A 57,344-nucleotide genomic window follows, 5' to 3' on the forward strand; every position below is an offset into this window, starting at 1 on the left:
GCCTTCGACCAGCACCTTGACGGTACCATCGGGCAGCTTCAGCATTTGCAGAATATTGGCGACGCAGCCAATTTCATAGATATCCGAAGGAGACGGCTCGTCCTTCGCGGCTGCTTTTTGAGCGGCAAGCATGATGCTCTTGCCCTGCTCCATCGCAGCTTCCAGCGCCTTGATCGACTTTGGACGGCCAACGAACAGCGGTATCACCATATGCGGGAAAACGACGACATCCCGCAACGGCAATAACGGCAGTTGAGTTTGCTCAGTTAATTTGGAAGTTGTCATGGCGTACCTTATAGAAAGCGTGTTTACGATGTTGGCGCTCGCTGCCAAAACACAAGACCGGCGAGAATAAATAATTCTGTGAAACAAACATTTTTCTGTCTATTTCGCAAAACACACCCGCATGACGGTAATAAATGCAGTTTTCACAGTAAAAAAGCCACGCGCAGCTAAGCGCCGCGAGTGGCTTTCCGATTGAAGCCTGCACTCATTGATTTAAATTGTACTGCCATGCATAAGGAATCAAAACCCTTTTTATGCATTTGTCTCAGCACTAATCAATTTTCTCCGGAGGCCTTGGCAGTCTCTTGATAAATCAACAAAGGTTTGGCGCCACTGGTGATGGTATTTTCGTCGATGACGACCTTCACCACATTTTGTTCGCTCGGCAGTTCGTACATGACGTCCAGCAAAGCATGTTCCAGGATGGAACGCAAGCCACGGGCACCGGTCTTGCGTGCCAGTGCTTTCTTGGCGATCGCATGCAGGGCGGCCGGACGAATCTCCAGTTCCGCGCCTTCCATGTCGAGCAGCTTCGAATACTGCTTGATCAGCGCATTCTTCGGCTCGACGAGGATCTGGATCAGCGCCTCTTCCGTCAATTCCGCCAGGGTGGCGATGACGGGCAGACGGCCGACCAGTTCCGGAATCAGGCCGAACTTGACCAGGTCTTCCGGTTCCGCTTGCAGCATCAGTTCGCTGGCCGAGCTTTGCGACTTGCTGCGCACCGTGGCCGAGAAGCCGATGCCGCTCTTTTCGGAGCGGTTGGCGATCACTTTCGACAGGCCGTCAAAGGCGCCACCGCAGATGAACATGATGTTGGTCGTGTCGATCTGCACGAAATCCTGGTTCGGATGCTTACGGCCGCCTTGTGGCGGCACGGACGCCATCGTGCCTTCGATCAATTTCAACAGCGCCTGCTGCACGCCCTCGCCCGACACGTCGCGCGTGATGGACGGATTGTCGGACTTGCGCGAAATCTTGTCGATCTCATCGATGTAGACGATGCCGCGCTGGGCTTTCTCGACGTCATAGTTGCAGCTTTGCAGCAGCTTCTGGATGATGTTTTCCACGTCCTCACCCACATAACCGGCTTCGGTCAGGGTGGTGGCATCGGCGATCACGAACGGCACGTTGAGCATGCGCGCCAGGGTCTGTGCCAGCAGGGTCTTGCCCGAGCCGGTAGGACCGACCAGCAAGATGTTGCTCTTGGCCAGTTCGATGTCGTCTTTCTTGCCCAGGTGCTTGAGGCGCTTGTAATGGTTGTACACCGCCACCGACAGGATGCGCTTGGCAGTCTGCTGGCCGATCACGTACTGATCGAGCAAGGCGGCAATTTCTTGCGGCGTCGGCAGGTCGGATTTGGTACCGGTCACCGTCTCGATGCTCGACGTTTCATCACGGATGATGTCGTTGCACAGGTCGATGCACTCGTCGCAAATGAATACGGACGGGCCGGCGATGAGTTTCTTCACCTCGTGCTGGCTTTTGCCGCAGAACGAGCAATACAGTAATTTTTCGCCGCTAGAGGATTTTTTGTCTGACATAAGGCATTTTGGTTGGAACTGCATTAACAATATTGCAAAATCGCAAGCCGGATGATGGTTGCCGCCCGCAAAGGCGGCTACCCATGGCGCAAGTCAACAACGTGCACAAGCTCCATGCTACCCGAAATAAAAGCGAAACGCCCGAACGTTTGATCGCCCGGGCGTTTACTTACGTACTTAGCAATACCGGTAGGGGCTCATCAAGCGCGGCTGGTCAACACTTTGTCGATCAAACCATACTCAACGGCCTCGTCGGCGGACATGAAACGGTCGCGGTCGGTGTCCTTGGCGATCTGTTCGATCGACTGGCCCGTGCGCTCGGCCATGATGCCGTTCAAGCGGGTGCGCAGGTAAAGGATTTCCTTCGCCTGGATCTCGATATCGGACGCCATGCCCTGCGAACCACCGGACGGCTGGTGAATCATGATGCGCGAGTTCGGCAGCGAGAAACGCTTGCCCTTGGCGCCAGCGGCCAGCAGGAAAGCACCCATCGAAGCAGCCATGCCCGTGCACAGGGTCGAGACGTCCGGCTTGATGAACTGCATGGTGTCGTAGATGGCCATGCCGGCCGAGACCGAACCACCTGGCGAGTTGATGTAGAGCGAGATTTCCTTTTCCGGATTTTCGCTTTCCAGGAACAGCAGCTGGGCGACAACCAGGTTGGCCATCTGGTCATTGACCGGGCCGACCATGAAAATCAAGCGTTCCTTCAGCAGGCGCGAGTAAATATCATACGAGCGCTCGCCGCGACCGCTTTGTTCCACCACCATCGGCACCAGGCCGAGCATCTCTGTGTCCAGCGCCGGATTACGGTTCATACCTGTCATTTCATTTCCTTGTGAAGCAGTTAGGGGATACCGCCTTCGCCTTTCGGCAAGAGCCGGCATCCCAATACCAACTGGTTTACGCTTGTGCGTTGCTTCCCATCAGTTCGTCGAAAGCAACTGCTTTCGTCGTGACTTTCGACAGGCCCAACACGTAAGTGACGACGTTTTCTTCCAATACAAGGGCTTCGATCTCACCCAGACGACGACGGTCGCTGTAGTAGTACTTCAGCACTTCGCGTGGATCTTCGTAGCTTTGGGCGAAATCTTCGATTTGCGCCTTGACTTGCTCAGGCGTTGCCTGCAGGTTGTTGTCGCCCACCAGTTGCGACAGGATCAGGCCCAGGCGTACGCGACGCTCGGCTTTTTCTGCGAACAGTTCTGCTGGGAAAGGCACGTCCTTGACGTTCATGCCACGCTGCGCCATGTCTTGACGGGTCATTTCGGCCAGGCGCTCGGAATCCTGAGCGATCAGCGTTTTTGGCACTTCCAGCTCAGCAACTTTGATCAGCGCGTCCATGACAGCTTCCTTGTTGCGTGCTTTCACGCGGCCAGCGACTTCGCGTTGCAGGTTGACTTTGATGTCTTCGCGCATTTTGGCCAGGTCGCCATCGGCAACGCCCAGGGACTTGGCGAATTCCGCATCGACTTCCGGCAGGTGCGCCCATTCCAGCTTTTGCAGGGTGATGGTAAACGATGCGGTTTTGCCGGCAACGTCCTTGCCATGGTAGTCCTCTGGGAACGACAATGGGAACGTCTTGGCTTCGCCAACTTTCAGGCCCAGGGTCGCTGCTTCGAATTCTGGCAGCATGCGGCCTTCGCCCAGCACGAAAGCGTAGCCTTCAGCTTTGCCGCCTGGGAATTCAACGCCGTCGATCGAGCCGACGAAGTCGACGGTCACGCGGTCGCCGTTGGCAGCGACAGCTTCGCCGCCGTCGCCGTGTTCGCCAGCTTCGCCCTTGGTGTGGAAGTGCACGCGCTGCTTGCGCAGGATGTCGATGGTCTTGTCGATTTCGGCTTCCGACACGTCGGCTTGCACGGTTTCGATTTCAACGGCCGTCAGGTCGCCGATGGCGACTTCCGGATACACTTCGAACGTTGCGTCGAAAGCCAGCTGGCCTTCGGCTGCTTCTTCTTTCGGCACGATGTTCGGGAAACCGGCCACGCGCAGATTGTTTTCGTTGGCGGCGTCGTTGAACGCGCGGCCGACTTTGTCATTCAGCACTTCCGATTCAATTTGGTAGCCGTATTGTGCTGCGACCATTTTCAACGGCACTTTGCCCGGACGGAAGCCCGGTGCCTTAGCCGTACGGGCTTGCACTTTCAGGCGCTTCTCAACTTCCGTGCGGACGTCCGTCAGCGGGAAGGAGATCGTGATACGACGTTCGAGTTTGCCCAAGGTTTCGACTGCAGTTGCCATGTAAAAAATCGTCCAAAAAATAAACACTGTTGGTGCGAGAAAAGAAGACCCGACCCCTTGCGCCATCACTGGCGGCAAGACATGGGCCCAGCTTCACTCGCTCGCATATTCATCTGTAAAAGTACTGAAAACAGGACGATGGACCTGGTCTACCCGGCTGAGGGAAAACCCGCACCAGGCACCAAACAATCCGCCGCTTCCAGTACTGCGACAGGGCTCCGAGCGTCCAGCCATGCGTCTAAGTATATGCAGGGCCGGCCATCATTCGGTAAAGCGTGGCATTATAACAAAGGACTTCGGGAAAGTGGCTGGCTTTGCAGCCCGGCCACAGAGGATACCAGCGGCGGCGAACGAATCGCCACAGCCTGGGGGTGCCCTGTCTTTACTCTTGCCCCGGCATTCTTTATTTCGCCAGAGACAGGCTTTCCAGCCTGCTTCGTTCATTAGTATATGCGAACTGGCGCCCCGTCCGAAACAAAGAAATGCGCTCACAGCGAAGATTTCGGGCAAAAAACCTTTGATTTACCTCAATTTGGCCATTTTTCAGGCAAACCTAAGCCGCGCGCGCCCTCTCCAAGTGAATTTAATGGAGAAAACATCATGAGCGATAGCACATCCGGCAGTTCCAGCAACGCCAAAGCCAAGCTGCAAATGGTCCTCAGCCGCCTGCTCGACGGCGTGTCCGATGACGACCTGCAAAAAATCCAGACGGAAGTCGATGAAATGGAATTGCGCATGCGCGGCGATGGCCACCACGACCACGACCACCCCACCGTCGCCTGACCCGGCAGTGGCTGCGCTTACCGTGCGCGCCGCGCCACCGGATGCGGACGTGCTGGCCGCCGTGGAAACGGCGCTGGCGGCCCACCGCGCCTTTGGCGACAGCGGCTATATCCGCGACCAGCTGGCCATCGCCTACCGGCGGCGCCTGCACAAACTGGGCAGCACCCTGCCCGAGGCCGCGCGGCTGGCCAGCCTGCTCGATGCGGCGCCGCCGGCGCGCCAGCGCCAGCTGCTGGGCGACACGGTGCTGCGCTGCGCCGTCCAGCACGCCATGCGCCAGTTGCACCTCGGTGACGAGTACGGCTTGCCGTTGCCGCAATGCGCGGCGCTGTTTCAGGCGGCCTGCGCACACCTGGACGCGGGCCTGCCCGGCGGCCCGCTGACGGCGCACCTGCCCGACATGGCGCGCTTGTACGGCGAGCCTCCACAGCAGGACAACGGCACTTACCTATGGCATGCCTGGCAGGAAGATACGCCGTATGCGCGCGCCTTCCTTGCCGTGATGGAGGATAACTACGGCGCGCCACTGGCCACGCCCACGCCGCAGGAACGGGCCCTGCTGCGCCGCGGGCTAGGCTTGCTGGAAACCTTGCTGCCTCGCCTGACGGCCAGCGCGCTTTCTCACGTCCAATTGGTCGCCCTGTTTCCCAAGCTGGGCACGTGGCGCGGCAAGGCGTCCAGCTCGCAATTTCGCGTCAATGGCAGCGTGTTCCTGAACCAGGAACTGATCGGCAATCCCTGGTGGCTGGCCGAGCACTTGCTGCACGAGTCGCTGCACCAGAAACTGTACGACTTCCGCCACGGCCACAGCCTGCTGGCGCCCGACTATGCGCGCGAGGATGGCGCCAAGGTCTGCTCGCTGTGGAATGCTCCCGATGATGACGGCAATCACTATTGGGATGCCCACCGCACGCTGGCCGCCTTTCATGTGTATGTCCACCTGGCTTTGCTGTGCCTGCTGGCCGAGCAACAGGAGGCGGCGCTGTCACCCCAGTACGGCCCCATCGGCCAGCACATGAGCGGCAGCCGGCGTGCCATCGACCGCGCCCGCTACCTGGGCGAACAGTTGCAAAGCACCACCTGGCCGGAACTGGGACTGGCCGGGCGGCAGATGACGCACTGGCTGCTCGATGTGCTCGACGCCCTCGACACGCAACGGCGGCCAGGCGGCGCCACCGTGCATTTGCTGCTCGACCTGTACGAGCGCCAGAGCCGCAAGCTCGACACTTATCTGGCGCGGCAGCCGCCACCGCGCAGCGACACGCTGGCCGCGCAGGCGCAGCAAGAGCTGGCGATGACGCGCGAGGCGCTGCACCTGCTGGACAAAGAATTGCCGCCCTCAACGCAGGCGCACGAGCACAACTGGCCGCAGGCACGGCAGCGCGTCTTGCAGGCGCTGTGGCCGCTGACTGAAGATGATCATTTAATGGAAAGTAACGGCTACCCGCAGGCGCAGGCACTGATTGCGCAGATGGTGCAACAGTCGAGCCGGAAACTGGGCGCGATGGGCGCACTTGCTTAATTGACTGCTTTGGAGAAAATCTTGATGGTGCTGCACGTCCGGGCTGGCACAACCCGGATTGGTGCGGATGGGGAGACTCGAACTCCCAAGCCGAAGCACTGGCTTCTAAGACCAGCGTGTCTACCAATTCCACCACATCCGCATTTGGTACTACTTTGTGCTACTTGTTGCAGCCTGCTCCTGATTTTAACAACTCGGGAGCGATCTGGCTACCGTGGACTTATAGAGCAAGCCCGGAGCAAGCGCTCGGTAAAGCAAAGGCGGCATTCTACTGGATTTCCCAGAGGAATGCCGCCTTTTTTATGCCAGCACCCTGGCGCTGGCGCCTAGCCTTCTTTTGCGCTCACCGGCTCTGGCCTCTTGACCCGGAACCAGGCCGCATACAGGGCCGGCAGGAACAGTAAAGTCAAGGCCGTCGCCAGGATCAGGCCGCCCATGATGGCCACGGCCATTGGCCCCCAGAACACGGAGCGCGACAGCGGGATCATGGCCAGCGCCGCGGCGGCGGCCGTCAGCACGATGGGGCGGCAGCGGCGCACGGCCGAATCGATGATGGCGTCCCACGGGGCGGAGCCATCCTTGATGTCTTGCTCGATCTGGTCGACGAGGATCACCGAGTTGCGGATGATCATGCCGAACAGCGCGATGATGCCGAGGTTGGCCACGAAACCAAGTGGCCGGCCCAGCGCCAGCAAGGCAAAGGCGGCGCCCGCCACACCCAGCGGCCCCGTCAGGAAGACCAGCAGGGAACGCGAGAAACTGTGCAGCTGCAACATCAGCAAGGTGAAGATGATGAAGATGGCCAGCGGCAGGTTCGCCGAGATCGACGCTTCCGCCTCGCCGCTGTCGGCCGCCACGCCTTTCACCACGATGCGGTAGCCGGACGGCAACTTGGCGCGCAAGGCGTCCAGCTGCGGCGCCAGCTGCGTCGACACGGTCGCGCCCTGGATGCCATCGATCACGTCCGACTGCACGGTGATGGCCCATGCGCGCTTGTCGCGCCAGACGACACCCGGCTCCCACACGAAATGCGCACGGGCCAGCTGCGAAATGGGCACGGACTTGCCCGTCGCCGTCGGGATATTCGTGTCATTCAACACGGAAATCGTCGCCCGCTCTTCCAGAGGCTGGCGCACCTGGATGTCGATCAGCTTGTTGTCCTCGCGGAACTGGCCGATGACGGTGCCCGACAGGATCGTATTGGCCGCCTGCATCACCGTTTTCGAGGTGACGCCCAGCGCGCGCATCTTGTCCTGGTCCAGGTCCAGGCGCAGCACTTTCACCGATTCATTCCAGTTGTCATTGACGCCCAAGGTGTTCGGATTGGCGCGCATGATGTCCTTGACCTGGTCGGCGATGGCCCGCACACCCGCCACTTCCGGCCCCATGACGCGGAATTGCACGGGATACGGCACCGGCGGCCCATTCGGCAACAGCTTGACCCGGCCCCGCACTTCCGGGAAGTCCTTCTTGAAGACGTCGACGATTTGCTGGCGCAAGCGTTCACGGTCGGCCAGGCTCTTCGGCAAGACCACCACTTGCGACACATTGGTCTGCGGGAATATCTGGTCCAGCGGCAAATAGAAGCGGGGGCTGCCCGTACCGACATAGCTGGTCACGCTTTCCACGCCGTCGAGCTTGCCCACAAACGCTTCGAACTTCTTCACCTGCTTTTCATTCGCGGCAAACGTCGTGCCTTCGGGCGACCACAGTTCCACCATCAGTTCCGGACGGCTGGAATCGGGGAAGAATTGCTTTTCGATAAAGTTAAAGCCGTAAATACCGAGCGCAAAAATGGCCAGGGTGGCGGCAATCGTCGTCTTGCGCCATTCCACGCACCAGGTGACGGCACGGCGGAAGCGGCGGAAGTTTGGCGTATCGAACAATTCATGGTCGTTATGCGCGTGCGGTTTGACTTTCAGCAGGATGTAGCCGATGTACGGCGTAAACACCACGGCCACCACCCACGAAATGATCAGGGCCAGCGCATTGACGGAGAACAAGGAAAACGTGTATTCGCCGGCGGCCGACTTGGCCAGGCCGATGGGCAAGAAGCCCGCCACCGTGATCAGGGTGCCCGTCAGCATGGGCATGGCCGTCGACGTGTAGGCGAATGTGGCCGCGTCGAAACGCGACATGCCCTCCTCCATCTTGCGCACCATCATCTCGACGGCGATGATGGCGTCGTCGACCAGCAAGCCCAGCGCGATGATCAGGGCGCCCAGCGAAATCTTGTGCAAATCGATGTCGAGCAGGCGCATGAACAGGAAGGTGACGGCCAGCACCAGCGGGATAGTCAGCGCCACCACCAGGCCCGGCCGTACGTCGATGCGCAGCGGCTTCGTATGCAAGCCCAGCGCGACGAAGCTGACGGCCAGCACGATCAGAATGGCTTCGATCAGGGTATGCACGAACTCGCCCACGGAGGCGGACACGGCTTCCGGCTGGTTCGACACGCGCTGCAATTCTATGCCGACCGGCAATTCACTCTTCATGCGCGTGACGGTGGCCTGCAAGGCCTTGCCCATGTCGATGATGTTGCCGCCCTTTTCCATCGATACGCCCAGGCCGATCACTTCCTTGCCATTGAAACGCATCTTGTCCTTCGGCGGATCGACGAATTCGCGTTTCACCGTGGCAAAGTCGCCGAGGCGGAAGGTGGTGCCGTTGGCGCGCAGTTCCAGGTTTTCCAGATCCTTGACGGTCACCATGGCGCCCGTCACGCGCACTTGCAGATTATCGGTCGGCGTCACCAGCACGCCCGTGGCGTTGATGCTGTTTTGCGCGGACAGTTGCTGCACGATGGCGTCGAAAGGGATGCCCAGCTGGGCAAATTTCTTGTGCGAGAAGATGATATTGATCTTTTCATCCTGCACGCCGAACAGTTCCACCTTCGATACCTGCCCCACGGCCAGCAGTTCCTGGCGCACCTTGTCCGCGTAATCCTTCATTTCCGCGTAGGTAAAACCGTCGCCGGACAGGGCGAAGATGGATCCGTACGTGTCGCCGAACTCGTCATTGAAGAACGGGCCCACTACGCCGGACGGCAAGGTGCCTTGGATGTCGCCGATCTTCTTGCGCACCTGGTACCAGGCGGCCGCCGTTTCCTTGGGCGGCGCCGATTCGCGCAACTCCAGCAGGATCAATGTTTCGCCCGGCTTCGAATAACTGGTGATCTCGTCGATGTACGGCGTTTCCTGCAGTTTCTTTTCCAGCTTGTCCGTCACCTGCTCGGCCATCTGCAAGGCCGTGGCGCCGGGCCAATACGCTTGCAAGACCATGGCGCGGAAGGTGAACGGGGGATCCTCATCCTGGCCCAGGCTGGCATAGCTGAGCATGCCGCCGATCAGCAGCACGGCCATCAGGTAGCGCGTCAGCGGGATGTGTTCGAGCGCCCAGCGCGACAGATTGAAGCCGCCCTTCATTTGGCCGCACCCACGGTGACGGCGGCTGCGGCGGCAGCCGGCTTGCTGGCCACGTCGGCGCCGAGGATGGTCACTTTCTGGCCCGGCTTGAGCAGGTTGACGCCGGCCGTGACCACCGTCTGGCCCGCTTTCACGCCCGAAGCCAGCAGCAACTCATTGCCCGCCACGCCGCCCACCGTCACGGGCACGAGCTTCACGGCGCCGTTTTCCACCACCCACACGGAACTTTGCGACTTTTCATTGAACAGGGCCGTCAACGGCACCTTGATCTGCGGCGTGGCCGTCTGCGAGGCGAACTGCACCACGGCCGTCATGCCCAGGCGCACTTGCGGCGCGTCCGGGATGCTGACCTTGGCAATATAGGTACGCGTGGCGGCATCGGCCACGGGCGACACTTCCCGGATCTTGCCCGGCAGCGCCTGTTTCGGGTCGGCCCACAGGCGCACGACCACATCCTTGACGCCACGCAAAGTCTCGACCTTGTCTTCCGGAATGCCGATCACGACTTCCTTCTCGCCGCTCCTGGCCACTTGCACGACAGGCGCGCCGGGCGCCACCACCTGCCCCACTTCGGCCTCGATGCGCGTGACGACACCATCGACGTCGGCTACCAGACTGGCATAGCCGGACTGGTTGGCTTGGCCACGGTACAGTGCCTGGGCCGCTTCCACGTTCGCCTGGGCCGCTTTGTAGGTGGCATCCTTGCCATCGAGCACAGCCTGGCTGACGAAATTTTTCTCGCGCAAATCCTGGTAGCGTTTCAATTCCGCGCGCGCCAGGTCGCGGCTCGTTTCCGCGCTGACCAGCGAAGCCTTGGCCTGCGCCTGCGACAGCTGCAAGTCGACGGGATCGAGCTGCATCAGCACTTGCCCCTTCTTGACAGTGGCGCCCACGTCGACCTTGCGCGCGACGATCTTGCCGCCCACGCGGAAACCCAGCTGCGACACGACGCGGGGCACGACCTCGCCCGACAGCTCGGCACTGACGTCAACATTACTGCTCGACAACACGATAGCGCGCACGGGGCGCACGTCTTCCACTTTGACGGCAGGCTTGGAACAGGCCGCCAGAGTCAGCGCGAGGGCCGCGGCGGCAGTCAGCCGCAGGGCAGGAAGTGCGGATGCGCCGGTCTCGCGGCGCAGGGTTTTCAGGGCAAACAAGGTATTTTCCTTTACTATGCGGGCTGCAATATTTTTATGCGGAGAAACTTTTTGCCTGCCCTTTGGGCCAAGACAAACTTTTTCGCACGCGATATCCTTAAATTTGTGACAATATCAGCTTGGTCGTGACGGGGAGTATTCTTCGCCTACTGACTTTCTGGTTATTAATTATAATCGTGCGTAAAAGTTTTTAGTGACTTTTGCGTCATTAATCTTGAGACGTACAACGTCCGGCCACACTCGAGCATTTGGGGTGCCGGACAAACGCAAGACTAGAGAAGTGTGTTCATGCCTGTAGACCATTACGAAAATTTTCCTGTTGCATCATTTTTACTGCCGCGCCGCCTGGTGCCCGCCGTCGAAGCCATCTATGCCTTCGCCCGCAGCGCCGACGACCTGGCCGATGAAGGCGACGCCACGCCGGCCGAACGCCTCGCGGCCCTGCACGCCTATGAAGAGGCGCTGGGCCGCATCGACCGCCACGAAGGCCACGCCGGCGAGAACGCCGCCATGTTCGAACGCCTGGCCGCCGTCATTGCCAAACACCAGTTGCCGCTGAAGCCGTTTTACGATCTGTTGTCCGCCTTCAAGCAGGATGTGGAAACGACGCGCTACGCGAGCTACGACGACCTGCTCGATTACTGCGCCCGCTCCGCCAACCCCGTGGGGCTGCTGATGCTGCACCTGTACGGTGCGGCCGATGAACAGAATGTACGCGATTCCGATGCCATATGTTCAGCTTTGCAACTAATTAATTTCTTGCAAGACGTCGCCATCGACCAGCAAAAAGAGCGCATCTACCTGCCGATGGAAGACTTGAGCCGCTTTGCCGTCTCCGCCGCCGCCTTCGAGCGGCCCGAGGCGCACGGCAAGTGGAGCGCCCTGATGCGCTTCGAAGTGACCCGCGCGCGCGCGCTGATGCTGTCCGGCGCGCCGCTGGCCCTGCGTTTGCGCGGACGCATCGGCTGGGAACTGCGCCTGGTGGTGCAAGGGGGCTTGCGCATTCTCGAGTGCATCGAAGCCGTCAATTACGACGTGTTCCGGCGCCGTCCCAAGCTGGAGAAACGCGACTGGCTGATCATTTTCTGGCGCGCCCTGCGCATGTCGCGCAAAAGCTTGCATCAAGAGACACAAGTAAAAACGGCTTTTCCCCCGTCGCCCACTCTGTAAGACGATAGAATAGCGGCTTCGATCTGCAACCCTTGCTCTTTTGACTATGTCTCCCGACGAATACTGCCAACAAAAGGCCGCCCAGAGCGGCTCCAGCTTCTACTACAGTTTCCTGTTCCTGCCGGCCGAGCGCCGCAAGGCCATCACGGCCCTGTACGCCTTCTGCCGCGAAGTCGATGATACGGTCGACGAATGCACGGACGAAGCCGTGGCACGCACCAAGCTGGTCTGGTGGCGCAAGGAAGTCAAGGCCATGTACGAGGGCAACCCCACGCATCCCGTGATGCGCGCGCTGCAGCCGCACGTGGACATCTATAAACTGGAAGAAAAACATTTGCAGGCCATCATCGACGGCATGGAAATGGACTTGAACCAGACCCGCTACCTCGATTACCAGGCCATGAGCCGCTATTGCTGGCATGTGGCCAGCGTGGTCGGTATCTTGTCGGCCAGCATCTTCGGCGCGACCCGCCCGGAAACCCTGCTGTACGCGGAAAAGCTCGGTCATGCTTTCCAGCTGACCAACATCATCCGCGACGTGGGCGAAGATGCGCGCAAGGGGCGCATCTATTTGCCGATCAGCGAATTGCAGCAGTTCAATGTGACGGCGGCCGACCTGCTGAATGCGCGCCATAGCGAAAACTTTGAAAACCTCATGCGTTTCCAGGTGGCGCGCGCGCAAAAGGCCTACGACGAGGCATTTGCGCTCTTGCCTGCCGAGGACCGCCGCGCCCAGCGCCCGGGGCTGATCATGGCCGCCATCTACCGTACCCTGCTCAATGAAGTCGAGCGCGACGGCTACCACGTGCTGAAACAGCGCATTTCGCTCACGCCGATCCGCAAACTGTGGCTGGCCTGGAAGACCTGGGTTCGTGGCTGACAAGGCCGTGAAGCAACGCTACGCCGTCATCGGCGCCGGCTGGGCCGGCTGCGCGGCAGCCATGGAACTGGCGCGCGCCGGTCATTCGGTGACCGTGTTCGAGGCGGCGCGCACCCTGGGCGGACGCGCGCGCCGGGTCGAGCGAGAAAATACGCTACTCGACAACGGCCAGCACATCCTGCTGGGCGCGTACACGGAAACCTTGCGCCTGATCAAGCTGGCGGGGCAAGACCCGGCAGAACTGATCCTCACCCTGCCCCTGCAGATGCGCTATCCGGCGGACTCGGGCGGCATGGATTTCATCGCGCCGCGCCTGCCCGCGCCGCTGCACCTGGCGTGGGCCCTGCTGCGTGCCAAAGGTTTATTGCGCGCCGACAAGCTGGCCCTGATGCGTTTTTCCACGGCCATGCGCTGGATGGGCTGGCAGCTATACAACGATTGCACGGTCAGCGAACTGCTGCAGCGCTTCGACCAGACGGACCGCTTGAACCGGCTGATGTGGCATCCGCTATGCCTGGCCGCACTCAACACGCCGCCCGAGCGGGCCTCGGCCCGCGTCTTCATCAACGTGCTGCGCGACAGCCTGGGCGCATCGCGCCGCCGCGCATCCGACATGCTGATCCCGAAAGCGGATTTGAGTACCCTGTTGCCCGACGCGGCCGCCCGCTATGTGGAACGGCATGGCGGCACAGTGCGCACGGGCGCCAAGGTCGACGCCTTGCAGGCGCTGGCCGATGGTTGCTGGCAGCTTGATGAGACCGGCACCTACGACGGCGTCATCATCGCCACCTCGTCCGTGCAGGCGGCCAGCCTGCTGCAGGGCTTGCAGGACGCCCGCCTCGACGAGGCTATTGGCCGCATGCAAGCTTTCACGCCGGAAGCCATCAGCACCTGCTACCTGCAATACGACGCCTCGGTGCGCCTGGACTTGCCGTTCTACGCCCTCGTCGATACGCCGGGGCAACAGCACTGGGGCCAGTTCGTCTTCGACCGGGGCCAGCTCGACAGCAAGCAGGCTGGCTTGCTGGCCGTCGTCGTCAGCGCGTCAAGCGCTGCCGCCGAGCAAGGCCATGGCCCGCTGGCGCAAGCGATCGCGGCGCAGCTGGCGCAGGTGCTGCAGCGCCCGGAACTGGCGCAACCTGCCTGGACCCAGCTGATCACGGAAAAGCGCGCCACCTTTGCCTGCACGCCGGAGCTTGCCCGCCCCGGCAACGCCAGCGGCGTGCCAGGCTTGCTGCTGGCTGGCGACTACACGGCCAATGATGACCGGACGCAAGATTATCCGGCCACCATCGAGGCGGCCGTACGCAGCGGCGTGGCGGCGGCCAAAGCCGTCACCACGGGCAAGGCGGCAAAACAGCCTTGACGGTGCATCCTGCCCTGGCGTCGCTCGCCCCCGCGAAATTGCAGTCTGTCGCACCGCGCTGGTGCGCTCGCGTGCGCTTGGGTACAGTCTGATCATCGACAACGTCCATGCCACGGGGAATACCATGCACACCACCTTGCACTTGAAAAACAGCTTGAAAGCCGTGGCGCTGCTCGCTTGTGTGGCACTGGCCACCTTGATCGTTGTCAGCGTACAGCAGGCATCCCATGCGCCATTGCTGCTGAGCCAGGCAAGCATGCTGCTGCCGGCAATGGGCTGAAGCGGCAAAGCGGACTGACAGGAAGAATATGATGAACAAGCAAGATTATCTCGACGCACTGCGGCGCGCGCTGGAAGGCTTGCCACCGGACCTGGTGGCCAAGACCCTCGATTATTACGAACAGACTTTCATCGAAGGCGCCGCGGCCGGCCGCAGCGAGCAGGAAATCGCCGACGACCTGGGCGACCCGAAAAAGATCGCCCTCACCTTGCGCAGGAGCACCCATCGCCAGGCGTTCGAGCAAAAGAAGACCCCCGTCAACCTGCTGCGCCTGCTCGTCTCGCTCGTGGGCCTGGCCATTTTCAACCTGTTCATGGTCGTGCCTGCCGCCGTGTACGCGGCCCTGCTGGCCGCCCTGTATGCCACCGGCCTGAGCTTTTACCTGGCCGGCATCGCCATCACGGCCAGCGGCTTGTCCGGTGCCAACGAACTGGTGCTCGACGGCCCGCTGCGCCACGTCTTCATCCATGACGATGACGGCGGCGAAGGCGGCGAACGGCGCGAAACGCGCATCACCATCGGCGACACGGGCATCGAAGTCGATCACCTGCCCGGCCCCGTCAAAGCGGAGTCCGAGCCCCAGGCACCGGGCGCGTCATCGCGCGTGATGGAGCGGGCCGAAGCGCTGGCCGGTGGCGGCATCCGCATCTCCACGGACATGGACCGCGATGCGCGCACCACGCAAACCGTCTTCGGCGTGGGCATGCTGCTCGGCGGCATCGCCATCTTCCTGCTCAGTCTGGTGGTCACGCGCTATACCTTGATCGGTATCAAACGCTATGTCGCCATGAATGTTTCCCTGCTCAAAGGTCACTAGAAAGGCTGCCATGAAACGCTTGCTCAAAGTTGGCCTGTCCATGCTCTTGCTGGCACTGGTCCTGATCGCCATGTCGTATGCGGCGCTGCGCGCCAAGGGCATCAGCAATCCCAGCAGCGCTGCCGGCCGCGCCGTGCGCAGCGAAACGCGCCCGGTTGCCGCCAATATCAACAGCATCGACCTGGCCGGCCCCATCGACCTGGTGCTGCGCCGCGGCGCCACGCCATCACTGAAAGTGAGCGGCGAGCAGCGCTTGCTGTCGAACGTCGACACGACGGCCGATGGCACGACCCTGCATATCGGTCCGAAAGGCATGCTGTTCCACCATCGCCAGCCGCTGCAGGTGGAGCTGGTGCTGCCAGCCCTCGTGCGCGTGGAGGTGCACGGCAATGGCGACAGCAAGATCACGGGATTTTCCGGCGACAGTTTTATCCTGGAATTGACGGGGTCGGGCGACGTCAGCTTCACGGGACGCTACAAACAGGTGCAAGCGACCGTCAACGGCAGCGGCGACCTCGACATCAACGCCGGCAACAGCGACAGCGTGGTGCTGGAAATGGTGGGCTCCGGACGCATCGCCGCCAGCGGCAACACGAAATTCCTCCGTGCCGACCTGAGCGGATCAGGCGACATCGATGCCGAGCACCTGGCCGCAGACAAGGCCAGCGTCAGCCTGCAAGGCTCGGGCACGAGCACCGTCTTCGTGCGCGACGCGGCCAACCTGACCCTGCGCGGCAGCGGCGACATTAACGTCCACGGCAACCCGCGCCAGCGCGAGACTCAGAAGAGCGGCTCAGGCGATATCACCTGGCATTGACCTTCTCTTCCAGCCAGCTGACCGCCTGCTCGCCGGCCGCCTTGCCTTGCGCCAGGCAGGCCGTCAGCAGGTAGCCGCCCGTCGGCGCTTCCCAGTCCAGCATTTCCCCCGCCACGAAGACGCCCGGCATGGCGCGCAGCATGCTGCCGTCGACGCCGTCGAACACCACGCCGCCGGCGCTGCTGATGGCTTCATCGATGGGGCGCGGGCGCTGCAAGGTGACGGGCAGCAGCTTGATGGCGGCCGCCAGCGTCGCTTCGTCGGCGAAGTCGGCCGCGCTCAGGCATTCGCGCAGCAAGCCCGATTTCACGCCCTTGATACCCAGTCGGCTATTCAGGTGGCTGGACATGGAACGGGCGCCACGGGGACGCGTCACTTCCTCGAACACGCGTTCATGAGTATGGTCGGGCGCCAGGTCAAGCCAGATGGTCGCGCTGCCGTCGCGTGCGATCTGCTCGCGCAGCGCGGCCGACAGCGCATAAATCAGGCTGCCTTCCACGCCGCCCGCCGTGATGACGAACTGGCCCTGGCGCTTGATTCTCAAGCCGTCGATGTCATGCGCCGTGATGGCCACGGTCGTCAGCGGTTCGCCCGCATGGCGGCTGCTGAAATGCGCGCTCCAGTCCACGTCGAAGCCGCAATTGGCCGGCGCCAGCGCTTCCACGGCCACGCCCTGCCCTTGCAGCAGCGGCACCCAGGCGCCATCGGAACCGAGCCGCGCCCAGCTGCCGCCACCGAGTGCCAGGATCACGGCATCGAAGGCGCGCAGGCGTTCGCCGTCCGGCGTGGCAAACACCAGCTGGCCATCCTCATCTTGCCAGCCCGTCCAGCGGTGGCGCATGTGAAATTGCACGCCCGCGTCGCGCAGGCGGTGCAGCCAGGCGCGCAGCAAGGGCGCCGCCTTCATGTCCGTCGGGAAGACGCGGTTCGAGGAGCCGACAAAGGTCTCCACGCCCAGGCTGTGCACCCAGTCGCGCACCTTTTGCGGGCTGAACTGGTCCAGCGCCAGTTTCACCCGGTGCGCCTGCCTGCCGTAGCGCGAGACGAAGGACTGGTAGCCTTCCGCATGCGTGATGTTCATGCCGCCACGCCCCGCCAGCAGGAATTTGCGGCCGACGGACGGCATGGCGTCGAACAGTTCCACCATGGCTCCCAGGCCGGATGCCGCCTGGGCGGCCATCAGGCCGGCGGGGCCGCCGCCGATGACGGCGATGTGAAAGGGAGGAAGGCTGGAATGGGTCATGGCATGCTGGAAGACGGTGAAAACCCCGGCATTTTAGTCGAGATAAGACATGGGGATGGCAAGAATGCCGAAAAATGATGCATACTGCGCGGACATGCTGCAACGATCAGCTTTGACTTCACGAGACAACGAGACGACAAGAGGAGAAACACATGGGCGCAGGATTCTGGATTTCCCGCTATTTGCTGGCCAGCTCGATCTTATTCATCATCCTGACGGTGGTCGAGTACAGCAAGGGCACGCCCAGCCAGGCCGATATCCTGAGCGCGCTGGCCTGGTCGCTGGTGGCCTCGGCCATCTTCATCGGCTCGAAATACTGGCGCTACCGGAAAGCCGTCGCCTGCGCCACGTGCAGCGGCGACAAGCCGAAAACCAAGTCGTCATGAAACAACGGCCACTTCGATGAAGTGGCCGTCTCATTTTGGAAGCGGGATCAGCCGCCCGTCACGGGCGGGAAAAACGCCACCTCGTCGCCGTCACCGATCAAGGTGTCGGCATCGCACATCACTTGGTTGTGGGCCATGCGCAGCGCGCGGCCTTGCGCCAGCGCGTAGTCCCAGTTGCCGCCGCGGGCGATCAGCAGCGCTCTCACCGCACCCACCGCCAGCGGCTCGGCCACTTCAAGCACTTCATGGCCAGTGCCCACCAGCTCGCGCACGCTGGCAAAAAATCGTAGATTGATCTTCATCGATACTTCCTCAGTACAGCAATTCGTTAAACGGGATAAAACGCAGCATGTCGCCGCGCGCAATCGACAGCCCCGGCGGGCAATCGATCAAGCCGTCTCCCCACACGGTGGACGTCAGCACGCCCGAACTCTGGTTGGCGAACAGTTCCAGCTTGCCCTCGTCATTGATTTTGGCGCGCAAGAACTCGTTGCGCTTGTCCGCCTTCAGGCGTTCGAACGCGGCCGGCAGCTTGTAGCTGCGCGGCGCCAGGTTCCCCGCCACGCCTTGCAGGCGCAAAATAAACGGGCGCACGAACAGCAAAAACGTGACGAAGCTCGACACGGGATTGCCGGGCAAGCCGACAAAGAACGCCTCCCGCACTTCGCCAAACGCCAGCGGTTTGCCTGGTTTGACGGCGATCTGCCACATGTTCAGCCGCCCTTCCGCTTCCACGGCCGGCTTGATATGGTCTTCCTCGCCCACGGACACGCCGCCCGAGGTGATGATCAGATCATTGCCCTGGGCCGCCTGGCGCAGCACGGCTTTTGTCGCTTCCAGGCTGTCGGGCACGATGCCCAGGTCCGTGATCTCGCAACCGAGGTTTTCCAGCAAGCCGCGCAAGGTAAAGCGGTTCGAGTTGTAGACGGCGCCCGGTGCCAGGGGTTCGCCGGGCATGGCCAGTTCGTCGCCGGTGAAAAATACGGCCACGCGCAGCTTGCGCAGCACAGGCAGCTGCGCCAGGCCCACCGAGGCGGCCAAGCCCATTTCCTGGCTACGCAAGCGCCGGCCCGCACCGAGAATCTCGCCGCCGGCGCGGATATCCTCGCCCTGGCGGCGCACCCATTCTCCCGCTGCCGGCACGTGATTGACCGTCACCACGCCGTCCGCCATCGTGCACTGCTCCTGCATGACGACGCAATCGGCGCCTTCCGGAATCAGCGCGCCCGTGAAAATGCGCGCCGCCGTCCCCGGCTGCAAGGGCTGGCCCACGTGGCCGGCCGCGATGCGCTGCGACACGGGCAAGCTGGCCGCACCGCTGGCGCAGTCACTGGCGCGCACGGCGTAGCCATCCATTTGCGTATTGTCGCGCTCGGGCACGTTCAGGGTCGACGTCTGCGCGGCCGCCAGCACGCGGCCGTTGGCGCGCATGGTGTCGACCAGCTCCACGTCGGCCACCGGGCGCGCCGCGCCCAGCATGAAGGCTTGCGCCTCGGCCACCGACAGCATCGGCTTGCGTACAGTGCTGGCGTCTGTCATCACAGTCCCGTGTTGGCGGCGATATACGCCTTCATTTTTTCCACGTCCGCATCCATCACGACGAACTTTTGCGGCAAGTCTTCGATGTTCTCGAAGCCGGCTGGCCGTTCCGCGTCCACGCCCAGCGCTTCGAGGATGGTTTCGTTGAACTTGGCCGCCAGCGCTGTTTCCAGCACGATCATCGGCACGTTCGGTTCCAGGTGCTCGCGCGCCACCTTGATACCGTCGGCCGTGTGCGTGTCGATGGTGATGCCGTAGTCGTCGGCCACGTCGCGGATGGTGTCGAGGCGGTCCTGGTGCGTGGACTTGCCCGACTTGAAGCCGTACTTGGCCACCAGCTTGAATTCATCGCCATCGCTGCCAGGCTTGCCGGACAAGTCGAAACCGCCGTGCGTTTCCACTTTCGTAAACAGGGCGCGCACGCGGTCGCTGTCGCGGCCCACGAGGTCGTAGACGAAGCGCTCGAAGTTCGACGCTTTCGAGATATCCATCGACGGGCTGCTCGTGTGGTACGTTTCGGCCGACTTGCGCACGCGGTAGACGCCCGTGCGGAAGAATTCGTCGAGCACGTCGTTTTCATTCGTCGCGGCCACCAGTTTCGAGATCGGCAGGCCCATCATGCGGGCGATATGGCCGGCGCAGATATTTCCGAAGTTGCCCGACGGTACCGTAAACGACACTTTTTGCTCGTTGCTGGTGGTCGCCGCCAGGTAGCCGCGGAAGTAGTAGACGACTTGCGCCACGACACGCGCCCAGTTGATGGAGTTGACGGTGCCGATCTTCTGCTTGGCCTTGAACGGCAAGTCGTTCGACACGGCCTTGACCATATCCTGGCAATCATCGAACACGCCTTCGACGGCGATGTTGACAATGTTCGGGTCTTGCAGGCTGAACATCTGCGCCGTCTGGAAGGCGCTCATTTTCTTGTGCGGCGACAGCATGAAGACGCGGATGCCCTTCTTGCCGCGCATCGCGTATTCGGCCGCGCTGCCCGTGTCGCCCGACGTGGCGCCGAAGATATTGAGTTCGGCGTCGTGCTTGGCCAAGGTGTATTCGAACAGGTTGCCCAGCAACTGCATGGCCATGTCCTTGAAGGCCAGGGTCGGGCCGTTCGACAGCGCCTGCAGCATCAAGGTGGTCTGGCCGCCCTTGACGGCGTTTTCTTCGAGCACGCGCAGAGGCGTGATGTCGGCCGCGTTTTCGCCGGCGCGGGCGTTCTTGTAGACTGCCTTGGTATAGGTTTTCGCCGTCAGTGCCTTCAGGTCCGCGGCCGGGATATCGGTGGCGAACTTCTTCAGGATTTCGAATGCCAGGTCGGCATACGACAATGTGCGCCAGGCATTGAGCTCGGCACCAGTGACTTGCGGGTAGTGTTCTGGGAGGTACAGTCCGCCATCGGGGGCCAGGCCGCCCAGGAGGATGTCGGAGAATTGCTGCTGATTCGATGGCGCTTTATCAGCGCGGGTAGACACGTAGTGCATAAATTTGAAGAGTCCAGTTGAGCTGAGTGCGGTTGATCATGAATGGCAGCGGATATTATAGTGCCAGCCGCCGTCCAAGGCGAATCGCGTGGCGCCCGCCTGATCAAGATGTGACAATTGGAGCGCCTGCTTATTATCAAACAAGCCATAATTGCATGAGATCAAGCCAGGCGAACATGGCTGGCGTACGCACTGGCGTGCGCCGGCGATTTACGTCACACTGTGCTGAGTATCCCTTGCCATGATCAATATTGGAGTCGAGAACCGGCCATGTCGCTGAGTAAAAAACCGTATCTGCAAAGCGCCGCGCTGCGCTCCGACGCCGTCGTCGACCTCGATCACTATCCGTTCACCATTCCCGCCATCCGCGACTTCGTGCACATGGATTTCCACCGCGACGTGACGTTTTTCGTGGGAGAGAATGGCAGCGGCAAGTCGACCATGCTCGAAGCGCTGGCCGTGGGGCTGGGCTTCGGCAAGGATGGCGGCACGCGCAACGTGCGCATCGCCCTGCCGTCGGACGAGGAATCGGGCTTGCACGCGCACTTGCGCCTGAGCAAGAGCTATAAAAAACCCGAAGACAGCTATTTCCTGCGCGCCGAGAGCTTTTTCAACGTCGCCACCTACATGGACGAGATGCCCGAATACCTGGGCAGCTACGGCGGCAAGTCGCTGCACGCGCAATCGCACGGCGAAGCCTTCATGGCGACCCTGATCAACAAGCTGCGAGGAAAAGGCCTGTATCTGCTGGACGAACCCGAGGCAGCCCTGTCACCGAGCCGTCAGATGGCGGCATTGTCCGTGATTCACCAGCTGGTGCAGGACGACTCGCAGCTGATCATCGCCACCCATTCGCCGATTCTACTCGCCTACCCGAACGCGAAGATTTTGATGTTTACAGGCGGCGGCATCCACGAAGTGGCGTATGAAGACACGGAACACTATGCAGTGACGCGCGATTTCTTGAATAACTACCCGAGGAGGCTGGAGCAGTTGTTTGAGGAGGAATGAAGGTGGTGTCTTGCTACTGTGGTCATGTCGGCTTACGCGCTTTGCGCTAAGCCGACCTACGCCGTCCAACGCCCATCTGCGACATTGCCACTCACCGTAGGTCGGATTAGCGCGTGAGCGCGTAATCCGACAACACCATCAGCGCATCAGCAAGCGGCGTGATTGACGGTAATCACATGCACGGCCAACCCGCCCAGCGACGTTTCCTTGTACTTGTCCTGCATGTCCGCGCCCGTCTGGCGCATGGTTTCGATGACTTCGTCGAGGCTGACGAAATGCGTGCCGTCGCCCTTCAGCGCCAGCGAGGCGGCCGTGATGGCTTTCACGGCGCCCATGCCGTTGCGCTCGATGCACGGAATCTGCACCAGGCCGCCGATGGGGTCGCACGTCATGCCCAGGTGGTGTTCGATGCCGATTTCGGCCGCGTTTTCGATCTGTTCATTCGTGCCGCCCAGGGCCGCCACCAGGCCGGCCGCCGCCATGGCGCACGCCACGCCCACTTCGCCCTGGCAACCCACTTCGGCGCCCGAGATCGAGGCATTGCGCTTGCACAGCATGCCGATGGCCGCGGCCGTCAGCATGAAGCGGCGCACGCCGCCCACCGGGTCGCTGGGGCGGCAATCCTGCGCGTAGTAGCGCAACACGGCCGGGATGATGCCAGCCGCGCCGTTGGTCGGCGCCGTCACGACCCTGCCGCCGGCCGCGTTTTCCTCGTTGACGGCCATCGCGTACAGGCTGACCAGGTGCACGGCGTCGTGCGGCAAGTCGTTGGCGCGGTTGTCGGACGCTTTCGCCTCCTGCGCCAAGCGCCACAATTTCGCGGCGCGGCGCTTCACGTTCAAGCCGCCCGGCAGGTTGCCTGTCGTTTCCAGGCCGTGCGCGATACAGTCGCGCATGACGTGCCAGATACGGTCCAGGCCCGCGTTCAATTCCTCGTCGCTGCGATTGACGCACTCGTTCGCGCGCAGCATTTCCGGGATCGACAAGCCACTTTCCACGCCATGCGCCAGCAACTGCTCCATGGTGTCGAAGGGGAAGACGACTCGCGCGCTGGCGGCCGATTCCACTGCCGCTTCGGCCTGCGCCTCGCCAGCCTCGCGGATAAAACCGCCGCCGATCGAGTAATACACCTTGTCGACACGGCTGCCGTCCGCCAGTTTCAGGGTGAAGCGCATGCCGTTCGGGTGTTCGGGCAGCGATTCGCTCTTGTGCCAGACGAGGCCCGTGGCGGCCGTGAATGGCACCACGTGCGTGCCCAGCAAGGCGATCTCGCCAGCCGCCTCGATGGCGGCCAGCTTGCTGTCGACTTCATCGGGCGCCACGTCTTGCGGCGTTTCGCCCATCAAGCCAAGAATGACAGCCTTGTCCGTCGCATGGCCCACGCCCGTCAGCGCCAGCGAGCCATACAGGGCCGCCTCGGCGCCCACTACCTGGTCCAGCGGACCGTATTCGACCAGAAAACGCCGCGCCGCCACCATCGGTCCCACCGTGTGGGAACTCGACGGCCCGATGCCGATTTTAAACAGGTCAAATACGCTCATGTCCATGTATGTCTCTTTATGTAGTATGTTTTTTTAGTATTGCTGCTGAACTCAGGCCGCCTTGGCGGCATGGCCCACATCGACATTGGCCAGCATGTCCGTGACCATCTGCTCGACGCCGATCTGCGCCTTCCAGCCCCAGTCGGTGCTGGCCTTGCTGTCATCCAGGCTTTGCGGCCAGCTGTCGGCGATGGCCTGGCGGCTGTCCGGCTTGTAGCTGATCTTGAAGTCCGGCACCATGCACACGATGGCCTTGGCCAGCTGCTCGGGGTTGAACGACACGCCGGCCACGTTGTACGAAGAACGGATCTTGATCTGTGCCGCTGGCGCGTCCATCAGTTCGATGGTGGCGCGGATCGCGTCGGGCATGTAAATCATCGGCAAGGTGGTATTCGCATCGAGGAAGCAGTCATAGCGCTCGCCGCGCAAGGCCGCGTGGAAGATGGCGATGGCGTAATCGGTGGTGCCGCCGCCCGGAGGCGATTTGTAGCTGATGATGCCCGGGTAGCGGATGCTGCGCACGTCCACGCCATACTTGTTGAAGTAGTATTCGCACAGGCGCTCGCCGGCCAGCTTGCTGATGCCGTACATCGAGGTCGGGTCCATCACGGTCATTTGCGGCGTGTTCACTTGCGGCGTGTTCGGGCCGAAGGCGGCGATCGACGATGGCCAGAAGATGCGCAACGGTTTGCCCGCCTCGCCGCGCTCGCGCGCCAGTTCCAGGATGTTGAGCAAGCCATCCATGTTAAGGCTCCACGCCTTCAGCGGTGCCGCTTCGCCCGTGGCCGACAACATGGCCGCCAGCTGGTACACCTGGGTGATGCCTTCATCGGCGATGATGGCCGCCAGGCCGTCCTTGTCCAGCACATTGAGCTGGGCGTAGCGCTTGGCCTGGTACAGATTGTTCGTGCCGATGTCGCTGGCGATGACGTTGTCCGCGCCGTGCTGCTGCGCCAGCGCGCCCACCAGTTCACTACCGATTTGGCCGTTTGCGCCTATGACTAAGATGCGTTCCATGCTATTTTCCTGAAATCTTGTTAATTGGTAGTGGTAGTGGTCAGCAAACCGAGTTCCTTGCCAGCCTGTTCGAAAGCGGCCAGCACTTGCACCAGCTGTTCGCGCGTATGGGCAGCCGACAGCTGCACGCGGACGCGGGCCTGGCCCATCGGCACGACCGGGTAGAAGAAGCCCGTCACCAGCACGCCCAGTTCATACAGGCGGGCGGCGAATTTCTGCGCCACGGGCGCGTCGAACAGCATCACCGGCACGACCGGGTGCGTGCCCGGCTTGATGGTGAAGCCGATGCGCTCGATCTCGCTGCGGAAGAACGCCGTGTTGTCATGCAGGCGGTCGCGCAGTTCCGTCGACTTGGCCAGGCGTTCCAACACCGACAGCGAGGCGCCGGCAATCGATGGCGCCAGCGTGTTCGAGAACAAATAGGGACGCGATTTCTGGCGCAGGGTGTCGATGACTTCCTTGCGCGCCGACGTAAAGCCGCCCATGGCGCCGCCCAGGGCCTTGCCCAGGGTGCCCGTGATGATGTCGATGCGGCCCATCACATTGTGGTGTTCGTGCGTGCCGCGGCCCGTCGCGCCCATGAAACCGGAAGCGTGGCATTCGTCGATCATCACCAGCGCGCCGTATTGGTCGGCCAGGTCGCAGATCTTGTCCAGTTGCGCAATCGTGCCGTCCATCGAGAACACGCCGTCAGTGACGATGACTTTATGGCGCTTGCCGGCCGCAATGGCCGCTTTCAGCTGCACTTCCAGGTCGGCCATGTCGTTGTGGGCGTAGCGGTAGCGGCCAGCCTTGCACAGGCGGATGCCGTCGATGATGGAAGCGTGGTTCAGCGCGTCCGAGATGATGGCGTCGTTTTCATCGAACAGCGGCTCGAACACGCCGCCGTTGGCGTCGAATGCCGCCGCGTACAAGATCGTGTCTTCGGTACCCAGAAAAGCAGAGATCGCCTGTTCCAGTTCTTTATGCACGGTTTGCGTGCCGCAGATGAAGCGCACGGACGACAGGCCGTAGCCGTATTTTTGCGTGGCGGCAATGGACGCTTCCTGCGTCTGCAGGTCGCCGGACAGGCCCAGGTAGTTGTTTGCACACATATTGATCAGGGTACGGCCATCGTCGCACACCACTTCGGCGCCCTGGCGCGAGGCGATCACGCGCTCGGGCTTGTACAAGCCCTGCTGGCGCAGTTGATCGAGGTTCTGTTGCAGACCGCTGAAAAAGGTGTTCTTCGCTTGCTCGCTCATGATGATCCTTGTGTGTCCCTGCGTTTGTGGTATCCGTGTGACCTCAGCCGCCATAGGGAAAAGCGGCCGCTTGACCGGTGCGCGCACAATGCTGTACCGTGAAGCGCTGTTTGAAGTCTACACGTTTCCGTGTTTTTCCTCAAAATCCACTATTTCGAACTGAAATTCAATATAGTGGATATTACCCAAGCCTTTTGAACTTTGCAAGCCACCTGCCGATGAAAACCAGCGTTTCGACCAATTCTCCGCCCGAAGTGGGCGCCACCCTGCAACGGCTGCGCCTGGCGCGCGGCCTGACACTCGAGGATTTGTCGCGCATCGCCGGCGTTTCGAAGTCCATGCTGTCGCAAATCGAGCGCGAAAAAGCCAATCCCACCATCGCCATCACGTGGCGCCTGGCCAACGCCCTGGGCGTGCAGATCGGCGAATTGCTGTCCAGCGCGGAAAAAGCCGTGGAAACCATCCGCATCACGGACGCCCACGAAACTCCCACCCTGCCCGGCGACCATGCGGGCTACGTGCTGCGCATCCTGGGGCCGATGGAGCTGGCCGGCAAATATGAATGGTATGAAGTGACTTTGGCGCCGGGCGGCGAACTGGCGTCGCAGCCGCACGACCCGGGCACCACCGAGCATTTGACGGTGATCCACGGCAACCTGGAGCTGGAAGTGGGCGCGGCGAAGAAAAAGGTCAAGAATGGCGGCACGGCGCGCTACCCGGCGGACCAGCCGCATACCATCCGCAACTTGGGCAAGACGGAAGGCAAGGCCTTATTGGTGGTCATCCATAGATAGTTGCTTTTCAGCGGTGTGCAATAGGCTCTTTCGCCCATGCTAAGATTTTGGATTAGACAAGATTTTCACTGTCTTTCATGGAGCCTTAGCAATGACGATTTCCGAAAGCACCACCCTCTTCCACCAAAAAAAGGTCGTCGAGTACGATCCTGATATTGCGCTGCAATCCGGGCAGGATATCGTCTACCGCCTCTCGCTCGAGTATGACGACAAGCGCAAGATGCCGGACCTGATCGCCGGCTTCCTGGAAAAAACCGACAAGAATGCGCTTGAGGCGCTGATCATCGGCATGTGGGGCGATCCGTACGAAGCGGGCGCCGACGAGGTGATCGCGGCGCTGATCAGCCACGCGCCGCAGCTGCCGAACTTGCGCGCGCTGTTCATCGGCGACATGACGTACGAGGAATGCGAAATCTCGTGGATCGTGCAAGGCAGCTACAAGCCGCTGCTGGACGCTTTCCCGCAGCTGGAAGAGCTGCGTATCCGCGGCGGCAATGAGTTGACCGTCGAACCGTTCGCGCACCAGAACCTGCGCAAGTTCACCATCGAGTCCGGTGGCCTCGATCAGAAGATCGCGCAGGCGCTGACCCAGTCGAGCATGCCCAAGCTGGAATACTTGGAACTGTGGCTCGGTAGCGACGACTATGGTTTTTCCGGCGACGTGGCGCTGTACCAGAAAGTGCTGGCACAACTGGCCACGCCAACCCTGCGCTACCTGGGCCTGCGTGATGCGCAGATCGCCGACGAGCTGGCCGTCTGGCTGGCCAACGAGCCGCTGCTGGCCACCGTCGAGACCCTGGACCTGTCGCTGGGCACCCTGGGCGACGTGGGCGCCGAAGCACTGCTGCAAGGCACGCAACTGGGCAATCTGAAGCGCATGGACCTGTCGCATCACTATATCTCCGAAGCGAACCAGGGAAAACTCAACGCCCTGCCCTTCCCCGTCAGGCTCGATGATCCGCAGGAAGACGACGAGGACGACGACGAAGTCTATCGCTATGTCGCCGTCGGCGAATAAAACCTGATGCTTTTGCTGGCAACACAGGGCAGCAAGCGCGTGCGCCTGCTGCAGGCGGCGCGCGCGCAGCTGCGCCTGCCGCCCGCGCAGGTGCTGGAATGGCGCGACTGGCTACGTCAGCCTGCCTTGCTCGAGGATTCATTGCGCCAGACCGGCCCGCTCAAGATCGAACCGCCCGGCGACGATCCCGCCGCCCACCTGCTGTTGCTGCATGCGGGCTGCCGCCTGCTGGACCGTCCGCTGCTCTCGGCGCCCGCGCATGGCGAGCTGCTGGCCATGGATGCGTGGTTTGCCGGTTTTTCCAATGCCATGGCGTCCCTGGCGGCGCAGCTGGCAGACCTGCCGCAAATACGCGTCTTCAATGCGCCAGCCGAAATCTGTCTCATGACGGACAAGCTGGCGTGCCAGCGCCACCTGGCCGCGCACAGCGTCGCCATTCCCTCCCTGCTCGGCCCCGTGCACGGCTATGAGCATCTGCAGTCGCTGCTGCACGAACACCAGTTTGACCGCGTCTATCTGAAACCGCGCTACGGCTCGTCCGCGTCGGGCGTCGTCGCCTACCGCAGGAACAAAGCCGGGCGGCAGCAAGCCACCACCTCGGCCGCCTTGCACCGCACCGAGGGCGCAACGCGCCTGATCAACAGCAAACGCATGGCGCGCTACGAGTCCGAACACGACATCGCCGCCCTCGTCGACGCGCTGGCAGCCCAGGAACTGTATGCGGAAGCATGGCTGAACAAGCCGCGCTGCGGCGACAGCCATTACGACTTGCGGGTCGTGACCGTGGCCGGCCGGCCCGCGCACCGGGTGGCGCGCATCGGCGACCAGATGATGACGAATCTGCACCTCGACAACCGGCGTGGCGACGCGGCCGGCCTCTTGAGCGCAGCCGACATGGCGGCGCTGGAAGTTGCCAGCGCCCAGGCCGCGCGCGCCTTCCCCCACAGCCACGTGACGGGCTACGACCTCGTCGTACGCCACGGCCAGGCCCATGTGCTCGAGGCGAACGCCTTCGGCGACCTGCTGCCAGGCCTGCTGTGGCAAGGCGCGGACACTTACGCAGCGCAACTGGCCCATGTTTAAAGACACAGCACCGATCCCCGACATGCACCGCGTCGTCGGCAGCCACGACATCGTCTTCATCACGCTCGACACCCTGCGCTATGACGTGGCGCAAGCCCTGTATGAGGCGGGCGAACTGCCCGTGCTGGGACGTTTTCTGCCGCCGGGCGGCTGGGACAAGCGCCACTCGCCCGCCACGTTTACCTACGCGGCGCACCAGGCCTTCTTTGCGGGTTTCTTGCCCACGCCAGCCGCGCCGGGCCGCCATCCGCGCCTGTTCGCCTCCGCTTTTGCTGGCAGCGAAACCACCTCGCCGCACACGTTTACATTCGAGGAAGCGGACCTGCCCGCCGCGCTGGCCGCGCGCGGCTACCGCACCATCTGCATCGGCGGCGTAGGTTTCTTCAATAAACAGACGGCGCTGGGCACGGTGCTGCCGTCGCTGTTCCAGGAAAGCCACTGGAGCGCGGGCATGGGCGTGGCCAGCCGCCATTCGACGCAAAAGCAGGTGGCGCTGGCGACCCGGCTGCTGGCGCAAAACGACCAGCGCACCTTCTTGTTCATCAACGTGGCCGCCCTGCACACGCCGAACCGCGCCTACCTGCCCGGCTGCCACAGCGATAACCTGGACAGCCATGCGGCGGCCCTGCGCTATGTCGACAGCGCACTGGCGCCCCTGTTTGCCGCCTGCGCCGCGCGCGCGCCCACGTTCGCCATCGTCTGCTCGGACCACGGCAGCGCGTATGGCGAAGACGGCTACCGTGGCCACAGGGTCGCCCATGACAGCGTGTGGCAGGTGCCGTACGCGCACTTCTTCCTCACGCCAGATACCATTTCCCAGGAGTCCCCACCGTGAACCCATCCGAACAGCCGGGCACCCTGGCGCAGCGCATGCGCCACACGCCCTACCAGGCGTATTCATATTCGTATCCGCACAAGGCGGCCTACCGCGCCTTGCCGCAGGCCGCGCCGCTGGCGCCCCTGTGGGCGCGGCAGGACCGCTCCGCCCTCTTCGCCTACATCCACATCCCGTTTTGCGAGATGCGCTGCGGCTTTTGCAACCTGTTCGCCATGGCGCGGCCCAGCGCGGACATGGTCGAGCGCTACGTGCAGCAAGTGCTGGTGCAGATGCGCGCGATGGACGGCGCCCTCGGTGAACGCCGCTTTGCCCGCTTCGCGCTCGGTGGCGGCACGCCCACTTACCTGTCACCCGCGCAGCTCGACACCTTGCTGTGCGGCGCGCGCGACATCCTTGGCATCGACCTGCAAGCCACGCCGGCCGGCATCGAAGCGTCGCCCGAAACCATCACGGCCGAGCGGCTTGCCGTCTGCCGCGCGCATGGCATCGACCGCGTCAGCCTGGGCATCCAGAGCTTTGCCGCAGGCGAGATGCGCGCGCTGGCCCGCCCCCAGCAAAACGCCACCGTCCATCATGCCATCGGCCTGATACGCGCGGCCGGCATTCCCACCCTGAACCTGGACCTGATCTATGGCATCGCCGGGCAAACCGTGGCCAGCCTGCTCGCTTCCATCGACAGCGCACTGGCCTTCCGGCCCGAGGAAATCTATCTGTATCCGCTGTACGTACGCGAACAAACAGGCCTTGGAAAAGTGGCGCGCCGCCAGGGTGCCGCGTCGCTCAATCCCATCATGCTGGCACGCGACGGCGACAGCCGCCTGGCCCTGTACGCGGCCGCGCGCGACCATTTGCGCGCCCAGGGCTATGAGCAGGTCTCGATGCGCATGTTCCGCGCACCGCATGCGCCCGAGCAGAACGGGCCGTCGTACTGCTGCCAGAACGATGGCATGGTGGGCTTGGGCGCGGGCGCCCGCTCCTACACGGCGAACCTCCATTATTCGAGCGAGTACGCGGTGGCGAGAACGGAGACCATCGGCATCATCGAACAGTATCTGGCGCTGGACGAAACGCGCTTCGCGCAGGCGGAACACGGCTACGTGCTCGATGATGCAGAACAGCGCCGCCGCTACGTGATCCAGTCGCTGCTGACGGAACCGGGCCTGGACCGCGACGCCTACACGGCGCGCTTCGGCAGCCGCTGCGAGCTTGATCTGCCGCAGCTGGCCGAGCTGCACGCCTTGGAACTGGTGGAAGAAAACGGCCCGCTGCTGCGCCTGAATGACCGCGGCTACAGCTACGCCGACACCATCGGCCCGTGGCTGGCGTCCGAGACGGTGCGCGCGCTGATGGCCGAAGGCGGCCAGGCGTGCTGACAGCGCAAGCGCCAACGCTGTCCCTGCTGTATCGCGGCACGCTTTCGAGCTGCAATTACGCCTGCGGCTACTGCCCGTTCGCCAAGAAGCGCGACAGCCGCGCCACCCTGGCCCGCGACGCGCGTGAAGTGACGCGTTTTACCAGCTGGGTGGCGGCGCAAAAACGGGACATCAGCGTCCTGTTCACGCCCTGGGGCGAAGCACTGGTGCGGCGCCACTACCGCACGGCCATGCAAACCCTGGCAGCTTTGCCCCATGTGCGGCAAGTAGCGCTGCAGACGAATCTGTCCGGACCCCTGAACTGGCTGCAGGGGATGGACGGGCTGGAAAAGATCGGCCTGTGGTGCACCTACCACCCGGACCAGACAACGCTGGCCCGTTTCCTTGAACGCTGCGCGCGCCTGGACACGATGGGCGTGCGCTATTCCGTCGGCGTCGTCGCCATGAACGAACACCTGGACGCCATCCGCGCCCTGCGCGCGGCCCTGCCCGCGCACGTCTACCTGTGGCTCAACGCCTACGACCGCCGTGGCCCCGGCTACTACAGAGAACAGGACCTGGCCTGGCTCGACGCCGCCGATCCGTGGTTTTCGCAAAGCCGCCGTCCGTCACCCTCGCGCGGCAAACCGTGCCTGGCGGGCGAAGCGTCGCTGTCCGTCGATGGCGATGGCGAACTCACGCGCTGCCATTTCGTGCCCGAGCGCTTGGGGAATCTGTACGTTGATGACTTGGCAGACATGCTGCAGGAACGCCGCTGCCCGCGCTTCAAGTGCGATTGCTATATCGGCTATGCGCAGCGCAAGGATTTGCCGTTTCAAACGGTGTTTGGGGAGGGGGTGCTGGCGAGGATCGTGACTGTAGGTCGGATTAGCGGGGCGAAAAGCCCCGCGTAATCCGACATCTTGCTGGCATGACGGGTGTTGTCGGATTACGCGCGTCGATGCCGCGCTAATCCGACCTACCGTATTTTACTGCGCAGCCACCTTGGCCGGCTCCGCCACCACCGGCGTCATCTTCAACGAACGGCTGAGGAAGCCCCAACGATCCGCCACTTCTTCGATCTGCTTGGTCGTCGGCTTGCCGGCGCCATGGCCCGCCTTGCTGTCGATGCGGATCAGCACGGGTGCCGCGCCGCCTTGCGCTGCCTGGGCGGCGGCGGCGAACTTGAAGCTGTGGGCAGGCACGACGCGGTCATCGTGGTCGGCCGTCGTGATCATGGTGGCTGGATAGCAGCCGCCCGCCTTCAGGTTGTGCAGTGGCGAGTATTTCACCAGCGCCTTGAACTGTTCGGCGTCGTCCGACGAACCGTAGTCAGGCACCCAGCCCCAGCCCACGGTGAACTTGTGGAAGCGCAACATGTCGAGCACGCCCACTTGCGGGATCGCCGCGGCGAACAGGTCGGGACGCTGCGTCATGGCCGCGCCGACCAGCAGGCCGCCATTGCTGCCGCCGCCGATCGCCAGCTTCGATGGCGAGGTGACCTTGTTGTCCACCAGCCACTGCGCCGCGCCGATAAAGTCGTCGAACACGTTTTGCTTGTTCAGCTTGGTACCAGCCTGGTGCCAGGCTTCGCCGTACTCGCCGCCGCCGCGCAGGTTGGCCATCACGTAGACGCCGCCCATTTCCACCCAGGCCAGATTCGCCACGGAGAAGCTCGGCGTGAGCGAAATATTGAAGCCGCCATAGCCGTACAGATAGGTCGGATTGGAACCGTCGAGCTTCATGCCTTTTTTCGAGACGATGAACATCGGCACCTTGGTACCGTCGCGGCTGGTAAAGAATTGCTGGCGTGTTTCAAAGGCGTTCGGGTCGAAATCGACCTTCGGCTGGCGGTACACCGTGCTCTTGCCCGACTTCATGTCGTAGCGGTAAATGGTCGCTGGCGTCGTGAAGCTGGTAAACGAATAGAACGTTTCCGTGTCGCCACGCTTGCCCGCAAAACCGCCGGCCGAACCGATGCCCGGCAAGGCCACTTCGCGCACCAGCTTGCCGTTCAGGTCGACGATCTTGATTTGCGTTTGCGCATCTTTCAAGTAGTCGAGCACCAGCTGGTTGTTGATCAGGTTGACGGCGACGAGGGTTTCCGCGCTTTGCGGCACGATTTCCTTCCAGTCGGCAGGGGCAGGTTTGCGCGTATCGATGGCGATCACGCGCGATTTTGGCGCCTTGTTGTCCGTCTTGAAGAAGAACACGGGACCGTCATTGTCGATGAACGAGTACGAAGCGTCGAACTCTTCCAGCAAACCGACTACCTTGGCATTCTTCTGGCGCAAGTCTTTATAAAAAACGCGGTTCTTGCGTTCCGTGCCTTGCGTGGCCGTGATGATCAGATAATTGCCGTCGTCGCTGACGGTGCTGCCGCCGAATGCCCATTCCTTCTGATCGGGACGGTCGAAGACGAGCACGTCGTCGCTTTGCGGCGTGCCGATCTTGTGGAAATACAATTTCTGGAAGTAATTGATATCGGCCAGCTTGGTGGCTTCGTTCGGCGCGTCATAACGGCTGTAGAAGAAACCTTTGTTGTCCTTGGTCCACGAGGCGCCCGAGAACTTGGCCCACTTGATGTGGTCCGTCAAATCCTTGCCCGATTCGATGTCGCGCACTTTCCACTCGTTCCAGTCGGAACCGGAGGCGGACGTGGCGTACGCCAGGTACTTGCCGTTCGGGCTGATCGAGGTGCCGGCCAGCGCCACCGTGCCATCCGTCGACAGGGTGTTCGGGTCCAGCAGCAGACGCGGTTCGTCCGTCAGTTTTTTCACCGTGTACAGCACGGCCTGGTTCTGCAAGCCGTCGTTGCGGCTGTAAAAATAGCGGCCGCCCTGCTTCGTTGGCGTAGAGAAACGCTCATAATTCCACAGCTTGGTCAGGCGCTGCTTGATCGCGGCGCGCTCGGGGATGGTGCCCAGGTAAGACTGCGTCAGCTTGTTTTGCGCCGTGACCCACTCGCCCGTTTCCGCGCTGTTGGCGTCTTCCAGCCAACGGTACGGGTCGGCGATGGTGGTGCCGAAATAGCTGTCTTGCTGGTCGACTTTTTTGCTGACCGGATACGTCACGGCAGCGCCGTCGCCGGCCGGGCACGATGGCGTCGCGGCGCTTTGCGCCAGGGCATTGCCACCGAAAGCGGCCATCAAGCTGAATATGAGGGTTGCACTACGTAATTGCATGGGTTGTTGTCTCATTGTTGGATGTCGAGGAAAGCAGGCCGCTCACACACACGCCGCGGCTGCCCATGTTGACTTTCGCCAAGAGAAATCATAGCGCGGATTGCCACTTTTAAAGCACAGTTATCTGATGGATTTGCCGTCTTTTGTTTGGACAATTTACGGGAATCACCATGATAAATCTCGCTTTCGGCGGAATCGGCAAACTGACGTTCATGCGAGAAACGTTATCAAAAGCAAAGTCATTTCATCAAGTTGTCATAAATCTTCTTTACTATCGGCAACATGTTCATGGCCCGTCCAGAGGCCGTGCCGCCACAGCCTCCTATGCACACTCTCGCCCTCCCTACCGCCACCGCCGCGCCGGCCCCCGCGACGCCATCGAATGTGGCTTACCTGAAGCCACCATCGGCAAGCATGACCATCGAAGGGACGGATGCCTTGCACGACATCCTGGCGGGCCGCAAGCTCAGCGCGCTGTTCCAGCCCATCATCCACATGCATAGCGGCGACATCATCGGCTACGAAGGCTTGATACGAGGGCCGTCCGACAGCCCCCTGCACGCGCCGATGAATCTGTTCAAGGTGGCGCGCGCGCATGACCTGACCCTGGAAGTGGAACACCTGTGCCGCCAAGTGGTGCTCGAACGCTTTGCCGAACTGCAACTGCCGGGCAAGCTGTTTCTCAACGTCAGCCCCGAATGCCTGCTGCTGCGCAATGCCCGCCATGGCGAAACCCTCGAATATATCGAGCACATCGGCATCAATCCGGACCGTGTCATCATCGAGCTGACGGAAAACCAGCCCACCTATGATTACGAGCTGATGCGTGAAGCCGTGCTGCATTACCGTAACATGGGTTTCCAGATCGCCATCGACGACCTGGGCGAAGGCTTTTCCAGCCTGCGCCTGTGGTCGGAACTGCGTCCGGAATACGTGAAGATCGACATGCATTTCATCCAGGGCATCAATAATGACCCCGTGAAACTGCAGTTCGTGCGTTCGATCCAGGAAATCGCGGAGAAATCGGGCACCCTGGTGATCGCCGAAGGCATCGAGGCGCAGACGGAATTGCTGGTCCTGCGCGACCTCGGCGTGGCGTTTGGGCAAGGCTATCACCTGGGCCGGCCCAACGCGGTGCCGGCACGGGCCCTGCCGGCCGAAGTGGTGCAGGCGCTGGGGCGCAATGGCGTGGCCGTGTATCCGCAGCGCAGCAGCCTGGAAAAGAATGGCGCCAGCATCCGCAAGCTGCTGCACCGGGTCGCGGCCGTGTCGCCACAGCTCAACAATAACGAGGTGTACGATATTTTCCTGAAGGAACCGAAGCTGATGATCATCCCCGTCGTCGACGACGGCGTGCCGCTGGGCCTGATCAGCCGCTTCGAAATGATCGACCACTTCGCCCGCCCCTACCAGCGCGAACTCTATGGCAAGAAATCATGCAGCCTGTTCATGGATGCCACGCCCCTGATTGCCGACCACGAGACGAGCTTGCAGGAACTCAGCTACACGATGGTGCAGTCCGATGCCCACCACCTGTTCAACGGTTTCATCATCACCGAGCACGGCCGTTACCTGGGCATGGGCACGGGCCACGACCTGATGCGCGAAATCACGCAGATGCAGATCAACGCGGCCCGTTACGCCAACCCGCTGACGCAACTGCCCGGCAACGTACCCATCAACGAGCATATCGACCGTTTATTGCACAGCGGCAGCCGCTTCTGGGTCTGCTATTGCGACCTCGACCACTTCAAGCCCTTCAACGATGTGTACGGCTACCGCAAGGGCGACGACGTGATCCAGCTGACGGGAGAAATCCTCAGCAGCCATTGCGACCCGAACCGCGACTTCATCGGCCACATCGGCGGTGACGATTTCATGATTCTGTTCCAGAGCGAAGACTGGGAAACGCGCTGCCAGGCCATGCTGGACGACTTCGCGGCCGCCATCCTCGCCTACTACAGCACGGGCGACTGCGAACGGGGCGGCTACATCAGCGAAGACCGGCAAGGCAAGAAAGTGTTTTATTCGTTGATCAGCCTGTCGCTGGGCGTCATCAAGGTCGAGGCGCACCAGTACTACACACACCATCAGATCGCCACGCAGGCGGCCGAAGCGAAGAAGCAGGCAAAGAAAATCCACGGCAACAGCCTGTTCCTGGACCGGCGGCAAGGCGCGGCTGTGGCGCGCATGGATGCCTAGCCTGGAGCAATAATACGCAAGATCAAATACGCACGAGATCGACAAACGCATTGCCGCTGCGCGTATCGGACACGAATGCCAGGCTGATGTGCGCGCCATCGCGGCGCGCCTGCACGCGGTAGCTGCCTGCGGGCAGATCCACGAACAGTCCTCCATACGCCGTGTCCGGTTCCAGGCCGCCGCCCGTGACATCTTCCCCCGCGCCGATGAAGACGCGGCCCGAAACGACGGCAAGATGCACGATCACCTGCGGTTCGGCAAGTTCCTCGTGCAAGGTGACTTCATACGCGCCATCGCCGCCCACGTTGAAAAACGCGACTTGCCCCGCATTCACGGCCGCCAGTTCGGCGCTGGGGATGCTCCACCAGTCGCAGTCATCTTCCAGCTTGTGGCGCAAGAGCGCAGGGTCGAACACGCACAGGGTAGCCGTCCCGGTCACAATTTTGACGCACGTGCTTGGCGTCATGTGGCCAGCGGCGCCGGTCCCAGCAGGGGCTGGCTCTCCACATACTGCGCGCTCGCTTGCGCCTGCCACGGGAAGTGGCCATCGCGCGACGGCCAGACGATCTGGTACAAGGTGAAATCATCGCCCTGGTAATACCAGCGCGCATAGCCGACATAGTCGCGGTATTGCTCGACGGGCACGCGCACGAAGGCGCACTGATGGCCTTCCAGCAAGACGTCCGTGGTAGTCGTGAAATCCGTGATGGCGCCGCTGCGCGCGGCGTCCAGCGCCAGGTCGAGTATCCGGTGGGCCATGGAATGGGGCAAGCCCATGATCAGGAATTCAGGCTGGCCGAAGCTGTGGCAAGCGCCTATGGTGAAGGCATAGCCGGGACCTTCTTCATCGGCACCGATATGCACGCCATGCCAGCCATGCGTGGCGATGTCGTCGATGACTTTTTGCTCTGATGCATCCTCGCCTGCCTGCCTTACCATGCTTCACCTTTCACCGTGCCGAAAAACCGTGCCGCCATGGCGACATGCCTGCCGGCAATTATCGCATGCGGCACGCGTCCATGCGCGCACGGCGGCGGCGCTTCAGTCAGGCGGCTGCAGCGGAGGAAAACGCACCTGGTGCCATTGCCGCATGCGCTGCTGCGCCTCTTGCAGCTGTGCCGGCTCCAGCCGGGTGGCAGCCGCTTCCCTGGCCCTGGCCGCCCCGCCATCGCCACCCTCGGCCGCCAGCGCCAGCCACATGTAGCCGCAGACGGGATCCTTTTCCACGCCGCGTCCGCTGTTGTACATGCCGCCCAGGTTGTACTGCGCCAGCGCATGGCCCTGGCCCGCTGCGCGCGCATACCATAGCACGGCCTGGCCATCGTCTTGCTGTACGCCATGGCCGTTCGCATACATGACACCCAGGTTGTTTTGCGCGCTGGCATCGCCTTGATCGGCCGCCGTGCGGTACCAGCGCACGGCGCACACCTCGTCGCGCTCCACGCCCTGGCCATTCGCATACATCACGCCCAGGTTGAACTGCGCATTCGACGCGCCCTGGGCCGCCGCCCGGGCATACCAGTCGAGCGCCAGGCGCAAATCGCGGATGACGCCGCGCCCGCCCGCAAACATGCCGCCCAGATTGTATTGCGCCATGCAATGGCCTTGCAGGGCAGCGCGCCGGTACCAGGCGACGGCGCGCGCCTCGTCCTTGTCCACGCCCTGGCCGCGCGCCAGCATCAGGCCCAGGTTGAACTGGGCGTCGGCGTCGTCCTGCTCGGCCGCCCGCTGCAGCCAGGCATAGGCGCGCAGCTGGTCGGGCGCCACGCCCAGGCCTTCCGCATACGCCACGCCAAGTTGCCGCTGCGCCACGGCCAGCCCCTGTGCCGCGGCCTGGCGGAACCAGGCCAGCGCCTGCGCATCGCTCTGCACCACGCCCTGCCCCCGTTTGTAGACGAGCCCCAGATTCAGCTGTGCCTGCGCATCGCCTTGCAAGGCCGCCTTGCGGAACCACGCCAGGGCCAGCGCATCGTTCTTTTTCGCGCCCAGACCCTGGGCATAGGCTTCGCCCAGCAGAGATTGCGCGCTGGCCACGCCCTGCTCGGAAGCGCGGTAAAACCACGCCAGGGCCAGCTCGTCGCTCTGCAGCACACCGCGTCCCTTGCGGTACATCTGCCCCAGGTTTTGCTGGGCCGAGGCATCGCCCTGGGCGGCGGCGCGGCGAAACCACAGCACGGCGTCGGCATCGCTCTGCGCCACGCCGCGGCCGTGGTAATACATGGCGCCCAGGTGGTTCTGCGCGAACGCCAGCCCTTGCAGCGCTGCCAGGCGTAGCCAGACAAAGGCACGCGCGTCGTCCTGCGCCACGCCTTCGCCCTTCTTGTACATCAATCCCAGGTTGAACTGGGCGTAGGCATTGCCCTGCTCGGCAGCCGTGCGGAACCAGATATACGCCTGGTGGCTATCTCTGGCAGTATGGTCCTTGTCCATGTGCGCCCCCATCCACATCGCGCTTGCCGGCAGCACGCGCAAAACGGCGGCCCAGGGCGGCGAAATCGTGTGTTGCTTAAATTTTAAATTCGCTGCGGGGGAAGGACTTGAGCAGGCTCAATAGAAATAATAAAATTATATCGTTTTGATGAGCCCGCTTAGAGGGGAAACGGCGCTCAGCGGCGCGATGGATGCTTTTGCAGGAATTGCGGCACCTTGGCGGCGGCCAGCTTGTTCAGCGACACGAGCAAGTCGGCGTCGACATCGGCGATGCCATAGCTGCTGCGCAAATGGCGGCCGATATGGATCAGCACTTGCGCCGCCACTTCCGCATCGGACTCGGCCCTGTGGGCGGCGCTCTTGAAGGCGATGCCCAGCTGGCTCGACAACAAGCCCAGCTTGTAGCTGGCCATGCCGGGAAACACGCGGCGCGACAGTTTCAAGGAACACACGAGCGACTGGTGCGCCGGTGTCAGGTTCAGCCTGGCGCTTTCCGCGCGCAGGAATTTTTCATCGAAGCTGGCATTGTGCGCCGACAAGGCATCGCTGCCGATGAAATCCAGCAATTGCGGCACCACTTCGGCCACGGGCGGCGCCTTGTCGACCATCGCCTGCGTGATGCCCGTCAAGCCCGTGATGAACGAGGGAATGCGCGCATTGCAGTTGATCAGGGTCACGTAGCGGTCCGTGATCCGCCCGCCCTCGATGCGCAGCGCCGCCACTTCCGTGATGCGGTCGCCCATGTCGGGCGACAATCCGGTCGTCTCGAAGTCGATCATGACGATCGGTTTGTCAAACACATTCATGAAGTCAGGCTCTTTCTGCGATGCTGCGGTGGACCAGCTTAGCCGAACTTGCGTACGGCGTCCAGCGCAAGACCTGCGCCGATACTGCCGAACAAATCGCCTTCGACCTTGCGCGCGGCCGGCACCAGGGCCGCGATCTTTTCGCGCAGCAGGCGCACGCCGCTCGATCCGCCCGTGAAGAAGACGGTGTCGACGGCTTCCGGCGCCACACCCGCGTCGCGCAGCAGACGCAGCACGGTGTCTTCCACGGAACCGCACAGGTGGCCGATGGCTTCGTCGAACTGCGTACGTTTGAGCAACAGGCTTTGCGCGGGCGACAAACGGTCCAGCTCCAGCTGCACTTCGGCCGCGTCGGACAGGGCGATCTTGCCCTCTTCCACTTTCATGGCAAGCCAGTGGCCGGCGCGCTCGTCGATCAGCTTTTGCAGACGACCCATCTTGTCTTGCTCGCGCGCATCGCGGCACACGTCGGCCAGTTGTACCCAGATCTTCTTCGTGTACGCCAGATTGATCGTGTGCCACGTCGCCAGGTTGAAATAATAGCTGGACGGCACTTCGCTATTATTGTTCAGACGGCTGCCATAGCCGAGCAGAGGCATGACGGACGACAGGCTCAGGTATTTATCGAAATCCGTGCCGCCGATGTGCACGCCGCCCGTGGCGAGGATGTCGTCACGGCGCTCGGCCTTTTTCGCCCGTTCCGGCGACAAGCGGACCAGTGAAAAGTCGGACGTACCGCCGCCGATGTCGGCGATCAGCACCAGCTCTTCCTTGGCTATCTGCGACTCGTAGTCAAACGCTGCGGCAATCGGCTCGAACTGGAAGGCGACATCCTTGAAGCCGACGGAGCGCGCCACTTCGGCCAGGGTGTCCTGCGCCAGCTGGTCCGCTTGCGCATTGTCGTCGATAAAGAAGACGGGACGGCCGAACACGGCGGACGAGAATTCGCGGCCGGCGGACTGCTCGGCGCGGCGTTTCACTTCGCCAATGAATTGTGCGAGCAACATACGGAACGGCAAGGCGCGGCCGCCGACTTCCGTCTGGCCATCGATGAGGCTCGTGCCCAGCAGGCTTTTCAGCGAGCGCATCAAGCGTCCTTCGTAACCAGCCAGATAGCCGGCCAGCGCCGCGCGGCCAAAACTGACTTCCTCGTCTTCCGCATTGAAGAAGACGACGGACGGTAAGGTCGTCTTGCCATCTTCCAAGCCGAGCATGGTGCTCTGCCCTGGACGTGCCCAGCCTACCGTGGAATTTGACGTGCCGAAATCGACGCCGCAAGCATTGGCCATGTCGACCCTTCCCTGAATAAAGGGGCGTTATGTTATCAGAAGGCAGGCTTTTGCACCAGCAAAACCCGTCCGACGGGCTCAACAGCATAAGCTTGCTTTGCATCAAGTACCAGCCGCACGCAAAAGATACTCTTGGGAAATTAACGCCGAGCAACTCGGCCAGCTCCCGGAGACCCATCGTGCCCCATGCTCCCCTGCGCCACCTGCCAGCAGCTGTGCTGGCCGCCTTCCTCTTTTCCCTTGCCGGCTGCGGCGGCGGTTCGGCCGACACCCAGATCGGCGCCGGTTGCGGGCTGCACAGCACGGCAGGCTGCGGCGGCAGTCCGCCGCCCGTCGTCAATCCGCCCGTGACGCCTCCGGTGACGCCGCCCGTGATTCCGCCCGTCACGCCGCCCGAACCGGCCACCTTGGCCAGCGCTGTCAACCTCGTGTTTTCCAGCACGGAACTGGCCTCGGCGGGCATGGCCGGCGGCGAGGTAGCCGTCACGGCCCTCGTCAAGGATGGCGCCAACCTCGCCTTGCCCAACGCGAAGATTTCCTTTGCCGCCGATTCCGGCATCCTCGGCAGCGTCGACGCCGTGACGGACAAGAATGGCCAGGCGCGCGCCCTGCTGGGAACGGGAGGCGCCAACAGCAACCGCAGCATTACCGTGACAGCCAATGTGGGCGCCCGCAGCGGCAAAGGCACGGTGGCCGTCACAGGCAGCACCGTGCAGCTGCTGGGGCCGGCCACCCTGATGCTGGGCCAGGGCGCCGACCTCACCGTCACCGTGCGCGACTCGGCGCGCAAACCCGTGGCCGGCGCCGCCATCGCTTACAGCACGGGCACCGGCAACGGCGTACGTGTCAAGGATGGCGGCGCGGCGCTCAGCAATGCGCAAGGCCAGCTGGTGCTGCGCCTGACGGCAAGCAGCCTGGGCAGGGACGCCGTGTCCGTCAATGCGCTGGGCGCCGCCGCCACGCAAGCGTATGCCGTGGCCGGCAGCGACCTGCGCCTGAGCCCGGCCGTGGGCCAGGATGCCAGCGGCGCGGACGTGCTGGCGGAAGTGGCCACCCTGGCATGCCAGCCCATCGACACGCGCTACGACAAGGCGGGCGTGGCGCAGTCCGGCAGCGCCAGCCTGTCGAGCTCGCGCGGCAACCTGTTTGCGGACAGCGCCTGCAGCCAGGCCTTGCCCGCCAGCTTGATGTTCAGCAATGGCAACTTGCCGCGCAGCTATGTGCAATCGACCAACGCGGGCGTGGCGACCATCACGGCGGCCGTGGCGGGCGGCCCCTCGGCGCAGACGCGGCTGGAATTCGTCGCGCCATTGAGCCCTGCCAGCAAGCTGGCTGTGCAAGCGGATCCGGCCGTGCTGCGCGCCAACACGGCGGCATCGGCCGACAACGCCAACACCAGTATGAGCACCATCAGCGCCGTGGTGCGCGATGGCGCGGCCAACAACCTGGTCAAGAACGCGCCCGTGCTGTTTACCATCTTGAGCGACCCCAGCGGCGGCTACCTGCGGCAAGCGGGCCGCGTACTGACGGGCAGCGACGGCCTGGCGCGCGCCGAGTACGTGGCGGGACCGGCCGACAGCGGCCGCGATGGCGTGCTGATCCAGGCCCGCATCGAGGGCGCTGCGCAAGCGGCGGCCACGGCTCTCGTGCGGCTGACGGTGGCGCGGCAAGCGCTGTCGGTCAAGCTGGGCACGGGCAGCCTGCTGCGCGAGTATTCGGCCAGCGTGCTGCAAAAGGACTTTGCCGTGTTCGTATCCGACAGCGCCGGCAACGCCGTGCCCGGCGTCGCCATCACGGCCGCCGCCTGGCCCAGCCGCTATGCCAAGGGATACTATGTGTGGCAAGCGGACAAGCCCGAGTTCCCCGACACGGGCGTCTGGCGCCTGGCCCTGCCCCATTACAGCTGTGCCAACGAGGACGTCTTGCGCAATGGTATTTTTGACGCCGCCTACGATGGCAACGGCAATGGCGTGCTCGATCCGGGCATTCCCCTGACCGTCAGCGCAAGCGGCCTGAGCGACGCGCTGGGCATGGCCACCGTCACCATCAGCTATCCGCGCAACTTTGCTTTCTGGGTGCATGTCGCCTTGACCGTGCGGGGCACGGTGAGCGGCACGGAAGCGAGCGCCACGGCGGACTTGCCCTTACCCACCCTGGCCAGCGATTTCAGCGCCCGCCGCGTGGAGCCGCCGGGACGCCTCAGCCCCTATGGTAGCGGCCCCTGCGACAGTCCCGATTGAGGAGCAGGCATACCACTTGCCATTAAATCAAATTATTTGCAACATGGACAAGAAAACAGTCTTGCCACATGGAAATATTTTCGCTATGCTCATTTTTCCCGCCCAGGCCGCCACAAGCGGCCGGGCCTGCAGGAATACTTTGAGACAGGTTGCTTGCCAGACCATTATGCGAAAAAAGAATACTGTAGCCCGGACACCCAGCACCACCACCCGCCCCGTATCCGGCGCCGGACGGCGCGTGACCTCGTATGACGTGGCCCTGCTGGCCGGCGTGTCGCAATCGGCCGTGTCGCGCTGCTTCAAGCCGGGCGCCAGCGTCTCGCCAGCCACCCACGCCAAGGTCATGCAGGCGGCCATCAGCCTCGACTACATCCCCAACGCGGCCGCCCGCAGCCTGATCACGCGGCGCTCGAACCTGGTGGCCGTCATCATTTCCAACCTGGCCAATCTGTACTATCCGCAAGTATTGTCCGACCTGAGCCAGCAAATTGCCCGCCAGGGCAAGCGTCTCCTGTTGTTTACCCTGGAGCGCGAAGCGGACATCGGCAAGGTCTTGTGCGACGTGTGGCAATACCAGGTCGATGGCGCCATCGTGGCCGCCTGCCTGTCGGACGAACAGATGGCCGAATTCGGCCGGCGCGAGGTGCCGCTGGTGCTGTTCAACCGCAGTCCGCGCGAGCACGCCGTGCACGCCGTGCTGTGCGACCAGGGCGAAGCGGCGCGCCTGCTCGTGTCGCGCCTGGCCGAGGCGGGCCACCGCCAGTTCGCCATCATCGACGGTCCCGGCGACTCGGCCGTCGCACAGGAACGCAAGGCCGGCATGCTCGACCGTTTGCTGACCCTGGGCTTGCCCGCACCCATCGTCGTCAGCGGCAACTACGATTACGCCAGCGGCGGACGCGGCTTGCGCAAGGTCATCGACCGCCTGGGCCGCGTGCCGGACGCCGTCATTTGCGGCAACGACATCATGGCCATCGGCTGCCTGGACACGGCGCGCCACCAGATGGGCATCGAGGTGCCGCTGCAGATGTCGGTGGCCGGGTTCGACGCGCTGGAAGCATCAGGCTGGCTCAGCTACGACATCACCACCCTGCGCCAGCCCGTGCAAAAGATGGCCACCGACGCCGTCGCCATGCTGGGCGAACTGATGGAGCGGCGCGGCGGCATCGCCGAGCGGCGCCGCTATTGCTCGTATCTGGTCGAGGGAAGTACGGCGAGGCTGACTGGAGCACAGCCATATTTCGGCATGATGGCCGCCGCCTGAAAAACGCCCGTGGCGTTGTTGCCTGCCCCTCGCCGTACTATTCGTACTGTCTTCGGGGCCGCGCCTAGCCACAGGCGTTTTTCAGACGCTCGCACTTCTCTGCCAAAAACCTTGCACATAAAAAAACCTCGCATTGCTGCGAGGTTTTTCATTTCAAGGCCAGGGAATCAACCGAAGATCTTGCCCTTGAGCATATTCAAACCCTGGCTGACGAGGTCATTGCCTTCCGGTACCTGACCATCAGGGGTCAGTTTGTCGATCAGCTGGGGCAGCAAGGCTGCCAGGCCGCCCGAAGCCGCGTCCGGTGCGACGCCCGCTTTTTCCGCGATCTGGGTGATCGTGTCGCTACCGAGCGCATCCTTGATCTGTTCGCCGGAGACGGGCGCATTGGCACCCGTGCCGATCCAGCTGGCCACCTGGTCGCCCAGGCCGCTTTCCTGGAATTTCTGCAGCAGGCCGGGCAAGCCGCCATGCTGGTTGACCAGGTCCATCACACTGGCCATCAATCCCGATGGGGCTTCCCCGTCAGCACTTTTGTTGCCCAAAGCGCTCATCGCCTGTCCTGCAAGTTGATCTAGCAAACTCATCGTATTCTCCTGAACGCTATCGATTGGTGCCGCGTGACTGCGGCTTCGGTATGGCGCAGACCATTCTGCGCCACGGAAATCATTATACTATGAATAATAAAAATGCTATAATTGCAATCTTGAGGCGAACGCACAGATCGCCTCACTGTCGAGGCATCCACCTCCATCATATTTAGTTCGGCCCAACTTGCAAGCGTAAATTGACAGTTTGCAAAAACGTGTAGAATTAATTTTCCACTTACTGAGGAGTATCAACACATGAACATCAATAAAGCGGTAGACAAGGCTTACGAAAAAAAGACCTTCAAGGAAATCGCTGATGCGCCCGTCGATGCGCTGCAAGGCGTGAGCGAAAAGGATGCGGAACTGCTCAAGCAAGCGTTCAATATCAAGACCGTGCGCGATCTGGCGAACCTGAAATACTCGAAGTGGGCGCGCGCCATCGTCACCCTGGCCGATACGGAAGAATAAACCGGGCCATGCCGCAGGCATTCCCCTCAGCACAGCCCGCCCGAGTCGGCGGGTTTTTTCATTCCGGCCCACTATCGGCTGGCAAGCCGATAGCCGCGCGGAGGCGCCGTTGACCACGCCGCTGACCCTGCCCGGCATCTGCTGGCCCCTGCAAGCGAGCACGGGCCACCTTGCCGTCACCACGCAGCACATCACGGGCCACTTTCGTGCCGGCGCGGGCGAAGATGCCATCATCGTGTGCGATCTGTTGGCAGCCGGGAAATTCCGCAATGGCGCGGCGCGCCACTGGTGCCGCACGCACCAGTGCTACTGGGGCACGCAGGCCGACGTGGCCGACTGGCAGTCAACGCGGCAGATGCGTTGCCGCCAGCACGCCAGTCCCATGGGCTACGTGCTGTATCCGGCACTGTTCGACCCCAGCCAGTTTCACGCCACGACCTTGCGCCCGGGCCCCGATGGCGTGCTGCAACTGCGCGCCAAGGCCGATGATGGCGGCGCCCTGCTGGCGCGCGACCTAGCCGCGCTGGCCATCGATTGCCGCGCCCTGCCCGGCCTGTTCCCGCCCGACGTCGTGCAGCTGAACATCACGCCGCCCGCCGCGCAAGCGTTCACCGCCGCCTTGCAGGCAGGCACGCCGCTGGACTGCAGCGACTGCGCCCGCTGCGGCCATCCGCACCTGGACCTGGGCAGCTTCGCGCTGGCGCCGCACCGGCGCCACAGCTGCGGCCATTGCGGCCACGACGCCTCGCACAGCGCCACGGCCATCGTCTCGACGCCCCTGTGGCGGCTGCGCCAACGCTACGCGCAATGGTTCTGAAGGTGCGTCCGCCCACAGTCGGCCTGGTCGCTTGTGCGTAGACTGGCCCCATCACCACCACGAGGACGGCACCATGCCACAAACGCAACACCAGGATGAAAATGGCCAACCGGGCGACGAAGGCGATTTGTCCGACCTGCTCAGCGAATTGCGCATCCTCTTGCCGGGCGCGCAGATGCTGACGGCCTTCCTCATCATCCTGCCCTTCAACGGCGGCTTCGCGAAGATCGTGCAGGCGGAAAAAGTCGTCTTCCTGCTGACGTTCTTCCTGTCCATGACCAGCCTGGTGCTGCTCAGCGCACCAGCCATCCAGCACCGCGTGATGCGCCCGCTGCAAGACCGCGAACGTTTCAAGCGCGTGGCCGACCGCATCATGATGTGCGGCGCCTTTTCCCTGGCGCTGGCGTTTATTCTAGGCACGAACCTGGTGATGTCGGAAGTGTTCGGCCACATCGCCGGCATCATCGCCGGCGTCCTGATGGGGTCACTCATCATTTGCATGTGGTGGTGGCTGCCCCTGCACCTGAAAAGCAGCAAGAAGATCTAAACGCAGCTGGCAGCGCCCAGTCCGCGTCCGGCAACTATCGTAGGCATAGTCGCTTTCATATTCTACGTGTCAATATTTTCCATGGGATCAGAAATTCCTTGCGCCGTCCGTCTCCGAGTGACATCAGAGCGATTCCCCCGTCCTGGCCATCTGCATGGCTGCCGTCATGCAAATACAGCTTGCGCACCTCGACGCCAAGATTAGTATGAATGCAATATTTTGTCGTTGTACAACTAGTATCGAATCCGCATTGAAAGGATGACAACTTGGATCCCGACCTCGACCTCCTCAAGAAACAGATTGAATTGATGGCCTTGCACGCGCAATCGAGCATGGACCCCGCGCAAGCAAGGGCATTCGAGGCAGCGACACGGAAAATGCAGGCGGAGTATGAAGGGGCAAAACGCATCCTGGCCGACAAGAACGCCAGCGCGGAAGCCAAGAAATATGCAAAGGACGTCACGGACGCCATCAACAAGAACTTGCCCAACATGGTCAAGGGCGTGCTGTCCGCAGCGAGCGCCTTCAAGTCGGGCGACTATATCAATGGCAGCGCCGCCATCATGGATATCTGCGCCGCCGGCATGCAGCTGATCGGCAGCCTGTCAGCCGGCGCCGGTCCGTACGGCGCGATATTCGGCGCCCTGTTCAGCATTGTCGGTCAACTGCTCACCTATTTCGGGCCAAAGCAACCTTCTCTCAAGGATCAGATCATTGAAGCAATGAAAGGGTTGAACGCGGATGAGAAACTGCGTGAAGTCAAGGCCAATGGCAGTGCGGTTGATCAATATATGGCGACCATAGGCCGCATCAAACTGGATCTGTCCGAAATTCTGCCGACGCCCTTGAACACGGTGGAGAATCGGGTGAAGGTCCACAAATGTCTCGATAGTTGCATTATTTCAATAAATAATGCGTTTACCATTATTTCCGTTTTATACGACAAATGGATGACCGCCGAATGGCTGAAGGACGAAAAAACCCAGGACCTGGAGAAATGGCCGGAAATCCTCGGCGTTTTCTGCCGCACCTACGCCGATGCGCTGCTCGCCCATGTACTGCTGGAATCCCTCGTCGACCATGAAATGGTGGGGCGGCAGCTGGAGCAGGCCTCGATTCGAAATCCGGACTACAAGAACACGCCGCACGAGTATGACGCGATCTACGACCGTTTGATACGGCTCGAAGCGGACATGGAGGCGCTGCCCAAGCTGTGGAACGACGGCAACACCCAGATGCTGGAATGCCTGAAGGCGATCGAACCGGTCGCCCGCGACCGGGGCCTGTTCGCTCACCTGGGCACCAACATGAGCAAGAACCTCTACGCCGCGACGGGAGGCAACGTCACGCGGACCGGCGAATGGAAGCCTTTTCAGATCGGCTACGGCAATCGTGGCCGCCGCTTCGCCTTGACGATGCCAAAGACAGAGGCAGGCTCGCTGAAGCCGCGCTATCACCTTTTCTTCTGCCAGCACTGGAGCGCGTCCGATAACGGCGACATGGAACACGGCTGGATGGATCCGACCACGATTGAAGTGTCGGACATGAAAGAAGTATCCGGTGATAAATTCCATGACGTCTGGGCGCTGCCGTCCCCCGACGACAGCCGCGCATCGTTCGTCTACACGGCGCGCAATGAAGGCAGGCAAGGCTCCATCAAGCTCCATCAATTGAATGACAGCGGAGAGTTGAAAGCCGGAAATTGGCAGCCGGCGACCAAGGCCGGCGTCGTCAACGTCCGCGCCATCACCCATCCACCCGCGACATTGCCCGATGACCCGGACGGGGCCGCCATGCTGCCGGCCCTCCTGCAAGGGACGGACCATTACAACTCCATCATGTACGGCGCCCTTGCCGCTTCCGGCGAGCTTTACGTTGACCAGTCAAATACCCGCTGCTACGTGCCAGCGCCGTGGGGCAGCTATACCGGTATCGATGTCGATCCCTACTATGTCTGGGTTTTCGGGCCGATGGGCCTGGCGTGCGCCACGCACGCCTCGGTCATCAGCTGTATACGCGGCATCATCAAATCGCCCAGATGGATCAGCCATATCCCCGAAGCGCTGATCGGCGACACGCATACCCATCCGGGCAAAACGTGGCGGGACAGGTACACCCAGGCGAGGATTCCCTACCCGCCGCTGATCGGCATACAATCGCTGTCGCCGTGCAAGGATGGCACCCTGTTCGCCGGCATCACGACACGCACCGTTACAGCTGTACAACATGGTGGAGAAGTCGCCTACATCGCGACCGATACGCCAGCCCTGTATACGGCCCTCTACAGCATCAATATCAAGGATGGCAGCCTCAACGTGGGACCGTGGAGCAAGCTGCCCGGCGGCCCGCAGGCGCAACAAGTCCAGAAGATGGCCATCCCCTGCTGGTCGCTATTTGCAAGTTTGAAAGCACAGCTGGCCAAGACGCCTGTCATGGCCCCGCCTCCGCTGCGAACTGCCCGGCAGACCACGCTGTAAGCCTGCCCTGCCGCCATGGCTCGCCGTGGCGGCAGGAATCACAGAGACGGCAAGCGACGCACGGCGAAAGGAAACGCAGCATGGGCAAGCCGCTACCCCGCCTTTTGCAAAATGGTGATCTTGCCATCTGCCTCGAGGAACGCGCATTTCATGTCCGCCAACGGACAATCGGCCTCGCGCAGCGCCTGCTCGACATCGCCGCCGGCCACCCGGCATTTCTTGACGACATCCTCAAAAATCTGGCCGTCGCGCCCCAGCAGCACGGGCGTGCCATCGACGAGATCGGCGAACTTGCGGCTGCGCGAACTCAGCCATGCGATCAGCATGTTGAGGCAGATCAAAGTCAACGCCAGTACCAGGCCGGCGGGAACGGATTCGTCGCCGCCGGACAGGGAATTCGATACCGCCTCGCTCAGCAGCATGACGACCAGCAAGTCGAACGGCGTGAATTGCCCCACAGTCCGCTTGCCCGTCATGCGCACCATCAGCAGCAAGGCAAGGTAGATGATGACGGCGCGCGCCACCAGTTCCCACACCGGCACACTCAGATCGAACATGGCAATCCTCCCCACAGATGATTGCCTTATTTATACGTCTTTTTGCTCCGGCATGGCAACACCGCTGGCCTGCTCCAGCAACGTTTCGCGGAAAATCCCCACCAGCGGACGCAGGTTGACCTTGTGCCAGGCCAGCCACAATGGCGTGCGGTAGCTGAACCACGGCAGTGCGCGCACGATCACGCCGGCCGGCGCGTGCTGGCGCAGGCTGTGCTGGATCATGGCCATGCCCAGCCCGGCCGCCACCAGGCCCAGCGCCGTCAGCGGTTCCGTTGCTTCCAGGCGGATATCGGGCGTAAAACCAGCGCGCGCGCAGGCGGCGATGAAGTTATCGTGTTTCAGCACGCTTTCCTTGTGCAGCACGGCAATCCATTCCTGGCCCGCCAGGTCCTCGGGCGTCAGCTCCGCCTTGTGCGCCAGCGGATGCGTCTCCGGCAAGGCCAGCAGCATGGGATCGCTCAGCACTTGCGCGCAATCGAGGTCCGGGTCGTTCGGCAGCGGCGGTTCGCACAGCAGCGCGATATCGATGCTGCGCTGGCGCAAGCCTTCGATCTGCTCGGCCGAATGCAGCTTGTACAGGGCAATGTGCACCTGTGGGCGCGTGGCGCGCAAGGCGCGCAAGCCATCGGGCAAGACGCCCGCATGCATGGCGTTCTCGATATAGCCGATGCACAGGCCGCCCTCGTCGCCGCGTCCCAGGCGCTTGGCCAGCGCTTCCAGGCGATTCCCGTGCGTGATAAAAGCGCGCGCTTCGGCCAGGAAAGTATGGCCGTCGCGCGTCAGGCGGATGCGCTGCGCGCTGCGCTCGAACAGGGTCAGGCCCAGCCTATCTTCAAGCTGGGCGATTTGCCGGCTCAGCGGCGATTGGGAAATATGCAGGCGCTCGGCGGCCCGCCCCACGTGTTCTTCCTCGGCGACGGCGATGAAGTATTGCAATTGGCGGATGTCCAGCATATCAGACCTTTCAGGACTCAAGTTGCGCCAATTATGTCTTGGACAGGCTTAACTTGTCCAGCTATTCTGTCTTCACTGATCCACACATTGAAGGAAAACATCATGAGTATCAAACACTTACTGGCAGGAAAACTGGGTTTCGGCACGGCGCCGCTGGGCAATATGTTCCGCAACATTCCTGAAGAGGAAGCCATGGCGACAGTCGACGCGGCCTGGGAATCGGGCATCCGCTACTTCGATACGGCCCCGTTCTACGGCGCCGGCCTGGCCGAGCTGCGCCTGGGCGCCGCCCTGAAACAGCGCCGCCGCGACGATTACGTACTGAGCACCAAGGTCGGCCGCCTCATCCTCGACGAACTGGAAGACCCGGCAAGCCGCGAACTGGGCGAAAAAGGCGGCTTGTTCGAATTTGGCCGCAAGAACAAAATCGTCGACGATTACTCGGCCGACGCCACCCTGCGCTCGATCGAAGACAGTTTGAAACGCCTGGATACGGGCCACCTCGACATCGTCTGGGTACACGACATCGCCCAGGATTTCCACGGCGACAACTGGCTGGCGCAATTTGAAACGGCCCGCACAGGCGCCTTCCGCGTGCTGACCCGCTTGCGCGAAGAAGGCGTCATCAAGGCCTGGGGCGTGGGTGTGAACAAGGTGGAACCACTGGAACTGACCCTGGACCTGGCCGAAGCCCAGCCCGACGCCTTCCTGCTGGCCGGCCGCTACACCCTGCTCGACCATGAACGGGCGCTGCAGCGATTGATGCCTGCCGCCGCGAAACAGAACGTCGACATCGTCGTCGGCGGCCCCTACAGCTCGGGCATCCTGGCCGGCGGCGCGCATTTCGAATACCAGAAAGCCGCGCCCGAGATCATTGCAAAAGTGGAACGCATCAAGGCCATTGCCACGCGCCACGGCGTCAGCGTGAAGGCCGCCGCCCTGCAATTCTCGCTGGCCAACCCGGCTGTGGCTGCCGTGATTCCCGGCGCCAGCCGTCCGGAACGCCTGGCCGAAGACCAGCAAGCATTGAACAGCGTCATCCCCGCCGCCTTCTGGCAAGACATGCGCGCCGAGCAACTGGTGTCGCCATTCGCTCCCCTGCCAACCGGCAGCAACTAATATATAAAGGAAGACCATCATGGCCCATACCACCACCTCGATCGACATCGCCGCCACGCCGGCGCAAGTGTGGCAACTGATCGGCGGCTTCAACTCGCTGCCCGACTGGCTGCCGTATATTCCCAGCAGCACGTTAAGCGAGGGGGGCCGCATCCGCCACCTGGCCAACCCGGCCGGCGACGTCATCGTCGAGCAGCTGGAAGCGTACGACAATGCGGCGCGCAGCTACAGCTATTCCATCCTGCAGGCGCCGTTTCCCGCCACCGATTATCTGTCCACCCTGCAAGTGAGCGCGATTCCCGGCAGCGATGGCGCCCGGGTCAGCTGGTCGGGCCGCTTCACGCCCGTGGGCGTGAGCGAGCAGGAAGTGACGGAGCTGTTCCACGGCATCTACGTGGCGGGACTGGAAGCACTGCAGCAATCATTGACGAAGTAACAATCCGCGAAGACCATTTCCGCCACAGCCAGCTTTTCTTCGCCTGCCCTGTGGCGGAATCGCGCAAATTCCGTGTTATCGTTAACAACAAGAGCAAGCGTTATTGTGTGCAGTGCAGCATATTTCAGCCATCGCCCAGCAGAGCTTGCCCGAATCTTTTACAATGTTGTCTTTGGGCAGTTCCTATCGCCCGAAAATACCGGCCAGCCGACGACTCTGGTGGCGCATTGCCACTTCCGGCCGGGCCACAGCGCTTCTCTCCACCCTGTCATTCTTTACCCAACTAACAAGAACATGCACGCCTCCGTAGACCCATTGATTCCGCGCGTCACCGCGCCTTTTGGCGCTGGCTATGCCGACCTGGCCCTGGCCATCGGCGGCCTCGCCATCGGTACGGGCGAATTCGCCTCCATGAGCATCCTGCCCGTGGTGGCTGACGACCTGGGCACGACCTTGCCGCAGATGAGCCACATGATCAGCGCCTATGCGCTGGGCGTGGTCGTCGGCGCGCCCCTGATCACGATCTTCCTGGCCCGCATGCCGCGCCGGCTGATGCTGATCTGCCTGATGCTGATGTTCGCTGGCGGTAACTTGCTCAGCGCCATCGCCCCCAATTATGGCTTGCTGGTCGTCGCGCGTTTTGTCGCCGGCATCCCGCACGGCGCGTATTTCGGCGTGGCGGCCTTGGTGGCGGCCGCCCTGGCCGAACCGGACAAGCGGGGCCAGGCCGTCGCCCGTGTCCTGATGGGCTTGACCGTAGCCAATATCTTCGGCGTGCCGCTGGCCACGTATATCGGCCAGACCCTGGGCTGGCGCTCGGCCTTCTTGCTCGTCGCCGCGCTGGGTTTGCTGACCATGCTGATGGTGCGCATCTTCGTGCCGATGGTCGCCGCCGGCGATTCGAGCCCGCGCCGCGAACTGGGTGTGTTCCGCCGCCTGCAAGTGTGGCTGACCCTGCTGATGGTGGCGATCGGCTTCGGCGGCATGTTCGCCGTCTACACGTTCATCACGCCGACCTTGCTGGAAATCACGAAAGTGTCGCCCCTCGTCATCTCCATCTTGCTGGCCATCATCGGCGTCGGCATGACCGTGGGTAATCTGATCGGCGGCTGGCTGGCCGACCGCTCGCGCCTGTGGACCATCTTCGGCGTGCTGCTGTGGAACGTGGCCGCCCTGGCCGCGTTTACCTATACCAGCAGCAATGTGTGGCTGACGGCCATCAACCTGTTCGCCATCGGCGCCGGCATCGCCGTCGCTCCCGCCGTGCAGACGCGTTTGATGGACGTGGCCGGCGACGCGCAAACCGTAGCCGCCGCCCTCAACCATTCCGCCTTCAACATCGCCAACGCCCTGGGCGCCTGGGCCGGCGGCATCGCCATCGCCATGGGCATGGGCCTGCGTTCGACAGGCTGGGTCGGCGCCATGCTGGCCTGCGGCGGCATCGTCGTGCTCGGTATTTCCGTGCTGGTGGAAAACCGCAGCCGCAATGTGGGCGGCGCGCAGCCGGCTTGATCCGTGCAGTGAGCGGCGGCCGGTTCAGGCGGCCGCTCACTGCCCGCTCGTCTAGTCCTCGATGGCAAACGCCAACGCCGCCTCGCAATGAATGGCCGTGGTATTAAATAACGGCAAGTCGATATCTGCGGGCTTGACCAGCAATGGAATCTCCGTGCAGCCCAGAATCACGCCCTGCGCGCCTTGCAGCCGCAGTTTCTCGATGATGCCCAGAAAGATGTTCCGGCTGGCATCGGTAACAATATTCTGTACCAGTTCCGTGTAGATAATGTCGTGGACGACTTCCTGGTCGGCCGCATCGGGTGTCACTGTGGCGATGCCAAAGCGCTCCAGCGCGTCGTGATAAAAGCGGCCCGCCATGGTCTGTTTGACGCCCAGCAAGCCCACCTTGCGCACGCCCGACTGCTGCACCCGCTTCGCCGTTTCCTCGACGATGCTGATGAAAGGCAAGCCGATCCGCGGCACGACGGCCGGCGCGAAGCGGTGCGCGCCATTCGCGCACAGCAGGAAAAAATCCGCACCCATGCCTTGCAGGCGCTGCCCTTCCTTGACGAGGAATTGCTCGATGGCGTGGGAATCGGCTTGCGCCGCGTGCGCCACGAAATCGGCCTGGTCGATGCTGACCAGCATGATGCGCGCGCTATGCGCAGGACCGATGCGCGCCACCAGCATTTCATTGAGCAAGCGGTAGTATTCCAGGGTGGAAGCCCAGCCGATGCCACCGATCAAGCCTATCGTTTTATGTTGCACGTCTATCCTGGCAAAAAAGAGTTTCGTACATTGTATGTCACGCGTATCCAGACGACGGCAGAGAAGCACGCAGCGCTGCCGCCATCCAGATGGCGCGGCACCTTGCCGTCTATCCTCCGCATCTACCTGATGTCATGGCCATTGGAGGTCTGCCGCCGGTATTCGCGCTCAAACGCCGCCAGGCTCTCCGCTTGCGCCCACAGGCTGGCGATATAGCGGAATTCATCCTCGAACGGCTGCTCGAAATCGGCCACGTCCGTCGCATACTCGCAATTGCGGCTCAGCATGACCAGCCAGTCGGGATAAGCTAGCGCCGGGTACAAGCGGGTCAAGATGGCGTCGAGCGAAGCCACGCTTTCCCGCCCTGCCAGATAGGCGGCGCGCAACTCGACAATGAATTTGCCAGCGAGGAATTGCTGATCGAGCCGTTGCGTGCCCCGGTAGCGCTCGATGATCACGTCAGCCAGCGGCAGTACCTCGTCAACACCCCGGGCGCTGGCCAGCAGCACGACCTCGAGGTCGTCGCCTTCCTGGTCCAGATGCAAACGCTCCACGGCCCAATCCACGCAGCGGTCCGCCAGGGCAAAACCCATGCGCAGCTGGAAAACGGCGATTTCCAATTCTGTCAGTTGTTCCATGTCTTTCATTTTGCTGATGCCCTCCTCACTCCGCCCGCAGCATCTTCTGCAACACCGCATCAAGCTCATAAAAATCCACGGGCTTGGTCAGGTGCAGATCGAAGCCCGCATCGGATGCCATCTGGCGATCCTTGTCCTGGCCCCAGCCCGTGACGGCCACGAGGATGGCGTCCTTGCCGCAGGGTTCACTACGCAACAGCCGTGCCACGTCGTAGCCGTTCATGTCCGGCAAGCCGATGTCGAGCAGGATCACGCGTGGCATGAAAACTTGCGCCGCAACCATGCCGGCCGGGCCGTCGTAAGCCGTGCGCACTTCATAGCCGAGAATGTCGAGCGCCAGCGCCAGGCTTTCGGCCGCGTCGGCGCTGTCGTCGATGACCAGCACCTTGCCCTCGCGCGTGCCGGCCAGCAAGCGGCGGTTGGGCTCGGGCGGCGCTTGCAGCGGCACAGCGGGCAGCGGCAGGCGCAATATGAAGGTGCTGCCCAGCCCCACGCCATCGCTATGCGCGCTGATGCTACCGCCATGCAATTCAGCCAGGCCGCGCACCAGCGACAGGCCGATGCCCAGGCCGCCCTGTGCCCGCGACAGGGCCGGTTCCAGCTGCGAAAACATGTCGAACACCGTGTCCAGGTGCTCGGGCGCGATGCCGATGCCCGAATCGCGCACGGTAATGTGCACGTCGTTTTCCGTGCACGCCACTTCCAGCCCGATGATGCCGTTGGCGGGCGTGTACTTGACGGCGTTGGTCAGCAGGTTGGCAATCATCTGCCCCAGGCGCGTGGCGTCGGCGTCGAGCCAGATGGCTTGCGGCCATTGCTCCACGTGCACCGCGTGGTCCGATTGCGCGGCCAGCTCGGCCACGCTGTGCAGGGCCGCTTCCACCACGGGCGCCAGCTCCACGCTGGCGCGGCGCAGTTCCAGGCGCCCCTGCGTGATGCGCGACACTTCCATCAAATCGTCGACCAGGTGCGTCATGTGCGCCACTTGTCGGCCCAGCACGTCGCGGGCCCAGCGCAGTTGCGGATCGTCCAGCTGCGCCAGGCGCAGCACTTCCAGCACATTGCGCATGGGCGCCAGCGGATTGCGCAACTCGTGCGCCAGGGTGGCCAGGAACTCGTCCTTGCGCCGGTCGGCGGCCGCCAGCTGCTCGTTGAGTTCGCCAGCCTCCTTGCGCGCCAGCTGCAGCTGCTGCTCGTATTTGCGCCGGTCGCTGGCGACAAAGACGGCGATCTCGTCATAACGCACGCCCTCGTGCACGCGGCGCACGGCGTTGAACAGCATTGGTATGGATTGCCCCTGGCGCTGGCGCATGTCGAGCAGAATTTCCGACACGCTGCCCTGCACCTGCATCAGCGGCAGCCAGTGCGTCTGGTGGAACACGCGCCCACCGATGGTCAGCAAATCCTGCAGTTTCTTTTTCCCGAGCAATTCCTCGGCGCCATAGCCGAGCCAGCCGCAAAAGGTGGCGTTCGCCTGCACAATGGTGCCGTCAGCCGTGCACAGCAGCAAGCCGCAGGCCGCGTGCTGGAACAAGGTACTGGTATCAGGCAAGGAAGGCATGGTGTCGCGCATTACAGGTGCAGGCCGTCGAGAAAGCGGCGGATGGCGCGGTAGCTGGCATCGGGCGCGCTCATGTGCGGGCAATGGCCCACATTCTCGACCACGTGCAGGCTGCTGCGCGGCAGCATCTCGCGCAAGTACTCGCCCACGGACGGTGGCGCGATGAAGTCGTCGCGGCATTGCACGATCAGGGCCGGCGTGCTGTTGTGCGGCAAGATGGCGCGGTGATCGGACAAAAACGTGGTTTGCGCGAAATGCCGGGCGATGGCCGGGTCTGTGCGGCAAAAACTGTTCACAAGATCGTCTCCCAGCGCCGGCTGCCCGGGCGCGCCCATGATGGCAGGCGCCATGCCGGCGGACCAGCCCAGGTAATTGGCGTCCATGGCATCCAGCAGGTCGTCGATATCGGCACGGCTGAAGCCGCCCCGGTAGCCGGCCGCCGCATCGTCGACATAGCACGGCGACGGCGCCAGCATGATTTGCGCGGCGAACAACTCCGGCTCGGCAATCGTGGCCAGCAAGGCGCTCATGGCGCTGACGGAATGGCCGACGCAAATCACGGGACCGCCGCCAACGGCATGGATGACCTGGCGCAAATCGGCGCCGTGCGCATCGAGCCGCGCATAGCGATCGAAATCATAGGCGCCCTGGTCGGAAGCGCC

Annotated in this window: 52 protein-coding genes and 1 tRNA gene (2 of these 53 only partly in view); 26 read left to right on the top strand and 27 right to left on the bottom strand. The window is 62.6% G+C overall.

Annotated elements, in window-relative coordinates:
- From lon to tig, 4 genes are all read right to left on the bottom strand, one after another.
- Positions 1 to 285: the 5' portion of an endopeptidase La gene (lon, locus tag JAB6_RS06440; protein ID WP_034751007.1), read on the bottom strand. Its footprint begins 2,127 nt before the window's first position; only the first 285 of its 2,412 coding nucleotides appear in the window; it begins with the start codon at positions 283 to 285; its stop codon lies beyond the left edge, outside the window.
- Positions 286 to 560: 275 nt separating this feature from the next.
- On the bottom strand, positions 561 to 1,829 hold the full coding sequence (clpX, locus tag JAB6_RS06445; protein ID WP_034751010.1) for an ATP-dependent Clp protease ATP-binding subunit ClpX: 1,269 nt from the start codon (positions 1,827 to 1,829) through the stop codon (positions 561 to 563).
- A gap of 200 nt (positions 1,830 to 2,029) precedes the next feature.
- Positions 2,030 to 2,656 carry an ATP-dependent Clp endopeptidase proteolytic subunit ClpP gene (clpP, locus tag JAB6_RS06450; RefSeq protein WP_034751013.1) on the bottom strand — a complete coding sequence of 209 codons (627 nt, stop codon included), beginning with the start codon at positions 2,654 to 2,656 and terminating at the stop codon, positions 2,030 to 2,032.
- Positions 2,657 to 2,732: 76 nt separating this feature from the next.
- Positions 2,733 to 4,073 carry a trigger factor gene (tig, locus tag JAB6_RS06455; protein ID WP_034751396.1) on the bottom strand — a complete coding sequence of 447 codons (1,341 nt, stop codon included), beginning with the start codon at positions 4,071 to 4,073 and terminating at the stop codon, positions 2,733 to 2,735.
- 600 nt (positions 4,074 to 4,673) lie between these two features.
- On the opposite strand from tig, the gene JAB6_RS06460 reads away from it, so the two are divergent.
- Entirely contained in the window at positions 4,674 to 4,856 is a 183-nt protein-coding gene (locus tag JAB6_RS06460) for a hypothetical protein (RefSeq protein WP_034751016.1), read from the top strand.
- Positions 4,819 to 6,378, top strand: a complete 1,560-nt coding sequence (locus tag JAB6_RS06465) for a hypothetical protein (RefSeq protein WP_070301859.1) — start codon at positions 4,819 to 4,821, stop codon at positions 6,376 to 6,378. Before JAB6_RS06460 ends, JAB6_RS06465 begins: the two co-directional genes overlap by 38 nt.
- A 59-nt stretch (positions 6,379 to 6,437) precedes the next feature.
- Here JAB6_RS06465 and JAB6_RS06470 read toward each other — a convergent pair.
- The 3 genes from JAB6_RS06470 to JAB6_RS06480 form a co-directional block, all read right to left on the bottom strand.
- Positions 6,438 to 6,520, bottom strand: a tRNA-Leu gene (locus JAB6_RS06470).
- 184 nt (positions 6,521 to 6,704) lie between these two features.
- The gene (locus JAB6_RS06475) at positions 6,705 to 9,803 is read right to left on the bottom strand and encodes an efflux RND transporter permease subunit (protein ID WP_070301861.1); all 3,099 of its coding nucleotides are present in this window, start codon (positions 9,801 to 9,803) and stop codon (positions 6,705 to 6,707) included.
- Entirely contained in the window at positions 9,800 to 10,963 is a 1,164-nt protein-coding gene (locus tag JAB6_RS06480) for an efflux RND transporter periplasmic adaptor subunit (protein ID WP_083292576.1), read from the bottom strand. Before JAB6_RS06480 ends, JAB6_RS06475 begins: the two co-directional genes overlap by 4 nt.
- A 288-nt stretch (positions 10,964 to 11,251) precedes the next feature.
- On the opposite strand from JAB6_RS06480, the gene hpnC reads away from it, so the two are divergent.
- The 6 genes from hpnC to JAB6_RS06510 all read left to right on the top strand — a co-directional run bounded on the left by hpnC (position 11,252) and on the right by JAB6_RS06510 (position 16,293).
- Positions 11,252 to 12,133 carry a squalene synthase HpnC gene (hpnC, locus tag JAB6_RS06485; protein WP_070301863.1) on the top strand — a complete coding sequence of 294 codons (882 nt, stop codon included), beginning with the start codon at positions 11,252 to 11,254 and terminating at the stop codon, positions 12,131 to 12,133.
- A 46-nt stretch (positions 12,134 to 12,179) separates the two neighbouring features.
- Positions 12,180 to 13,013, top strand: coding sequence for a presqualene diphosphate synthase HpnD (hpnD, locus tag JAB6_RS06490; protein WP_070301865.1), 834 nt, complete (start codon positions 12,180 to 12,182; stop codon positions 13,011 to 13,013).
- Positions 13,006 to 14,379 carry a hydroxysqualene dehydroxylase HpnE gene (gene hpnE, locus JAB6_RS06495; protein ID WP_070301867.1) on the top strand — a complete coding sequence of 458 codons (1,374 nt, stop codon included), beginning with the start codon at positions 13,006 to 13,008 and terminating at the stop codon, positions 14,377 to 14,379. Before hpnD ends, hpnE begins: the two co-directional genes overlap by 8 nt.
- A gap of 124 nt (positions 14,380 to 14,503) precedes the next feature.
- Positions 14,504 to 14,659 carry a hypothetical protein gene (locus JAB6_RS29245; RefSeq protein ID WP_161781480.1) on the top strand — a complete coding sequence of 52 codons (156 nt, stop codon included), beginning with the start codon at positions 14,504 to 14,506 and terminating at the stop codon, positions 14,657 to 14,659.
- Between the two features lie 28 nt (positions 14,660 to 14,687).
- A complete protein-coding gene (locus JAB6_RS06505; protein WP_254671501.1) occupies positions 14,688 to 15,476 on the top strand; it encodes a DUF1700 domain-containing protein in 789 nt (262 codons plus the stop codon).
- A gap of 10 nt (positions 15,477 to 15,486) precedes the next feature.
- On the top strand, positions 15,487 to 16,293 hold the full coding sequence (locus JAB6_RS06510; protein ID WP_070301869.1) for a head GIN domain-containing protein: 807 nt from the start codon (positions 15,487 to 15,489) through the stop codon (positions 16,291 to 16,293).
- Here the strand turns inward: JAB6_RS06510 and JAB6_RS06515 are convergent.
- On the bottom strand, positions 16,280 to 17,536 hold the full coding sequence (locus JAB6_RS06515; protein ID WP_070301870.1) for a TIGR03862 family flavoprotein: 1,257 nt from the start codon (positions 17,534 to 17,536) through the stop codon (positions 16,280 to 16,282). The two genes, JAB6_RS06510 and JAB6_RS06515, sit on opposite strands and share 14 nt — an antisense overlap.
- Positions 17,537 to 17,688: 152 nt before the next feature.
- On the opposite strand from JAB6_RS06515, the gene JAB6_RS06520 reads away from it, so the two are divergent.
- Entirely contained in the window at positions 17,689 to 17,922 is a 234-nt protein-coding gene (locus JAB6_RS06520) for a hypothetical protein (protein ID WP_070301872.1), read from the top strand.
- 47 nt (positions 17,923 to 17,969) lie between these two features.
- Here JAB6_RS06520 and moaD read toward each other — a convergent pair whose 3' ends face one another.
- From moaD to thrC, 3 genes are read right to left on the bottom strand one after another with little or no spacing between them, the layout of a single operon-like run.
- Positions 17,970 to 18,224, bottom strand: coding sequence for a molybdopterin converting factor subunit 1 (gene moaD, locus JAB6_RS06525; protein WP_070301874.1), 255 nt, complete (start codon positions 18,222 to 18,224; stop codon positions 17,970 to 17,972).
- A gap of 10 nt (positions 18,225 to 18,234) precedes the next feature.
- Positions 18,235 to 19,461, bottom strand: a complete 1,227-nt coding sequence (gene glp / locus JAB6_RS06530) for a gephyrin-like molybdotransferase Glp (protein WP_070301876.1) — start codon at positions 19,459 to 19,461, stop codon at positions 18,235 to 18,237.
- Positions 19,461 to 20,942 carry a threonine synthase gene (gene thrC / locus JAB6_RS06535; RefSeq protein ID WP_070301878.1) on the bottom strand — a complete coding sequence of 494 codons (1,482 nt, stop codon included), beginning with the start codon at positions 20,940 to 20,942 and terminating at the stop codon, positions 19,461 to 19,463. Before thrC ends, glp begins: the two co-directional genes overlap by 1 nt.
- Before the next feature lie 270 nt (positions 20,943 to 21,212).
- On the opposite strand from thrC, the gene JAB6_RS06540 reads away from it, so the two are divergent.
- Entirely contained in the window at positions 21,213 to 21,953 is a 741-nt protein-coding gene (locus JAB6_RS06540) for an AAA family ATPase (RefSeq protein ID WP_070301880.1), read from the top strand.
- 146 nt (positions 21,954 to 22,099) lie between these two features.
- Here the strand turns inward: JAB6_RS06540 and JAB6_RS06545 are convergent, their stop codons facing one another.
- From JAB6_RS06545 to kbl, 3 genes are read right to left on the bottom strand one after another with little or no spacing between them, the layout of a single operon-like run.
- On the bottom strand, positions 22,100 to 23,500 hold the full coding sequence (locus JAB6_RS06545) for an L-serine ammonia-lyase (protein WP_070301882.1): 1,401 nt from the start codon (positions 23,498 to 23,500) through the stop codon (positions 22,100 to 22,102).
- 45 nt (positions 23,501 to 23,545) lie between these two features.
- A complete protein-coding gene (locus JAB6_RS06550; RefSeq protein WP_070301884.1) occupies positions 23,546 to 24,511 on the bottom strand; it encodes an NAD-dependent epimerase/dehydratase family protein in 966 nt (321 codons plus the stop codon).
- 20 nt (positions 24,512 to 24,531) lie between these two features.
- The gene (gene kbl, locus JAB6_RS06555) at positions 24,532 to 25,755 is read right to left on the bottom strand and encodes a glycine C-acetyltransferase (RefSeq protein WP_046685113.1); all 1,224 of its coding nucleotides are present in this window, start codon (positions 25,753 to 25,755) and stop codon (positions 24,532 to 24,534) included.
- Between the two features lie 218 nt (positions 25,756 to 25,973).
- Here kbl and JAB6_RS06560 point away from each other — a divergent pair, with 218 nt between their 5' ends.
- The 6 genes from JAB6_RS06560 to JAB6_RS06585 all read left to right on the top strand — a co-directional run bounded on the left by JAB6_RS06560 (position 25,974) and on the right by JAB6_RS06585 (position 31,754).
- Positions 25,974 to 26,549 (top strand): helix-turn-helix domain-containing protein, encoded by a 576-nt coding sequence (locus tag JAB6_RS06560; protein ID WP_070218654.1) that lies wholly within the window; start codon positions 25,974 to 25,976, stop codon positions 26,547 to 26,549.
- A 91-nt stretch (positions 26,550 to 26,640) separates the two neighbouring features.
- On the top strand, positions 26,641 to 27,567 hold the full coding sequence (locus tag JAB6_RS06565; protein ID WP_070301886.1) for an STM4015 family protein: 927 nt from the start codon (positions 26,641 to 26,643) through the stop codon (positions 27,565 to 27,567).
- 6 nt (positions 27,568 to 27,573) lie between these two features.
- The gene (locus JAB6_RS06570; protein WP_070301887.1) at positions 27,574 to 28,650 is read left to right on the top strand and encodes an STM4014 family protein; all 1,077 of its coding nucleotides are present in this window, start codon (positions 27,574 to 27,576) and stop codon (positions 28,648 to 28,650) included.
- Positions 28,643 to 29,485: an STM4013/SEN3800 family hydrolase gene (locus tag JAB6_RS06575; protein ID WP_070301889.1), complete on the top strand. Its 843-nt coding sequence runs from the start codon at positions 28,643 to 28,645 to the stop codon at positions 29,483 to 29,485. The genes JAB6_RS06570 and JAB6_RS06575 overlap by 8 nt, the downstream gene beginning before the upstream one ends.
- Entirely contained in the window at positions 29,482 to 30,861 is a 1,380-nt protein-coding gene (locus tag JAB6_RS06580) for an STM4012 family radical SAM protein (protein WP_217494606.1), read from the top strand. The genes JAB6_RS06575 and JAB6_RS06580 overlap by 4 nt, the downstream gene beginning before the upstream one ends.
- Positions 30,855 to 31,754, top strand: a complete 900-nt coding sequence (locus JAB6_RS06585) for an STM4011 family radical SAM protein (protein ID WP_083292577.1) — start codon at positions 30,855 to 30,857, stop codon at positions 31,752 to 31,754. Before JAB6_RS06580 ends, JAB6_RS06585 begins: the two co-directional genes overlap by 7 nt.
- 75 nt (positions 31,755 to 31,829) lie before the next feature.
- Here the strand turns inward: JAB6_RS06585 and JAB6_RS06590 are convergent, their stop codons facing one another.
- A complete protein-coding gene (locus JAB6_RS06590) occupies positions 31,830 to 34,025 on the bottom strand; it encodes a prolyl oligopeptidase family protein (protein ID WP_139143304.1) in 2,196 nt (731 codons plus the stop codon).
- Positions 34,026 to 34,439: 414 nt separating this feature from the next.
- Between JAB6_RS06590 and JAB6_RS06595 the strand changes: the two genes are divergently transcribed.
- Complete coding sequence (locus JAB6_RS06595; RefSeq protein ID WP_070301891.1) at positions 34,440 to 36,227, top strand: GGDEF domain-containing protein; 1,788 nt, start codon at positions 34,440 to 34,442, stop codon at positions 36,225 to 36,227.
- Between the two features lie 22 nt (positions 36,228 to 36,249).
- Here the strand turns inward: JAB6_RS06595 and JAB6_RS06600 are convergent, their stop codons facing one another.
- The 5 genes from JAB6_RS06600 to JAB6_RS06620 all read right to left on the bottom strand — a co-directional run bounded on the left by JAB6_RS06600 (position 36,250) and on the right by JAB6_RS06620 (position 40,752).
- Complete coding sequence (locus tag JAB6_RS06600; RefSeq protein WP_070301893.1) at positions 36,250 to 36,693, bottom strand: DUF6386 family protein; 444 nt, start codon at positions 36,691 to 36,693, stop codon at positions 36,250 to 36,252.
- Positions 36,690 to 37,166 carry a DUF4262 domain-containing protein gene (locus JAB6_RS06605; RefSeq protein WP_034751089.1) on the bottom strand — a complete coding sequence of 159 codons (477 nt, stop codon included), beginning with the start codon at positions 37,164 to 37,166 and terminating at the stop codon, positions 36,690 to 36,692. Before JAB6_RS06605 ends, JAB6_RS06600 begins: the two co-directional genes overlap by 4 nt.
- A 102-nt stretch (positions 37,167 to 37,268) precedes the next feature.
- Entirely contained in the window at positions 37,269 to 38,657 is a 1,389-nt protein-coding gene (locus tag JAB6_RS29855) for a tetratricopeptide repeat protein (RefSeq protein ID WP_070301970.1), read from the bottom strand.
- Positions 38,658 to 38,833: 176 nt separating this feature from the next.
- Positions 38,834 to 39,463 (bottom strand): PolC-type DNA polymerase III, encoded by a 630-nt coding sequence (locus JAB6_RS06615; protein WP_170846245.1) that lies wholly within the window; start codon positions 39,461 to 39,463, stop codon positions 38,834 to 38,836.
- Between the two features lie 38 nt (positions 39,464 to 39,501).
- Positions 39,502 to 40,752 (bottom strand): Hsp70 family protein, encoded by a 1,251-nt coding sequence (locus tag JAB6_RS06620; RefSeq protein ID WP_070301895.1) that lies wholly within the window; start codon positions 40,750 to 40,752, stop codon positions 39,502 to 39,504.
- A gap of 179 nt (positions 40,753 to 40,931) precedes the next feature.
- Here JAB6_RS06620 and JAB6_RS06625 point away from each other — a divergent pair, with 179 nt between their 5' ends.
- Complete coding sequence (locus tag JAB6_RS06625) at positions 40,932 to 42,992, top strand: Ig-like domain-containing protein (RefSeq protein WP_139143305.1); 2,061 nt, start codon at positions 40,932 to 40,934, stop codon at positions 42,990 to 42,992.
- A 238-nt stretch (positions 42,993 to 43,230) separates the two neighbouring features.
- Positions 43,231 to 44,256 (top strand): LacI family DNA-binding transcriptional regulator, encoded by a 1,026-nt coding sequence (locus JAB6_RS06630; RefSeq protein ID WP_070301899.1) that lies wholly within the window; start codon positions 43,231 to 43,233, stop codon positions 44,254 to 44,256.
- A 167-nt stretch (positions 44,257 to 44,423) separates the two neighbouring features.
- Here the strand turns inward: JAB6_RS06630 and JAB6_RS06635 are convergent, their stop codons facing one another.
- Positions 44,424 to 44,843 (bottom strand): YidB family protein, encoded by a 420-nt coding sequence (locus tag JAB6_RS06635; protein WP_034751100.1) that lies wholly within the window; start codon positions 44,841 to 44,843, stop codon positions 44,424 to 44,426.
- 258 nt (positions 44,844 to 45,101) lie between these two features.
- Between JAB6_RS06635 and JAB6_RS06640 the strand changes: the two genes are divergently transcribed.
- The 4 genes from JAB6_RS06640 (at position 45,102) to JAB6_RS06655 (ending at position 49,155) form a co-directional block, all read left to right on the top strand.
- Positions 45,102 to 45,314 carry a hypothetical protein gene (locus JAB6_RS06640; protein WP_034751103.1) on the top strand — a complete coding sequence of 71 codons (213 nt, stop codon included), beginning with the start codon at positions 45,102 to 45,104 and terminating at the stop codon, positions 45,312 to 45,314.
- A 109-nt stretch (positions 45,315 to 45,423) separates the two neighbouring features.
- On the top strand, positions 45,424 to 46,131 hold the full coding sequence (locus tag JAB6_RS06645; protein WP_070301901.1) for a hypothetical protein: 708 nt from the start codon (positions 45,424 to 45,426) through the stop codon (positions 46,129 to 46,131).
- 73 nt (positions 46,132 to 46,204) lie between these two features.
- Positions 46,205 to 46,678 (top strand): DUF6328 family protein, encoded by a 474-nt coding sequence (locus JAB6_RS06650; protein ID WP_070301903.1) that lies wholly within the window; start codon positions 46,205 to 46,207, stop codon positions 46,676 to 46,678.
- Between the two features lie 266 nt (positions 46,679 to 46,944).
- Positions 46,945 to 49,155: a hypothetical protein gene (locus JAB6_RS06655; protein ID WP_070301905.1), complete on the top strand. Its 2,211-nt coding sequence runs from the start codon at positions 46,945 to 46,947 to the stop codon at positions 49,153 to 49,155.
- A 92-nt stretch (positions 49,156 to 49,247) separates the two neighbouring features.
- Here JAB6_RS06655 and JAB6_RS06660 read toward each other — a convergent pair whose 3' ends face one another.
- Together JAB6_RS06660 and JAB6_RS06665 are read right to left on the bottom strand one after the other, a co-directional pair.
- Complete coding sequence (locus tag JAB6_RS06660; RefSeq protein ID WP_034751112.1) at positions 49,248 to 49,712, bottom strand: DUF421 domain-containing protein; 465 nt, start codon at positions 49,710 to 49,712, stop codon at positions 49,248 to 49,250.
- A 30-nt stretch (positions 49,713 to 49,742) separates the two neighbouring features.
- Entirely contained in the window at positions 49,743 to 50,666 is a 924-nt protein-coding gene (locus tag JAB6_RS06665) for a LysR family transcriptional regulator (protein ID WP_034751117.1), read from the bottom strand.
- A 102-nt stretch (positions 50,667 to 50,768) separates the two neighbouring features.
- Here JAB6_RS06665 and JAB6_RS06670 point away from each other — a divergent pair, with 102 nt between their 5' ends.
- The 3 genes from JAB6_RS06670 (at position 50,769) to JAB6_RS06680 (ending at position 53,733) form a co-directional block, all read left to right on the top strand.
- Positions 50,769 to 51,785, top strand: coding sequence for an aldo/keto reductase (locus JAB6_RS06670; protein WP_070301906.1), 1,017 nt, complete (start codon positions 50,769 to 50,771; stop codon positions 51,783 to 51,785).
- Between the two features lie 19 nt (positions 51,786 to 51,804).
- The gene (locus tag JAB6_RS06675) at positions 51,805 to 52,221 is read left to right on the top strand and encodes an SRPBCC family protein (RefSeq protein WP_070301913.1); all 417 of its coding nucleotides are present in this window, start codon (positions 51,805 to 51,807) and stop codon (positions 52,219 to 52,221) included.
- 294 nt (positions 52,222 to 52,515) lie between these two features.
- Complete coding sequence (locus JAB6_RS06680; RefSeq protein ID WP_035818476.1) at positions 52,516 to 53,733, top strand: MFS transporter; 1,218 nt, start codon at positions 52,516 to 52,518, stop codon at positions 53,731 to 53,733.
- Positions 53,734 to 53,784: 51 nt separating this feature from the next.
- On the opposite strand, the gene JAB6_RS06685 is transcribed toward JAB6_RS06680, so the two are convergent.
- The 4 genes from JAB6_RS06685 to JAB6_RS06700 form a co-directional block, all read right to left on the bottom strand.
- A complete protein-coding gene (locus JAB6_RS06685; protein WP_175444509.1) occupies positions 53,785 to 54,483 on the bottom strand; it encodes an aspartate/glutamate racemase family protein in 699 nt (232 codons plus the stop codon).
- A 122-nt stretch (positions 54,484 to 54,605) separates the two neighbouring features.
- Positions 54,606 to 55,121 carry a hypothetical protein gene (locus JAB6_RS06690; protein ID WP_070301915.1) on the bottom strand — a complete coding sequence of 172 codons (516 nt, stop codon included), beginning with the start codon at positions 55,119 to 55,121 and terminating at the stop codon, positions 54,606 to 54,608.
- Positions 55,122 to 55,146: 25 nt separating this feature from the next.
- On the bottom strand, positions 55,147 to 56,682 hold the full coding sequence (locus tag JAB6_RS06695) for an ATP-binding protein (RefSeq protein ID WP_070301972.1): 1,536 nt from the start codon (positions 56,680 to 56,682) through the stop codon (positions 55,147 to 55,149).
- A gap of 11 nt (positions 56,683 to 56,693) precedes the next feature.
- Positions 56,694 to 57,344, bottom strand: the 3' portion of a protein-coding gene (locus JAB6_RS06700; protein ID WP_070301917.1) for an alpha/beta fold hydrolase. The gene runs 180 nt beyond the window's last position; only the last 651 of its 831 coding nucleotides appear in the window; its start codon lies beyond the right edge, outside the window; its stop codon occupies positions 56,694 to 56,696.

Origin of the sequence: Janthinobacterium sp. HH104 (genome assembly GCF_001758715.1) — a bacterium.
Lineage (GTDB): Bacteria > Pseudomonadota > Gammaproteobacteria > Burkholderiales > Burkholderiaceae_D > Janthinobacterium > Janthinobacterium aestuarii.

Bases quoted from the DNA above. Each gene is read 5' to 3' on its own strand.
- clpX (WP_034751010.1), bottom strand. From the start codon at position 1,829: ATGTCAGACAAAAAATCCTCTAGCGGCGAAAAATTACTGTATTGCTCG.
- clpP (WP_034751013.1), bottom strand. From the start codon at position 2,656: ATGACAGGTATGAACCGTAATCCGGCGCTGGACACAGAGATGCTCGGC.
- tig (WP_034751396.1), bottom strand. From the start codon at position 4,073: ATGGCAACTGCAGTCGAAACCTTGGGCAAACTCGAACGTCGTATCACG.
- JAB6_RS06460 (WP_034751016.1), top strand. From the start codon at position 4,674: ATGAGCGATAGCACATCCGGCAGTTCCAGCAACGCCAAAGCCAAGCTG.
- JAB6_RS06465 (WP_070301859.1), top strand. From the start codon at position 4,819: ATGGCCACCACGACCACGACCACCCCACCGTCGCCTGACCCGGCAGTG.
- JAB6_RS06475 (WP_070301861.1), bottom strand. From the start codon at position 9,803: ATGAAGGGCGGCTTCAATCTGTCGCGCTGGGCGCTCGAACACATCCCG.
- hpnC (WP_070301863.1), top strand. From the start codon at position 11,252: ATGCCTGTAGACCATTACGAAAATTTTCCTGTTGCATCATTTTTACTG.
- hpnD (WP_070301865.1), top strand. From the start codon at position 12,180: ATGTCTCCCGACGAATACTGCCAACAAAAGGCCGCCCAGAGCGGCTCC.
- JAB6_RS29245 (WP_161781480.1), top strand. From the start codon at position 14,504: ATGCACACCACCTTGCACTTGAAAAACAGCTTGAAAGCCGTGGCGCTG.
- JAB6_RS06505 (WP_254671501.1), top strand. From the start codon at position 14,688: ATGATGAACAAGCAAGATTATCTCGACGCACTGCGGCGCGCGCTGGAA.
- JAB6_RS06510 (WP_070301869.1), top strand. From the start codon at position 15,487: ATGAAACGCTTGCTCAAAGTTGGCCTGTCCATGCTCTTGCTGGCACTG.
- JAB6_RS06515 (WP_070301870.1), bottom strand. From the start codon at position 17,536: ATGACCCATTCCAGCCTTCCTCCCTTTCACATCGCCGTCATCGGCGGC.
- JAB6_RS06520 (WP_070301872.1), top strand. From the start codon at position 17,689: ATGGGCGCAGGATTCTGGATTTCCCGCTATTTGCTGGCCAGCTCGATC.
- moaD (WP_070301874.1), bottom strand. From the start codon at position 18,224: ATGAAGATCAATCTACGATTTTTTGCCAGCGTGCGCGAGCTGGTGGGC.
- glp (WP_070301876.1), bottom strand. From the start codon at position 19,461: ATGACAGACGCCAGCACTGTACGCAAGCCGATGCTGTCGGTGGCCGAG.
- thrC (WP_070301878.1), bottom strand. From the start codon at position 20,942: ATGCACTACGTGTCTACCCGCGCTGATAAAGCGCCATCGAATCAGCAG.
- JAB6_RS06540 (WP_070301880.1), top strand. From the start codon at position 21,213: ATGTCGCTGAGTAAAAAACCGTATCTGCAAAGCGCCGCGCTGCGCTCC.
- JAB6_RS06545 (WP_070301882.1), bottom strand. From the start codon at position 23,500: ATGGACATGAGCGTATTTGACCTGTTTAAAATCGGCATCGGGCCGTCG.
- JAB6_RS06550 (WP_070301884.1), bottom strand. From the start codon at position 24,511: ATGGAACGCATCTTAGTCATAGGCGCAAACGGCCAAATCGGTAGTGAA.
- kbl (WP_046685113.1), bottom strand. From the start codon at position 25,755: ATGAGCGAGCAAGCGAAGAACACCTTTTTCAGCGGTCTGCAACAGAAC.
- JAB6_RS06560 (WP_070218654.1), top strand. From the start codon at position 25,974: ATGAAAACCAGCGTTTCGACCAATTCTCCGCCCGAAGTGGGCGCCACC.
- JAB6_RS06565 (WP_070301886.1), top strand. From the start codon at position 26,641: ATGACGATTTCCGAAAGCACCACCCTCTTCCACCAAAAAAAGGTCGTC.
- JAB6_RS06570 (WP_070301887.1), top strand. From the start codon at position 27,574: ATGCTTTTGCTGGCAACACAGGGCAGCAAGCGCGTGCGCCTGCTGCAG.
- JAB6_RS06575 (WP_070301889.1), top strand. From the start codon at position 28,643: ATGTTTAAAGACACAGCACCGATCCCCGACATGCACCGCGTCGTCGGC.
- JAB6_RS06590 (WP_139143304.1), bottom strand. From the start codon at position 34,025: ATGCAATTACGTAGTGCAACCCTCATATTCAGCTTGATGGCCGCTTTC.
- JAB6_RS06595 (WP_070301891.1), top strand. From the start codon at position 34,440: ATGACCATCGAAGGGACGGATGCCTTGCACGACATCCTGGCGGGCCGC.
- JAB6_RS06600 (WP_070301893.1), bottom strand. From the start codon at position 36,693: ATGACGCCAAGCACGTGCGTCAAAATTGTGACCGGGACGGCTACCCTG.
- JAB6_RS06605 (WP_034751089.1), bottom strand. From the start codon at position 37,166: ATGGTAAGGCAGGCAGGCGAGGATGCATCAGAGCAAAAAGTCATCGAC.
- JAB6_RS29855 (WP_070301970.1), bottom strand. From the start codon at position 38,657: ATGGACAAGGACCATACTGCCAGAGATAGCCACCAGGCGTATATCTGG.
- JAB6_RS06615 (WP_170846245.1), bottom strand. From the start codon at position 39,463: ATGAATGTGTTTGACAAACCGATCGTCATGATCGACTTCGAGACGACC.
- JAB6_RS06620 (WP_070301895.1), bottom strand. From the start codon at position 40,752: ATGGCCAATGCTTGCGGCGTCGATTTCGGCACGTCAAATTCCACGGTA.
- JAB6_RS06635 (WP_034751100.1), bottom strand. From the start codon at position 44,843: ATGAGTTTGCTAGATCAACTTGCAGGACAGGCGATGAGCGCTTTGGGC.
- JAB6_RS06640 (WP_034751103.1), top strand. From the start codon at position 45,102: ATGAACATCAATAAAGCGGTAGACAAGGCTTACGAAAAAAAGACCTTC.
- JAB6_RS06650 (WP_070301903.1), top strand. From the start codon at position 46,205: ATGCCACAAACGCAACACCAGGATGAAAATGGCCAACCGGGCGACGAA.
- JAB6_RS06660 (WP_034751112.1), bottom strand. From the start codon at position 49,712: ATGTTCGATCTGAGTGTGCCGGTGTGGGAACTGGTGGCGCGCGCCGTC.
- JAB6_RS06665 (WP_034751117.1), bottom strand. From the start codon at position 50,666: ATGCTGGACATCCGCCAATTGCAATACTTCATCGCCGTCGCCGAGGAA.
- JAB6_RS06670 (WP_070301906.1), top strand. From the start codon at position 50,769: ATGAGTATCAAACACTTACTGGCAGGAAAACTGGGTTTCGGCACGGCG.
- JAB6_RS06675 (WP_070301913.1), top strand. From the start codon at position 51,805: ATGGCCCATACCACCACCTCGATCGACATCGCCGCCACGCCGGCGCAA.
- JAB6_RS06680 (WP_035818476.1), top strand. From the start codon at position 52,516: ATGCACGCCTCCGTAGACCCATTGATTCCGCGCGTCACCGCGCCTTTT.
- JAB6_RS06690 (WP_070301915.1), bottom strand. From the start codon at position 55,121: ATGGAACAACTGACAGAATTGGAAATCGCCGTTTTCCAGCTGCGCATG.
- JAB6_RS06695 (WP_070301972.1), bottom strand. From the start codon at position 56,682: ATGCCTTCCTTGCCTGATACCAGTACCTTGTTCCAGCACGCGGCCTGC.